A 54593-nucleotide genomic window follows, 5' to 3' on the forward strand; every position below is an offset into this window, starting at 1 on the left:
CGCACCACCGTGATGAGGTGATCACTGATCCATTTGATGACCCCGAGAGCAACTATCTGGACGCCACCGTGTGGGAGCGCCTGCCAAGACCTATCCAAATGGTCCTGCTCTTCAACAACACTCTGGCGGGGCGGCTGACACTCGGACCGATCGTCGGGACCTTGGCCTTCATCACCGGCGATTGGCGCAAAGGCGATGCCGTAGTGCGGCGCGGTTGGCTGATACATTTACCTGCGGTGATCGCGGTCCTGAGCGTCGTGATATGCGCACCAATGCCTGTTTGGGCTTACCTGATCGCTGCCTATGTTGCGATGTCGATCCTCAAGCTGCGCACCTTCCTTGAACATCAGGCACACGAACGTGCCAGCGGGCGGAGCGTCATTGTTGAACGCGGGGGTGTCTTTGGGTTCCTGTTCCTAAACAATAACTTACATGTCGTTCATCATATGCATCCCCGCGTTCCGTGGTACAGGCTGCCCGCCATGTATCAGACGCGCAAAGACCACTATTTGCGACGCAATGGCGGTTACTTTTTCGCATCCTACCGTCAGGTGATCACCGCATATCTGTGGACACCCAAAGACCCTGTTGCACACCCGCTCTGGCGGCGCTGAACGAATGCGGGCATAGGGGGCGGATGGAACTCTGGATTCCCATCACGATTGGTGCGGCGACCGCACAGACCCTGCGCTTCATGCTGCAAAAGCGGTTGAAAGGTATGGCGCTGTCGACGGCTGGCGCGACATTCGCGCGGTTCATCTATTCTTCGCCTTTGGTCGCTGTGATTGCGTTTGTCTACGCTTCAACGACCGGGCAGGGTGCGCCAGAGATTCCGGCTGCGTTTTGGCCCTATGCTTTGGCTGGCGGCACATCACAGATATTGGCCACCATGTGCGTTGTCGCCCTGTTCAGCCATCGCAATTTTGCCGTCGGTATCACATTCAAAAAGACCGAAGTGCTGCTGAGCGCCCTTTTCGGGTTCCTCATTCTGGGTGATACATTCACGACCCTGACAATTCTGGCCATGCTGATCGGGCTGGCAGGGGTGCTGTTGCTGTCAGACCCACCGGGGGGTGTTGGGCCGTGGCATCAGCGCATTTTCAATCGCGCAACCGCTTTGGGCCTTGGGGCCGGGGTGCTGTTCGGGATCTCTGGCAACGGATATCGCGGCGCATCATTGTCGCTGGTTGAGGGCGACGTGTTCTACCGCGCGATCATCACGCTGGCTTTGGTCACCGCATTTCAGACCGTCGCCATGGCGCTATGGTTGGCATGGCGGGAACGGGGTGAGATTACGCGTGTGTTGGCGTCCTGGCGCGTGGCGGGGCTGGTTGGGATCACCAGCATGATCGGGTCGATCTGCTGGTTCACGGCTTTTACCTTGCAGAATGCCGCCTACGTGAACGCCGTTGGACAAATCGAATTGCTGTTTTCACTGGTGATCGGTGCGTTTGTGTTTGGCGAAAGGGTGACGGCGCGCGAATGGCAGGGGCTGGCCTTGCTGACCTGTAGTATCATCATGCTGGTTTTTCTGCTCTAGATCGGGCTGCGTCCGTCCAGACGGCTGACCAGATGGGCCTCATCGTCATTGCGAAAGAAGGGCACATCTGTTGGCGGGCCACCGCGCTTGATGTGATTGGTCAGCTCTGCAAGGACCACTTGGGTGATGAAGGGCAGGTCAAATTGCCGGGCATCTGCCAAGGGCACCCATTGTAGATGGGCCAACTCATCTTCAGCGTTTGAAAAGTCATCGGGGTTGGTGCACAGCTTTGTAGCATCAGCAAGAAAAAATCGTGCGTCAAAGCGCCGGGGGCGTCCAGCAGGCGTGACGGCACGAAAAAGAAACTCAGAGCGGCGGCATTTGGCACATGCCCGGAGGCCGCAAAACCGCGCCAGCCTTGTGGCGGATCGCCCCAAATATCCGGATGACCCAGAATTTGACCTGTTTCTTCCCAAAGCTCGCGGATAGCGGCGGCAGCGAGTGCCACGGGCGATTGCGTGCTTTCACCAGCGAGGCGCGCTTTGTCGATGTCAGAAAGCGGTGTGGCAGGCACTGTCGCGTCATTTGCGTCCACTGCGCCGCCGGGGAAAACAAACTTACCCGGCATGAATGCGGCGTTGGCGCCACGCTGGCCCATCAAAACCGATGGCGTCGTCCCGGCCTCACGCAAAACAATAATTGTGGACGCGTCTCTGATAGCTGTTTTGTCGATCTGCCTGCCCTAGCCGCTGTGGCCGAACCCATGCATCCGGCGCGCCCATTGAATGGCCACGACCATGCCCTTCATACGCGGCAAAAGAAAGAGGGACAGCGCGACAGCCCCGATCGTCAGTGACGTGGCCATAACCCACGGCTCTGGCCGGAACTGCACCCACATAAAGTGAATAGCAAAACCAAGAATATGGCCAACCAACAAAATAGTCAGATAGGCCGGGCCATCATCTGCCCGGTGATGGTGCAGGGCTTCGTTGCAATGGGGACATGTGTCGACAACCTTAAGGTATTTGACGAAGAGATTTGCTTCGCCACAATTGGGACATTTGCAGCGTAGCCCCCTTAATACGGCAGGTTTTGTCGGGCGATCATCGAATTCGGTTTCGGCGTTGGACATAACGGGTGCTCCATCCTTCATCCTTCACATGACCTATCGGGGCGATTTTGGAAAGGGGCGTGTGGAAATGACGTATGGTTCGGCCACTCGAAACTTTTTTGCATGTCGCGCGACGGAACCTGTCGCCTGCGACGTTGAAGAGGGGTCAGCAGCGAGGAAACGCTGCGATCAACTGAGCAAAGGAAACGACAATGAAACCCAAGATTTTGATGGCAGCCCTTCTTTCAGGCCTCGTGATGAGTGCCGGCGCGGTGCAAGCACAAGAGCAACGCGAACGCCCAGACTTTTCAACGCTTGATCTGAATGGCGATGGGACCTTGACGCTGGACGAAATGCAGGCGCGCGGTGAGGCTCGTTTCGCCGATATGGACACGAATGGTGACGGCGCCTTGTCCCCGGACGAACTGACCGCACAGGCAACTGCCCAAGCCTCTGAGCGTGCGGCAACAATGATTGAACGTTTTGATGCGAACGGTGACGGTGCGTTGCAACTTGATGAAATGCCAACGCGAGAAGAACGTCGGGCAGCACAGATGTTTGACCGTGTAGATGCCGACGACGACGGAACAATCTCGGCAGAAGAATTCGAGCAAGCTCAGGAACGTATGGGCGAGCGTCGCGATGGACGCCGCGGGCATGGCCCCAAAGGCCGCGGTTGAGTGACGCTATTGTCAGGGGGTGTCTCATCTCCTGACAATTGCCTCTTTAGTCCAAGTTGGCTAGCAAACGTATAGATGGATGTATCGGCAGATCCTTTCGCGGGCGCCCCGGACGAGGCGCTTTTGGTTGCTTACGCCAACGGCGATGCGCTGGCCGCCCGTATATTGACGCAGCGCTTGCTGCCGCGCGTTCTGGGGCAGGCGACGCGGATGCTGGGCAATCAGTCGGAGGCCGAAGATGTGGCGCAGGATGCGATGATGCGCTTGTGGAAAATTGCACCGGATTGGCGACAGGGCGAGGCTCAGATCAGTACTTGGCTTTACCGCGTTGTGGCCAACCTTTGCACAGATCGCTTGCGCAAACGTCGTGGCGGTCTGTCTCTCGATCAGGTTGCCGAACCGATCGACGCCGCACCCACTGTGGCGGCGCAATTACAGACCAAAGCGCGTATGGCAGCTTTGTCCGATGCACTGGCACAATTGCCAGAACGACAGGCGCAAGCCGTATCATTGCGGCACTTGGAGGGGCTCGCAAATCCCGAAATAGCACAAATTATGGACATCTCGGTGCGGTCCGTAGAAAGTTTGACAGCGCGCGGGAAACGCGCCCTTGCCGATATCATGGCAGGGCGAAAGGCAGAACTGGGGTATGATGATGACGAACCCGAATGACGATATGCTGGATGATCTGTTGGCGACGGCACGGAGGGCTGCCCCGGCGCCAAGTGATGCGTTACTTGCGCGTGTCTTGGCTGATGCAGACGCGGCCCAGTTGTCGGCCCCTGCGGCGGGCACCGTGCGCCCGGGATTGTGGGCGCGCCTGCTGGATGCGATCGGTGGCTGGCCAGCGGTTAGTGGCCTTGCGGCTGCAACGGTCGCGGGCATCTGGGTAGGTGTTGCCCCGCCAGCGCCTGTGTCAGACCTGACAGCAAACTTGATCGGCGACGAGGTAAGCGTCAGCCTGTTTGCGACGGACCTGATGTTTGATGAAGGAGCGTTCTCGAATGACGGATGATGTGACGCTAAAGGGGCGGCCTGGCCGTCTGTGGCGGATCGTGTTGGTGATTTCACTGGCGTTGAATTTGGCCGTTGTCGGTTTGGTGGTCGGGACCGCTGCATCAGGTCGATTGGGCAAAGAGCCGCCGCGCAGTTTTGATTTGGGTCTTGGTCCGGTTGCGCGGGCGCTGGACAAAGATGAACGACGTGCGGTCGGGCGCAACCTGCGCCAAGATCGTGTCCTTCGCGATCTTAACCTGCGTGACCGCGTGACCGACATGGTGACCGCTTTGAATACCGAACCTTTTGATCCAGATGCCTTACGTGTGATTGTGGATGAACAGGCCTTGCGTATGGCCGATCTTCAGTCCTCGGCGCGGGGCGCTGTTGTGGAACAGATCATCGCGATGACGCCCGAGCGCAGACGTGAATTTGCAGATCAATTGGCCCAAGAGCTGTCGCGCGCGCGCCCGCCACGCAACCGCGATTCAGGCGGCTGATTTGCTCATGGCGACCTGATCGCGGCCTGCGGATTTCGCAGCATAAAGTGCTTTGTCGGCCTGGTCACATATCTTGTCGATTGTCGCCCGCTCGGCCGTGATTTGTTGACTGACAGCAACCCCAACCGACACAGTTACTTTGATGGCCGGCTGACCGTCGCCCAGTTCAAAAGGTGTTGTGTTGACCAGTTCGCGTAGTCGATCTGCCGCCAATCTTGCATCCGTGACCGATGTGCCGGGCATCGCGATCAGGAATTCTTCGCCACCCATTCGCGCCACAAGGTCAACGGCGCGCAAGTTTTCGCGGAGCCGGTCCGACAGTTGTACCAGAACCTTGTCACCGCCCGCATGCCCATGGGTATCGTTGATGGACTTGAAGTGATCTATGTCGATCATCATCACTGCCAATTCGCGCCCCGATTTTCCCGATTGTTCGGCCAGCCGTGCCAAATGGGGTTCGACGTACCGGCGATTGAACAACCCGGTAAGCGGATCCGTGACAGCAGCATTTAGTCCGCTGCGCACATTATCCCGCAGTTTGTCATGCGCGCGCTTGCGCGCGATGAGCCGTTTTGCCCGTAAGGCGAGTTCGTCCGCGTCGCAAGTGTCGGGGACAACATCGTCCGCCCCAAGGTCCAGAAACATTGCCGCGACTTCCGGTTTGTCCTTTGGAACCAAGACCAATTGTCCTGCCAGCCGCGTCTGCGTCCGACACCGCAGGTCCGAGACCAAGCCAAACAAACTGCTATAATGTGTATCCGCCTGAGAGGCATTGATGACGAACAGATCGTGCGTGGCATCTTCCCTTTCGGCGATCAATACATCCGCTGGGCAAGCAATTTGAATGGTGTTGCGCAATCCTGCGCTCAGGGTGGCAAGCAGTTCATCTTCGTCCTTGGGGCTTGGGCTGAGCAATGCGATTTTTGCCGCCCCATCGAAACTGGTTTTTGGTTCTTCAAAGCCAAGGGCGCGGCTTGTGCTTTCGCGCAAGAACAGTTCTTGCGTCGTGCTGCGAACCCGCAGCAGGCTGCGCATGCTTGCCAAGAGCAGCGCGTCATTGACGGGATGCGGAAGCACATCATCAGCGCCCGCGTCCAACGCCGCAAATCGGGCGCGGGATGTATCGGCGACCCCAACGGCGATAATTGCGATCGAGGCTGTTTCCGGTGCACGGCGCAGTTCACTGCAAAGCGCGTGTTGGTCCTGCGTCGCATCCGCAAGGTTGACCAAAATCAAGTCTGGTCTGTTCGTCGCAATGAGGTTAATTGCATCCGCTTTCGTCGCACAAGCATCAACGATAAACTGTGCGGCCAACATTTTTACTTTCAACACGATCCTGTTTGTCGCAACAGTGTCGATGATCAGTATTCGCCCCGGCATTTCTTGCACCCAATCTAGGAGCCATCGGCTCGATTCCATGCAAACAATTTCGGGAGTAATGGTTAAGAAACGGTTTCCAAGCGCGTAAGGTTTATGAATGCAGCAAGAACAAGCAGAAGTCATCGCACTCCAGGCACTGGGATGGCTGGCAGCCAATGATGAGTTGTGCCCTGTATTTCTGGGCGCCTCGGGCGGGTCCGTTGATGACCTGCGCGAACGTGCCTCTGACCCTGCGTTTCTTGCGGCGGTGCTGGACTTTATCACGATGGATGATGCGTGGGTTGTGGCCTTTTGTGACACGATTTCCTTGGGGTATGATCAGCCCTTGCGCGCGCGCTACGCCTTGCCGGGGGCGGAAAACGTGCATTGGACCTAAAGATCAATTCGCAACGTATCATCCGCTTGCAGTGCGCGACTTTGGCAAAGAATAATCTCGCTTTCGCGCTGCGTTTTCGACAAGACGAAGTCGCGATGCTCAACGGCACCGTCAAGCAGTTTACATTTACAAACACCGCACAGCCCATCCGCGCATTTCAAATCAACATGCACACCTGCGGCGATCAGCGCATCGGCGGCAGACTGACCTTCTGAAACCAAGATTTCACGCCCGTCATTCAGCGCAAGTTTGAACGCATGGTTGTCATAGTCAGGTTGTTCCGGCGCTGCAAAATATTCCAAGTGACGCGCGTCGTCGGGATAGCCGTTTGCTTGTGCTGCGTCCATGACGGCCGCCATATATACGTCCGGCCCGCAGGTGTAGATATGCGCGCCGTCGTGATATTTGGTGAGCTGGTCAAGATTGGCACGCGACCCTTCGTCCGAGATGTGCAAATGGACGTTGGATGCCCACGGTACGCTGGTCAATTCATCCAGAAAGCCCGCGTCGCTGCGGCGTCGCATACTGTAGTGCAACGAAAAATTGGCCCCTATGGCGTGCAGCCTGTGCGCCATCGCGATCATCGGGGTGATGCCTATCCCGCCACCCATCAACAAGGATTTTGTGGCATCCTCGGTCAGTGGGAAATGATTGATCGGGCGCGAGATAAACACGCGCCGTCCTTCCTCAAAAATGCGGTGCAACAATGCTGAGCCACCGCGCCCTTCATTTTCGCGCAAAACCGCGATCTGGTAGTTTTTGCGGTCCGCCGGATCACCACAAAGCGAGTACTGTCGAAAGAACTCTGGCGCGACGACAACGTCGATATGACCCCCGGCGGTTGCTTGTGGCAGATCGCCGCCGTCTGGCCGGGCGAACGTGTATTTGGCGATGTCTTGGGTCATTTGGGTGACCTTGCCGATCACGACAGGAATGACCGGCGTGTTGCCCTTGGCCGGGGTATAAATATGCTCGGCTGGCAAGCCCGCGGCGCGGCGTTTTCGGTGTTCCTTGGCCGATATCATTGCATCATGTGCCGCGATCCCGGCTTCGCGATCCATCGGCGCGGGCCAAGGGTAGGGCGGGGGCGCCAGCGGGGCGGGGTAAACGGCCAGCGTTTGATCCGCAAATTTGAGATCAAGATCGGTCTGCAATGCCCGCGCATTTACCGGATGGCGCGAGGGGCGATAGGCACCGTCGTCCTCCATCTCGAGATCCCACCACCACTTTTTGACGGTGTTGATGGATCCCTTCCCAAGCCTGTCATCAAGCTTGGCAAGCGTCTTGGCCGCTTGCGGGACGGTCATCGCCAGTTTTCTAAAGGGGGCCTCTGCAAACAATCCTTCAAGGTTCCATGGGCATGTTTTCATGCAGCGCCCACACATCGCCCCGTTCTTTTGGTTGACCCTGTAAGTCGTGCATTTTTGGCTATCAGACTTCCAGATTTCATACCCATTGAACATCAGTTTTGGCCCAGCTGTGATAGCGCCTGACGGGCATTCACGGGCGCATTTATTGCACGCATCGCAAAACGTCTGCAGGCCAAAGTCGATCGGCTTGTCGTGAGTCATGGGCATGTTTGTTGTGACAACCCCGGACTTTAGTCGGGGGCCGAGGAAAGGGTTCAGGATCACTTCACCAATGCGGCTGACTTCGCCCAGTCCCGATAGCAGCAAAAGGGGTGGATGTAATACCTCTTCATCCATCACCGAATGTACCCGTGCAGTATAGCCAAGGTTGCGCAGGTGCTGTGCGAGCACGCCGCCCAAAAGCGAGAACCGCAGATAAGCCCGCATGGATTGCGCGCAGGCGATCCAGTCGTCACCGGACGCGCCTTCCATTGTCTCGTGACCCTGATCGATGATCATCGAAATGGCATTTTCATGGTAGGGCGTGATGGGGTCACCCGCCGTGTCATGGCTATAGTATGTCCAGTCGGGACAAGCTGACAGGCCAACCGCATCAACCCCCAGAAAATAGAGTGCCGCCTTGATGTTGGCCGCGTTGTTTTCGGGCGTGTCTGTCACTTGGGTATCCGCAGCCGCACCATCTTGCAGCAAGACGAATGCGCCAAGTGAAGGGCGAAAGGCAAAAGCCGCCGCCGATTTGCGGACGTAATTGCCGTTCTTGGTCGCCTCTTGCACATGTTTGCCCATGTCCCCGAACAAGCCGCGCACAAAGAGATTAGCGCGCTTTGGCACCCGCGCGACGTTTGCACGGTCGATATAGGTGGTAGGCTCGGCCACGCGTTTGAGTGTCTCAAACGGATGCGGACCAAGGGCGAAGTCGCGTTTGGCAAACGGATCGCGCGTACGGGCTGATTTTGCATGATCACCCAGACCGGTCTGATAGCTACTGGGCGGTTTTTGTCCGGGTTCAATCGGTTGGTCGGGTGTCATCTCTAGGGTTGTCGTGATCACCGCAAGTCCAAACCGGTCACCTGTGAACGGGTTGATCAAGCTGCCATCCTCTAGAGCGGCCAAACCAGCCTGAACTGCCAAGGCGCCCAGATGCACGTCAGAGGCTGCCATCGAATGGGCGCGCGCCTCGTAGCCCAAAGTGCGGATGTAGCTTGCCAATGTGACTGCCGTTTCGGCACCGCGCAGACACGCACGCTGTGGTAGCGCATCTTTGATCCATGCCGTTCCCTGCTCTCCCTTTTTCGGCGCGCGTGGATGATCGTAAAGGAACACCAGTGCATGCGTATGATGTCGGCAGTCGACAGGCGGCATCGCCATACTTTCACGCAGGCCGGCCATGATGACGTCAATGCCAGCCGCAAGTGATTTTGGCTGGATCGTACGCAACTTGTCGGCAAGCCGGTCGACATCGGGATTGATGATGGGCTTTTCGAGCCACGCGTCTGCGGGAATTGCACAAACGCCAACCATGCTTGCATCGCAGTAATAGCCAAACGACTTCAGGTGGTTGGCGCGTTCGGTCAGATCATCAGGAATTTCCGCGATCTCACGCTTGACCAGACCATCGCGTGTTGCATCAAGCATGGCCTGATAGTCCTGCATCGCATTCACAATGCTTGACGGATCATGTGTCGCGCGAAACGTCAGCCCTTTCATGGGCGCAAGCCGGGACAAATCCGGCGCATTTGTGCGGCGCAGTTTTTCCACCGGGAAGGGCCCAAGATGCATTGGGCGGTTGCGATAAGAACGGAGTTTCAACATGTCGATTGACACCGTCTTGCGGGCAGGGTCCGGTGTCAATGCATGATAGAGAGGGCGGACCATGATCAAGGGTCTCATTTTCGACAAGGACGGCACTTTGTTCGACTTCAACGCGACCTGGGGGACCTGGACACGTGGGATGCTCGAAGCCGAGGCCGCGGGTGATCCGGCGGTATTTGATGCCCTTGCCAACGCGATGGGATATGATGTTGAGGCGCAGAAGTTTCGACCCGATAGTGTTGTGATCGCGGCGACCGTTGGCGAAACGGCGGATTGCATGCTCAGCGTCCTTCCAGACATGGACAAGGCGGCTTTGCTGGAGCGCATGAACAGCGCCACAGCAGAGGTCGCACAGGTCGAAGCAGTCCCGCTTTTGCCCTTCTTCACGGCGCTGAAATCATCAGGCTATCGTCTAGGTATCGCGACAAATGATGCAGAGGTGCCCGCCCGGCAGCATTTGGACAAGGCTGGGATTACGGCGCAGTTTGACTTTATCGCAGGGTATGACAGTGGATTTGGCGGCAAGCCCGCACCCGGTCAACTGCTGGGCTTTTGTGCGCAAACAGGTCTTGAACCAAAGGCCTGCGCGATGATTGGCGACAGCACACATGACTTATGTGCCGGACGTGCCGCAGGGATGCAGACGATCGGGGTTTTGACCGGACCGGCCCCAAGGGCTGAACTTGAACCTTTTGCCGATGCCGTCTTGCCAACGATTGGTGATATTCCGAACTGGCTGACTACAGAAAACCGGTGAAAACCCCGTTTCCGACATCATCTGTCGGTTTCCCATCATCCCCCGCAGTATCGGTTTGCGATGCTTGGCGGGTGTAGCGAGGGATGAATCAATGGCTGACACCGGCAAACCAAGACGGCGCGGGGGCGGACGTGCGGGCGCGGCGAACCGGCGCGGAAGCGCTGCAATTGAGCAGATGCCATGGCGGCTTCCGATCAACATAGACCGGCCGACAGAGCCATTGGACCCTGATGGGGTGCAGGCCATCCATGATGGTGCGATGCGTATTCTCGAAGACATCGGGATCGAATTTCTAAACGAAGAGGCGCTCGTCCTGTTCAAAAAGGCCGGATGTACCGTTAATGGAGCCAATGTCCGTATGGATCGCGAATGGGTCATGGAAATGCTGGGCCATGCTCCTGCGCAGTTTGACGTGACACCGCGCAATCCCGACAAGAAGATCACAATTGGCGGCAAGCATATTTTGTTTGGGAATGTCTCATCCCCGCCCAATTACTTTGACCTTGAGATCGGAAAAAAGGTGTCGGGCAGCCGCGCACAATGTGCTGACCTGCTGCGCCTGACCCAGTATTTCAACTGTATTCACTTCGCTGGCGGATATCCCGTTGAACCTGTGGATGTGCATGCCTCTGTCCGGCATCTGGACGTTGTCTATGATAAGATGACGCTGACGGACAAAGTGGCGCATGCCTATTCGCTGGGCAAAGAACGCGTCGAAGACGTGATGGAGATGGTCAAGATTGCGGGCGGGCTCAGCGAAGAAGACTTCACAGCCAAGCCACATATGTATACCAACATCAATTCAACCTCGCCGCTGAAGCATGATGTACCGATGATTGACGGCTGCCTGCGTTGCGTGCGTCGCGGACAGGCGGTGATTGTTACGCCGTTCACGCTTGCGGGTGCGATGGCCCCGGTCACGATGACGGGCGCCGTGACATTGTCGATCGCAGAGGCGATCAGCGCGATTGCATTGTTCCAGTATGTCCGCCCCGGTGCACCGTGTGTGATTGGCACTTTCACCAGCAATGTCGACATGAAATCAGGCGCCCCTGCCTTTGGCACGCCCGAGTACATGCGCGCGACGCAGATCACAGGGCAGATGGCGCGGTTCTACGGCCTTCCGATGCGGGCCTCGGGTGTTTGTGCAGCCAACGTCCCCGACGGACAAGCGATGTGGGAGACATCAAATTCGCTTTGGTCAGCTGTGCAATCCGGAACCAACGTCGTCTATCATGCGGCCGGTTGGCTTGAGGGGGGATTGATCGCGAGCCCCGAAAAATTTGTTATGGATTGCGAAGTCATCCAGATGATCCAACGCTATATGGAACCTCAGGTCGTCGCCACGACACCTGAGGATATCGCGGTTGATGCCATCAAAGAAGTCGGCCCAAACGGGCATTTCTTTGGGATTGAGCATACGCAAGAGCGCTATGAAAGTGCCTTCTATCAACCATTCGTGTCAGACTGGCGCAACTTTGAAGCATGGGAAACTGCGGGGGGATCTGGACCGCCGAGCGTGCCCATCGTACCTTCAAAGACATCATCGCACAGTTCGAAGCACCACCTATGGATATCGCCATAAAGGACGAACTGGCGGCATTCGTCGCGCGGCGCAAAGCTGAGGGCGGTGCGCCGACCGATTTTTAACAGAGCGATAGTTCAACGGGCGCCTTACGCCTCATCCCCAAGGCACTGTGCAAACTGTGCTGCAAGTCTGGTCAGCAAATCACCATAAAGCGTGGGCCCCGCCTCTAAGCCCTTGCCAATACCGTCGATTTTGGCCGTCTTTGCGTCCGTTCCTTCGATGATGACCGTTGCCCAGCGATCAGTGATTGCAGCGTCGCTGAAAACGCAGACGACAGATTGCGCTGCCATCTGTTCGCGGATACCGGCGATTTGTGCGGGCCCAGGCGTGCGCCCGTCAATGCCTGAAATTGTGGCTTGGGCGGTCAGCCCAAAGCGGGTCTCAAAGTACTGATACCCATCATGGGGCAGGACATAAGCACGCTCTGACAATCCGGCCAACTGATTAGCCAAGCTGGTTTCCAATGTCACCAGATCAGCAATCGCCGTTTGCGCATTTTCCGCGTAGGTGGCGGCATTGTCGGGATCGGCCGCGCTTAGCTGGTCTGCGATTGCAGCGACCCAAACCTGCGCAACTGTTGGGTCAAGCCAGCCATGTGGATCGAAATCGCCATGATTATGCGCGTGCGCTTCATCGTGCCCGTGATCATCATGTGCATCTGCGTCGTCTTTATGCTCATCATGGTCGTGGTCGTCGTCATGCCCGTGGTCATCATGGTCGTGGGCGCCTGCTTCGGTCTTTTCTTCTTGGTGATCATGATCGTCGTGATCGTCCGCGTCAATTTCACCATGCTCATCATGGCCCCGGATGTCACGTTTTTCCCATCCTTCGGTTTCCAGCAAACTCACATGGACGGCCGACGGGGCGAGCGTTTCGAGCGGCTCTTCCAGCCACGGGGTAAGCCCTTCACCCACCCAAAAGACGATGTCGGCATCACCCAAACGCGACGCATCACTGGGACGCAAGGCAAAATCATGTGGGTCGGCCCCAGGAGGCAACAGCACATCAGGCGTACCCAAATCACCCATGACCTGTGCTGCCAGGCTGTGGATCGGTGCGATGTCAGTCATCACGCGCGGGACCTCGGCGAATGCGCCAACGGGCAGCAATGTGAGTGCAGTGAGTGAACGAGATCATGGGTGCGGTCCTTGTTCTTTAAAGTCGCAATTGCTATAGTTTGTATGTTATAACATAACAAGAGACAAAGATGCCGCAAGATACCCTTGGGTTTGCCAGTCACGATCACACGACCTGTATCCGGTCGGCGCTGGATGCGGCGGATGCTGCTTGTGGTGAACGCGCGGTGCAATTGACGCCGGTGCGGCGGCGAGTGCTGGAAATTTTGTTGGAAAGCCATGCGGCAATGGGCGCTTATGATGTGCTCGCGCGGTTGGATGCAGAAGGTTTGGGGTCCAAGCCACCTGTCGCTTATCGCGCGTTGAGCTTTCTGGTGGAGCAGGGATTTGTCCACCGAATTGAGCGGCTGAATGCCTTCATCGCCTGCGCACATCCCGGTGCGCCCCATGATCCTGCGTTCATGATCTGCCGCAGTTGTGGCAAGGTGGCAGAGGCGCAGGCGCATGCTGCGATGGATCAGACCGCGGCCCAAAGCGGCTTTCAGGTCGAGCAGACGATGATCGAGGCCGAAGGCCTATGTCCTGCCTGCCAATCGGCGGCACCATCATGAGCCTGATTGATGCGCGTCATATTGAGTTTGGTCACGGAGGCCAGCGGGTCTTGCAGGGCGTCAGCCTTGGGCTTGATCGTGGCGAGATCGTCACCATCGTCGGGCCCAACGGGTCAGGTAAATCCACATTGCTGCGCATTTTGATCGGGGCGCTCAAACCGCAAAAGGGCCAAGTCACGCGCCAATCAGGTTTGCGTATTGGGTATGTTCCGCAAAAATTGCATATCGATCCGACCTTGCCGATCACGGTCAATCGGTTTTTGAATCTGCCACATGCAGTGGCAAAGCAAGAGGTGACCGACGCGTTGCGGATCGCAGGTGTTGCGGGTGTCGGGGGGCAACAGATGTCGCAACTGTCTGGTGGCCAGTTCCAACGGGTCTTGTTGGCCCGCGCGATTCTTGGCAAACCCCATGTCCTGATGTTGGACGAGGCGACACAAGGCCTTGATCAACCCGGATCAGCCGCGTTTTATCGTCAGATTGAAACGGTCAGGAAGGATCTGGATTGTGCCGTTTTGATGGTCAGTCATGAGTTGCATGTTGTCATGAGCGCATCTGACCGTGTGATTTGCCTGAATGGTCATATCTGTTGCGAAGGCACCCCAGAGGTCGTCTCGGCGGCACCTGCGTACCGCGAACTCTTTGGCACAGGGACGGGCGGCGCTTTGGCGCTTTATCGGCACGATCACGACCACGGCCACGACCATGATCACAATCACCACCACGAGGCGGCAGAGTAATGCTTGATGATTTTCTGGTGCGGGCTGCCCTGGCGGGTGTTGGCACGGCCATTGCCGCAGGGCTGTTGGGATGTTTCGTTGTCTGGCGGCGCATGGCCTACTTTGGTGACGCCACTGCCCATGCTGCTGTTCTTGGTGTCGCATTGGCGCTGCTGTTTGGCACGTCGATCACGCTGGGTGTGGGCGTCGTCGCTTTGACGATGGCATTCCTGATCCACGGGTTAAGCGGGCAGGGCGCTGCGGTGGACACCATGCTGGGTGTCTTGGCGCATGGAGCCTTGGCCTTGGGGCTTGTTGCGGTCACGTTGATCCCCGGTCAGCGCATTGATTTGGACGCGTATCTTTTTGGTGATGTGCTCAGCGTGACGCGCATGGATCTTGCCGTGATCTGGGGTGGCGGTGCCTTGGTGGTTGCAGCGCTTTGGTGGCACTGGTCGGCGATGCTGACCGCCACACTCAGCCCCGATTTGGCATATGCGGCAGGGATGAACCCGCGTCAGGCGCAATTGCTGCTGACACTGCTGTTGGCTGCTGTGGTCGCTGTCGCAATCAAGGTCGTGGGTGCCCTTTTGATCACTGCGCTGCTTATCATCCCCGCAGCAGCGGCACGCAACTACGCCAGCACACCGGAGCGCATGGCGTTTTTGTCGATGGCAATTGGCGCGCTTTGCGCCGTTGCGGGTCTGCGGCTTGCCGTGATTTTCGATACGGCTGTTGGCCCGATGATTATTTGTGTGGCGGCAACAATCTTTGCCGTGAGTGCCATTGGACGCAGCTTGCGCAAGTTCGGCACTTAATTGCCGCCCAACTGCCCTGACGCTGCCTTAGCGTTGCCCCGTTCTGTCGCGACAAGTACACCAATCGCACTCAAGCTTCGGGACGGATGCTATGAAAAACCTCGCTCGCATGATGGCCGTTTTGGCCTTTTCTTTTGTTGGAACGACAGCTGCTGCCAATTGCGTAGCGCCCCCGAACGTCAATGAATTGGCAACCCAGATTGCTGCCGGTGTCAACCAAAGCCGCCGTGCCAATGGCGAAGCGCCGTTACGGTTCAACCGCCGTCTGGGGCAGGCTGCGATGGTGCATGCTTGTGACATGCTGGCGAATGATTTTTTGATCACCGTGGATCGGATGGATCACGTCCACAGGCGCGCGTTCAAGAGGCCGGCTATGATAATTGCATTGTCGCTGAAAACATCGCTTGGGGATATCCACGCTCGCAGCAGATTATTTCTGGCTGGATGAACTCGCCCGGTCACCGCCGCAACATGCTGCACCCCCGGATCGAGGAGATGGGTATCGGCATCACGCAAGGCCCCAAAGGCCCCTATTGGGTGCTGGTTGTCGGCAAGCAGTGCTAGGCTAGACGTCGAGCCAAATCGTCACGGGTCCGTCATTGGTCAGGCTGACAGCCATGTCAGCCCCAAAAGATCCGGTTGCTGTGGCAATGCCCAAATCAGACATCTCTGAAATGAACTGTTCATAAAGCGCGCGTCCCGCGTCGGGGGCCGCCGCGGATGAAAAACCCGGTCTGTTGCCACGTGATGTATCGGCGGCCAGTGTGAACTGGCTCACGATCAGGGCGGATCCGCCGACATCCACCAGTGACTTGTTCATCTTGCCCACGTCATCGGTAAAGATGCGCAACTTGCTGATCTTTGTTGCAAGCGCCTTGGATGTGGTTTCGTCATCGTCGTCCATGGCGCAGACAAGGATCAACAGCCCTTTGCCGATTTCGCCTATCACAGCGCCGTCGACACGGACCGATGCCTCAGTGACGCGTTGGATGAGCGCCCTCACAACTCAGAAGTCCAGGGGGATTTGCACCCGCGCGGCTGACAGTGATCGCCGCAACCTTTGCGCCAAAGGCAGCAGCGGCGCGCAGGTCACCTTCAGCTGCGGATTTGATCCCGTCTTTGGTAAGGTGACCGCTCTGATGTAGCTGTGTCATAAACCCTGCGCTGAATGTGTCGCCGGCGCCGACTGTATCAACGACTTTGGCCTTTTCTGCAGGGACGTCATACGTGCCTTGCGCCGTGACAATACTGACCCCATCGCCACCACGCGTCAGCAGGATCACCCGCGCGCCAGAGCTTTCAAGCAAGGCGTTTGCGTCAGTATTCCCAACGATCCACTCAAGGTCTTCGTCAGAGGTCTTGATGATATCAGCGGCGCCCATCATCCGTGTAAGACGTGCACGATAAGCGGCCTCGTCGGTGATGAAAGATGGACGAATATTCGGATCAATCATGGTCAGGCGTTCGGGAGCTTCACGCAGCATCAGTGCTTCATAGGTGGCACCGCAAGGTTCCACGACAAGGCTGATCCCGCCAAAGAACAGCGCGTGGGCATTGGTGTCGGGCAGATCATTGACGGACAACATGCGCCCGGCGGTATTTTCATCATAGAACGCATAGGATGCGTGGCCGTCCGTCAATGTGACAAAGGCAAGCGTTGTGGGGCGGTCAGAGATCGCAGCAGGGCTGCTATCGACCTTTGACGCAGACAATTGCGCGCGCAGCACATCGCCAAACAGGTCCGATGACAAGCCAGAGAAGAACTGCACCGGCGCATCCAGTCGGCCCAAGGCCACGGCTGTGTTGAAGACTGAGCCACCAGCGTGGGGTGCGAAAGCACTCTCACCTGCCGCGGTCTCGCGTGGCAACATATCAATCAGGGCTTCCCCACAGCAAAGGATCATCACTCTCTCCCAGTTTTACTGGCTGTTAGCGATAACAAATCCTGCGACAAGCGCAAGGATAAGCCCGATCACCACAGCAAATGCGATCTTCCACGCAGAATAGGGCCGCTCGCCCTGCACCCGCCCGGTGCGCCCGTTCACAACAAAGCGGTAGGTTTTGCCGCGGTATTTGTAGGCAGCCAACCATACGGGCAGCAGAATATGTTTGAAGGTGACGTCATTGACGGCAGTATCCACAGTGCCCACGCGCTGGGCATCGCCGCCGATATCATATTTCACATCGCGGTGGATCATCCGGTCAATATAGGCGCGGGCCTCTTGAAACCCGTCGGGCAGTTCAACCTGATAACCCTCGGCGCGAAACCCGGCCAGGTATTCGGGATTGTAGGGTTCCAGCGATGACAGGTCCCAAGGCTCTAACCCGTCGGTGTATTTCTTGGGGAGGGATCGGGATGCGAGTACCAACACATCATCAAAGAAGCGTGTGACACGGCCTGACACCCCCCGCCAGCGCGTTTTGCGGACGCGGACTTGGCGGCGTTTGCCGTCGCGGACCACGGTTTTGGTTTCATAGTAATGCGTGCCGCGTTGGCCGGTGTAGCGGCTTTTGGTATCAGCATCGAAGGTCCAATAAGGGACATAGATGCCGTTCATCTTGCGTCCCTTGCGGGCATAGTCTGTCAGGCCATTTGGCGCGAACCACAGACTACCGAGCCATGCGACCAGAGACTTGCGCGCATGCGCTTCATCAAGTGCAAAGGGCAACAAGCCTCGCGGTTTGATATGGCGATGGGTGCCGGTGTCACTGACGACCGGCGTTGCACAAAAGGGGCATTCTGCGGCGTGAATATCGGGGTCGAACTCTGTTTGCGCACCGCAATTGGGACAAGCGTTGACACGCGTTTCTTCGATATCTTCATCATCAAGTCGCTGTTGGACGGCCTGCTGGAAATCAAGCTCTGCGATACGGCCCGCCCACGGCCCACTGCTTTCGATGGGTTGCACATTGCCGCAATGATCGCAGGACAAGTGATGATCGCCAGGATCAAACCGCAGGTCAGACCCACATGTATCGCAGGGAAAACGGTGGTCGCTTTGTGTGATCTGTCCGTCCGCCATCTAAAAAATCTTATGCATAAATCGAGGCATCATCAGCTTCAGCGCCCCATCAAACAGCACATTGTGCCGCCAAAAGTGAAACAACCCGTGCAACGTCCCCGCGCTTAGCAGCACCAAAAGTGCCGTCCAACCGGTATCATGCGGCATCCATCCAATGAGCGCTGCTGCATTCAGCGCGACGGTCACAGAAAGCACCGCATACATACCGCGATGCATCCATGGATAGGCCGCGCGCAGCGTGCCCGTCAGCTTTGGCCCCGGTTTGCATAGCATGCCTTTGGCGGCGGCCATACTGACCCAAAGCGCACCACCAATCACGAAGCTCCAGCGGACCCACGGCTCAGACGTGCCGCCCTTGATCATGACCAGTACCAGCATGAGCGTGGACCAATGCAGAAGGATTGTCAGCCTGCGTTGCGTCATGCGCCGGGTGGTGGGGGCGGCATGACGGTAAAGAGCTGAGCGAGCTCCATGACCTCACCAGCTTCTTTCCAGCCGTCCTGACCTTGGGTCCAGACCATGCTGTCGCGGGCCAGTTTGCCGTCAGTGACCATGCGACCCATTGCAGCCTTGGAGAACGGACCAGTCACTTCACCGCCCGCTGCGATATGCCAAACATGCTCGACCGGTGGGGGCGGTGGCGTAGGGGCGGCGCCCCATGGCCCTTGGTTCGCCATTTGGCCAGCCATCGCCATACCCATGCCAGCGCCCAGACCAGCGGCCATACCACCACCCGCGGGGTTGTTGGCAGCTGAGGTCATCGCCTCTGAAGCAGAGTATTGTGTGAATTTTCCCAAATCGCCCGCCAGACCCATCGAAGTGCGTTTATCCAGCGCTTCTTCCACCGCAGGGGGCAGGCTGATGTTTTCGATGTAAAGCTCGGGGATCGTCAGCCCGTATTGTTTCATCGTGGGATCAATGGCGCTGGCAACCAGCTTGCCCAGATCAGCGGTGTTCGCGGCCATATCCAACACCGGAATGCCCGATTGCGCAATCACACGGCTGAATTCCTGCACGATGATATTACGGATCTGATAGCTGATCTCGTCCATCGTGAATTCGCCGTCAGTGCCCACGATCTCGCGCAAGAACACGGCAGGATCGGACACTTTGACCGTATAGGTGCCAAAGGCGCGCAGGCGCGTCGGCCCGAATTCAGGGTCGCGCAGCATGATCGGGTTCTTTGTGCCCCATTTCAGATCGGAGAACCGAGTTGTGTTGACGTAGTAGATCTCGGACTTGAACGGGCTTTGGAAACCGTGATCCCAATGTTGCAGCGTTGTCAGGATCGGCATGTTGTTGGTTTCCAACATATAGAGCCCGGGGGTAAAGACGTCGGCCAACTGCCCTTCATGGACAAACACGGCGGCCTGCCCTTCGCGGACGGTCAGTTTGGCACCATATTTGATCTCATGGTCTTCGCGCTCAAACCGCCAGACCATCGTGTCACGGGTTTTGTCTGTCCAATGGATGACGTCGATGAATTCACCGGTCAGAAAATCGAAAATGCCCATGATATGGCCTCCGTCGTTAAATCAATATGGATGCATGGCATCCGGTTAGCTTTGTCCTGGTGCAAGATATTCGCGTGCAATTTGGCGTGCTATCGGGGCTGCAACAGCAGGCTCCATCCCGGTTTGCAGGCGCGGATCGTAAAGCATGCGCAGCAGCAATTCATCATGTGTTGTCAGCAGCGCAAATTCTTCGTCGTCATTAAAGATCGAAGGACGTGCGCCGGGGCTGTCGTTGGCAAGACCCATACCTTGGGCCAGTTCTTCGTGGATACAAGCCGACCGCATCAGCGTTGGATGCTCTGCACGGATCATCGCGACCGCTTTGGTGTAATCGGACCGCCCCGGCGCGAAGGTGCCAATCACAACGCAAAGCTGATCGCGCGGCAGGTTCACAAATGTGCGCACCGTTGCCTCCGAGATGCTGGGGATCAATTCGCGCAAACGTGGACCATAGGTGCGCCGGTCGTCCTCTCCCAAGAACAATACGCGGAAATTGGGGTTTCGGTCGGTAATCGTAATCGGAACACCAGTCGCACGCGTCAGACGCGCGGCGTAAGCGCTGACACTGGCAAGATCCACATCGCGCTGGTCAAGCGGGACCGTATCGCCAAATTCAACCGACATGCGGATGGGCTGGGTCCAGCGGCGCAGTTTTGACACTGTTGCTTGCGGACGTTGGAAGTCGCTGTCATCACGATATTCGTTAAATAGCGCGATGCGCACAAAATTCCGTGCCAGCTGCGTGTTGGTAAAGGGTGTATCCGGTCCGCCGCCATCACCCCGTAACAGGCCTTGCGCCAATAAGTCGTTTTGCAAGCGGGTATAGTATGTCACGAGATCCCGGCTTGCCTGACTTGGCGGCGTCACCGTCGGTCCTGCTGGCGGCTCTGGCTCCACCACGGGCGGCGGAGGGGGCGGTTCGACCGGAGGCACCAAAGGATCGCATGCCATCAGACCTGTCGCGATCACAAGCATCAGAACACGATTTGAAACGCCCCCAATCATGAGTGTTATTCAGCGCCCCCTGCGGTTCCGATCGTGTCACCGGTACCGGTTCCGCGTGCTTTGGCGGATGCAAGTGTCTCTTTCAACTCTTGCTCCATCTTTTGCAGCTCAGCCTCCGCTTCGGCCCTCTTGCGCTTGCCCTCATCCGCGATTTCAAGGCTTTCGTTGATTGTGGCAATCAGATTTGCGTTGGCCTCTTTCACAGCGTTGATGTCGAAGACACCACGCTCCATTTCCTCGCGGATGGTGCGGTTGGCCTGACGCAGATTTTCGGCGTTGGCTTTGAGCAACTCGTTGGTCAGGTCATTGGCGTCGCGCACGGCCTCTGCCGCCTCGGACGACCGTTGGATCGTCACGGCTTGGGCCAACTGAGTCTCCCAAAGCGGCACAGTATTAACGAGCGTTGAGTTGATCTTGGTGACCAAGGACTTGTCGTTCTCTTGCACCAGACGGATCGACGGCAGTGATTGCATGGTCACCTGACGGGTCAGTTTCAGATCATGGACCCGGCGCTCCAGATCATCACGGGCAGAGCGTAGATCGCGCAGTTCTTGCGCTTTCATCACGGCCTGATCTTCGGGGGCTGCTTGCACTTCGGCTTCTTTTGCAGGGATCGTTTTGGCATCAAGATCAGCGATCTTGGCCTCGCCAGCCGCGATATAGAGGCCGAGCTCGTCGTAGAACTGCAAGGTCTTGTCATAGAGCACATCAAGGCTTTCGATGTCTTTCAACAGCACATGCTCATGCTTGAGCAGATCGTCGGTGATATGATCAATCTGGCCTTGGACTTCTTCAAAACGGGCAGCGAATTTGGCCATCGGAGCAGCGCGACCAAGCAGGCGCTCCCACCAGCTCCGTTTGCGGCGAACATCCAGCTCAGAAATAGAAAAGCCGCGGATCGTCGTCACGATATTGCGCAAGCTGTCGCCAGCCGGGCCCACGTCTTTGTTGCGTACACCGGCTAGCATGGATTGGCTGATCTCTTGCAGCTCGGCCTGAGCAGAAGACCCGAACGAAACGATTGAATTGGTATCCTGGATATCAATTTCGGCGACGCGCTTTTCAATCTCGGCTGTCGTGGGAGGATCAGCAGCTTCGAGCGTCACAAGTTCGCCTTTCGGTTCTGGCAGTACGACGGCTGTGACTTTTTCCACTTCGGCAAGGGCCGCTTCGGCCTGTTGGCGGACGGTCTCTGACATTATTCGTTCCCTTTCGTTGTCATGCTCACGCCTTCACGCTTGAGGCGGTCGCGTAGCACGTTGATTTCAATATCCATGTCGCTGCGATCATCGATCAACATTTTGTCCGTGCGCGCGGCGAAGTTCTGCTCAAGATCATCGAGGAGCGCTTCATAATTCGCGCGTGCATCGGCGTCTTTGTTGCGGCTGTAGAGATCAACAAACTTGATCGTCGCGTCGCGTGCGCCCATCAGGTAGACGCCCAAAAACTTGCGTGCGCCCGTCAGGTCGCGGGGATCTTCCTCTACCGTTCGGATCATGCGGCGGGCGATTGTTTGAAAGTCTGAAACGCGATCACTCAGACGGCGATCGGACACTGTATCGATCTGACCTTTCATGACATCCAGATAGGTCTCGGCCTCATCCACAACACGGGCGACGCGATCTTGCTGGAAGCTATCAACGCCTTCCATGCGCTTGTCCGCCATCGGATCAATGCCGAATGTTGCGGTGTGCAGAGCGCCGGCCGCTACGCCGTACAGTGCCGCACCAACCACACCGGTATCGCCTGTGTAAGCCGCAATCGCGACACCCGCGCCGGTCAGAACAGACGCGAGCAGTTTGCGCGGCAAAGCTGGACGGCGCGCGATTTTGCGGGCGTTGTAGGCTGCCTCAGCTTCCAGACCTTCCTGCAACAGCCATGCGGCCAGCGTGAGCACAGCAGCCCCTACCAACGCAGTCACCAGAGTAACCGGTCCATCATTCAGGGATGTCGCAGCCAAAACGATTGCAGGCACATAGAGGAGTTTGACCCGCCCACCAGATACAGCGACAGCATGGTCACTTTGCACCTTGCCACGCGGTCCTGATGATTGTGTCCCATCGGGGCTGAATTTGCCGCCAAAGCGCTTGGCCATCAAACGCCCCCTAACCAACCGGACGTCACCCCGAAGAGCAAAACAACCAGCAAGACATAGGTGATCCGTCGAAATTTTGCAGGCATGTCGTCGGTGTCCTTTCCGGCGGCGGTTTGGCCGATTGCCATCATTGTCCCCAGCACCGCCGTGATTGCAATCACAACCACGGCTACAAAGGCTACAAGAAAGATCAATCGCACCATTTTCGCGTAACTCCGCCTGTTTTACCCAATGTCAGATAGGGTGGAGAGGGTGAATTTACGAGTGTTTCTGCAAAGCGGCACGTTCCGCGTTCAGTTTCCGTGTGTAGCCAGACTGGATGATTTCGACCGCAACGAGCACCACAACAGAGAAGTAGAATGTGGATTTCGACATCGGCAGAATATCCTGGCCAAAGACCATGATTTGCAGGCTTTCGTCGTGCATTGCGTGCGCTGCAGCGGGCCCTGCTTCGCCCAAAAGAACGACACCGACGATCAGCAGGATGAACAGGCCCAACACTTCATACATCCGGTTTTTTTCCAGAAAGCGCGTCACGCCATCGGCCAGGACCAGCATCGCAATACCAGACAGGATGATCGCAAAGGCCAGGATCGGAAACACGTCAGTAATCGCCAGCGCTGACAGGACAGAATCGAATGAAAAGATCAGGTTCATAATGACAATCAGGATCACAACCTGCACTGCGGATTTTGATCCTTTGCCCTCTACATCATGGCCCAGATCATCCATGGACAGCATATGCCCAATTTCCTTAACGGCCGTGTACATGATGAACGCCCCGCCAAAGACAAACACGATCGTGGCAAAGTTCACGCCACCTTCGATGACGCCTTCCCAATCAAGGATAAAGAACGGCTCTGACAGCGCGTCAATCAGTTGGATCATCGTGAAAAGCAGTACGACGCGTAACGCGACCGCAATGATGATGCCCCATGTCCGCACAGATTTCTGTTGTGCAACTGGTGCGCGTTTACTCTCAATTGAGATGTAGAGCAGGTTGTCGAAGCCCAATACAGCTTGCAAAAAGCACAGCATGATTAGGTTGATAGCGTTTTCAAGCGTCAGCAAGTCGGCCAAAGCAATGTCCCCCGGGAGTTTTTTGTTTCCCCCACCATGCACAACGTTTGCGTCAGAACAAGGTTCAACTGGGCCGCTTTTTCCCCCTTGTGGGGCGATTTACGGGCTTTCGGACCCGTTTTGGCGTTGGTTTGCCGGAAATGCCCAGCTGATCCCGCACAACGCGCTGCTTTAATTCTTCGACTTCGCCTTGTTTCAGGGCCGCCAGTTGGAAGGGGCCATAGCTAACCCGGATCAGACGGTTCACTGTGACCCCAATCTCGCCCATCGCACGGCGGATTTCGCGGTTTTTGCCTTCCCGCAGGCTGACGGTCAGCCAAGCGTTTGCCCCTTGCTGGCGGTCAAAGGTCACGACCATCGGTTGATATTGGATGCCCTCGACGGTAATTCCTGCACGCAGCACATCCAGCTTGGCCTCGCTGACCGATCCGTTGATGCGCACACGGTAACGGCGCAGCCAGCCAGTTGAGGGCAGTTCCAGCTTGCGTTTCACCTCGCCATCGTTGGTTAGCAAAAGCAGACCTTCAGAGTTCAAATCAAGCCGCCCGACTGACATCACGCGGGGCATATCCTCGGGTAGAGAGCCAAAGACTGTTGGGCGGTCTTTCTCATCGCGTTCTGTCGTCACGAGCCCCGCAGGCTTGTGGTACAGCCAAATGCGCGGTGGCTCGGGTTCGCCCACCTGTTTGCCATCCACCACAATGCGGTCCGCCTCGGTCACATTCAGCGCGGGGCTGGTGATCGTCTTGCCGTTCACGCTGACGCGGCCGTCTGCGATCATGCGCTCGGCCTCGCGCCTACTTGCGATGCCCGCGCGGGACAGAACTTTGGCGATCCGGTCGCCGGGTGGGGGGTATCAGTGCTCATGCCAGCCCCATAGCGGCTTTGATCGCCCCTTGCCAGAGATAGCAGCGGCAGTGCATGCAAAGGATATGGATTTTCGGACCTACATGAATGTCGCCATGGACGAGGCGCGCGCAGCTGGCGCAAGGGGCGAGGTGCCGGTCGGTGCCGTGATCGTGGGCAGCGACGGGGTGATCGCGCAGGCGGGCAACCGGACGCGCGAAATGAATGACCCAACCGCCCATGCCGAGGTACTGGCGATCAGGGCCGCCTGTGCGGCCTTGGGGCAGGAACGGCTGACAGGCTGCGACCTATATGTGACGCTGGAGCCTTGCCCGATGTGCGCCGCCGCCATCAGCAACGCCCGGATTGCGCGGCTGTATTATGGGGCAGCAGACCCGAAATCGGGTGGTGTCGCGCAAGGGCCCCGCGTCTTTAGCCACCCGCAGTGTCATCATGCGCCAGAGGTCTATGACGGGATTGATGCAAATGCGTCGGAAGCGCTGCTAAAAACATTCTTTGCTACCCGCAGATAGGCTTTTCGATGAACTGGTTTGAACAGATTGACGGCTATTGCGAGCGGACCGATTTCACCTATTGGTCCGAACCGCTGAACGCGACCACCAATCTGGCGTTCATCATTGCGGCTATCATCTTTTGGCGGCGCAGCGCGGGCGTGCCGATGGCGCGGGTGCTTTCCGGCATTCTTTTCCTGATCGGAGTGGGTAGTTTTCTGTTTCACACCCATGCCACGATCTGGGCCTCGGTCGCCGATGTGTTCCCGATTGGTATTTTCATTCTTGTGTACCTGTTCGTTGTGAACCGGGACATTGTGCCTATGGGGCATTGGTACGCGGTTTTCGCTACCGCCTTGTTCATTCCCTATGCGGCGGCACTTGTGCCGGTGCTGAACCAAATCCCATTCCTTGCCATCTCGAATTTCTATTGGACCGTCCCGATCCTGTTGGTGCTGTACGCTGCTTTTCTGCGCAAAAGACCGGGAATCGCCCAAGGCTTCTTGTTGGGCGCGGCCCTTTTGTGCCTCTCCATCACTATTCGTTCGCTGGATGAAATCCTGTGCGATGTCTTCCCGTTTGGCACACATTTCATCTGGCATGTGCTCAATGGGATCATGCTGGGCTGGATGATCCGTGTTTACACGCGTCATATGCTTGCGACTGCGGGGCAGGGGCGGTAAACGCGGATCAAAGATTTACCGGAGACGACCATGTCGATTGACACCGAAACAGCCCGCCGCGTGGCCAAATTGGCCCGTATCAAGGTGGAAGACGATGCACTGCCGGCACTTGCGTCTGAATTCAACGCGATCCTTGGCTTTATCGAACAGCTCAATGAGGTTGATGTAGAGGGGGTTGAGCCGATGACGTCAGTCACGCCACAGCGCCTGAAACGCCGCGAAGATGTTGTCACGGATGGCAGCCAGCAAGAAGCCGTCCTGAAGAATGCGCCTGATGCCCGGGAAGGGTTCTTTGCGGTACCGAAGGTGGTAGAATAATGTCTGATCTGACCAAACTGACCATCGCAGGCGCGCGTGACGCAATACGCAAAGGTGAGACCTGCAGCGCGGAGATTACGGCGGCCTGCCTGAACGCGATCTCTGATGCCGACGCGCTTGGTGCATTCGTTCACCATACCCCTGATATCGCCAATGCGCAGGCCGCTACTGCCGATCAGCGGATCAAGTCCGGTGATGCCCCAGATATGTGCGGCATCCCATTGGGGATCAAAGACTTATTCTGCACCAAGGGCGTCCCGTCGCAGGCCGCAAGCCGGATATTGGAAGGCTTCAAGCCGGAATATGAAAGCACGATTACGTCCAAGTTGTTTGACGCAGGCGCTGTGATGCTGGGCAAGCTCAACATGGACGAATTCGCGATGGGTTCGTCTAACGAAACCTCTGTGTATGGAAATGCTGTCAATCCATGGCGCCGCGCCGGCGACGACGCTGCGCTGACACCGGGCGGATCTTCGGGTGGATCGGCAAGTGCGGTCGCTGCGGATCTTTGCCTGGCAGCAACGGGCACGGACACGGGCGGATCAATCCGCCAACCTGCCGCATTTGTGGGAATCACGGGCCTGAAGCCAACCTATGGACGCGTCTCGCGTTGGGGCATTGTCGCTTTTGCGTCCTCGCTCGATCAGGCTGGACCAATGACCAAAGACGTGCGTGACGCAGCCATTATGTTGGGCGCTATGTCAGGGCATGATCCGCTGGACAGTACGAGTGCTGACATCGCGGTGCCCGATTTCGAAGCCGCGCTGACCGGCGATATTCGCGGCAAAACCATTGGTATTCCCAAAGAGTACAAAATGGATGGGATGCCAGCCGAGATCGAAAAATTATGGGAAAACGGCACGACAATGCTGAAGGATGCAGGCGCGCATATCGTCGACATTACGCTGCCACATACAAAGTACGCGCTCCCGGCCTACTATGTGATTGCTCCGGCTGAAGCATCGTCAAACCTTGCCCGCTACGATGGTGTCCGCTTTGGTCACCGCGCAAAGCTGGCGCAGGGTGATGGCATCACAGAAATGTACGAAAAAACCCGAGCCGAAGGGTTTGGCCCCGAAGTGCAACGCCGGGTCATGGTGGGGACATATGTGCTGTCGGCCGGGTTCTATGATGCCTACTACAACCGAGCACGCCGCGTGCGGGCGCTGATCAAGCAGGACTTTGACAAGGTCTTTGCTGACGGGGTTGATGCGATACTGACGCCCGCGACACCGTCTGCAGCCTTTGGTCTGGGCGAGATGGCGGACGCTGATCCAATCCAGATGTACCTTAATGACGTCTTTACAGTGACGGTAAACCTTGCTGGTCTGCCGGGGATCGCGATCCCAACAGGTCAAGACAAGCAGGGCTTGCCGCTTGGTTTGCAACTGATTGGGCGCCCGTGGGAAGAGGCCGCATTGCTCAACGTTGCCTACAGCCTTGAACAATCGGCAGGATTTGTAGCCAAACCCAACAAGTGGTGGTAAAGTTTTTCAACAGTGGACGCAGTCTGGTAGGTGAAATGTGATAAAACCGGGTCTTATTATTGCGGCGACGCTGATCGGCCTTAGTGCTTGTACACCGACCGTCGTTCCAACGGAACGCGGTGTCGGGTTCGACGATTTTTCCGACTTTGAGCTTGAGCGGGCACGGCGTGAAGCGCAACTACGCGCGCCACGGGGCACCATTGTGCCGGATCCACGCGTGAACTCGGTCCCCCCTCGGGCCAGACGCAGGGTATACCATCAAGTGCATTGGCGCAGGCCGGTATTGGAACTGCGGCCGCCAATACAACCGGTGATCCACTGCGAACACAGGGTCTTGATGCGTCACCAAGCAATCCTGCTCCGGCGTTGGCAAACTCGGACGGCAGCTTGTCTGATGAGCAAAGCTTTGACGCTGTTACCGGACGTGAGACGATTGAAAGCGATGCGCAACGCAGAGCCGCGCAGGCGGCCGCCCGCGAACAGATTGCTCCGACTGCCATTCCAGATCGGCCCGCAAACATTGGGCCAAATATCGTGGAATACGCATTGAATGCGCCGAATGTGAAAGGCCAGGAATGGTATAGTCGGTCGCTGTTGTCCGGGGATGGGCGGTTCCGCCGCAATTGCGCTGCGTATGCCACGCCCGATGATGCCCAGCGTGATTTCCTCGCGCGTGGCGGGCCAGAGCGTGACCGACGCGGCATTGACCCCGATGGGGATGGCTTTGCCTGTGGCTGGGATCCGGCGCCATTTGTGCAGGCGATCCGAAACTGAAGCTGACAACGCGCCAGTCGCCCAATTGTGGGCCACGTCGCGATGGGGCGAAACCTGACCTCGTTGTGATCCACTATACGGCCATGCAAACGGCTGAGGCGGCAGCGGATACGCTTTGTAATCCCGAAACCCAAGTTTCCGCACATTATCTGATAGCTGAGGATGGAGAGGTGATGTCGCTGGTGCCTGAGGCCATGCGCGCGTGGCACGCGGGTGTCGGTGCATGGGGCGCTGTGACGGATGTGAACAGCCGCTCTATTGGGATTGAGCTGGCAAATAGCGGATTTGCGCCTTTTGCCGCGGCGCAGATGGATGCCCTTGTCGATCTTCTGAAAGGGATCAAGGCCCGCTGGGACATCCGCCCCGAACGCGTGATCGGGCATTCCGACATGGCGCCGGGGCGCAAGATTGACCCCGGCCCGCGCTTTGACTGGCGCAGGCTGGCGTTGGAGGAGCTTTCGGTCTGGCCAGAACCGACCGTTGTCCAAAACGGCATCCTGCAGGCGGAAGACATCGTGCCTTACGTCAAATCCTTCGGTTACACCGCGACGGATGACCCCGCTCTCTTGCTGGGCACGTTCCGCCGTCGCTTTCGCCCTTGGGCGGACGGTCCCCTCGACACCACCGATCTTGCGATGATCGGCAACCTCGCCGACCGCTTTCCCGTTGACGTGAATGCCACTTGGGCCTAATCCCGGCATTGCGCGGATGGCTGGATGGCTGCGGCAGTGATGTCGAGGAAAGTCCGGACTCCAAAAAGCACGGTGCCGGGTAACACCCGGCGGGGGTAACCCTAGGGATAGCGCCACAGAGAACAGACTGCCTTGCATGCAGGGTAAAGGTGAAACGGTGGAGTAAGAGACCACCGCGCGAGCGGCAACGTAAGCGGCACGGCAAGCCCCACCGGGAGCAATGCCAAATAGGGACCTCGCGTCGCAAGACGGGGATGCTTGAACCCCAGACGGTCCGGGTTGGCAGCTAGAGGGCGCTTGGCAACAGGCGCTCCAGATGAATGGTCATCCATTTGTGGGTAACCGCAATGGACAGAATCCGGCTTATAGGCCATCCGCGCGCTTCGAGCAGTTTCGAATTTTCCCTTGGTCGGAAACGCTATCAACTGCATCGCTTGTTCAACGCAAAAGGCCGCGCATATTGCGCGGCCTTTTCACTGTCCCGGTCAGACGATCAATTACTTGATCTTGCCTTCCTTGTACTCCACGTGCTTGCGCACGACGGGGTCATATTTCTTGATAACCATTTTTTCGGTCATCGTACGTGCGTTCTTTTTTGTCACGTAAAAGTGCCCGGTCCCCGCAGTGGAGTTCAGGCGGATTTTGATCGTGGTTGGCTTCGCCATATCTCTTATCCTCTGATTGCGGGCCGGCGCGCGGCACATCGCGTTAATCTCATTGAAGCTGCCTTTTACCGCCGCGCGGGCCTGAGTCAACCGCAAAGCAACGTTGCCGATCAGTTTCCACGGCCAAAGGCAATGGCCAGCCCGCCCGCCGTCGTATTTGAGGCTGGCCTATTTCACCGCAGCGCTATCTTTGCCTCATGAAAGATATTGAGATTGGATCGGTTGCCGCCCTTTGGGCTTGGCTTGAAGCACATCATACGCAGCCAGAGAGCGTGCGTCTTGTGACGTGGAAGGCCGCACACCGGGATAAATACGTCAGTCGTGAAGAGGTGCTTGATGCGCTTATTGCCTACGGTTGGGTGGATGGGCGGCGCTTTGTTGTTGACGCTGATCGCACAGCGCAATTGATCGCGCCGCGTCAACAACAGGCGTGGTCGAAAAGTTATAAGGAGAGGGTCGAGAAATTGCGACAAGAGGGCCGGATGCGTCTCGCTGGCGAAGCCGCAGTCGCCGCCGGTCATGCCTCTGGCTTATGGGATTTCTTTGCTGATGTGGATGCGCTGATTGCGCCAGATGATCTGGCCAAGACTATTGATATGACGAAGTGGGAGACGCTTTCTCCATCGTATCGCCGAAACGTGCTGCGCTGGATCAAGTTGGCAAAGTCAGAAAATGTGCGGGCCACGCGCATAGAGGCTGCCGTTATTGCGACAGCCAAAGGCGAACGACTCCCGCAAATGTAGACAAAAGTTGCGGGCGGGATGTTTGCAACACTCGGGCTCAATAAGGTCGCGCAAGGCCCATTTTGACAAGGTCCCGTGCTAACCCAGTCAGAAGTTCGGGACCGACATATTCGGTATAGCCATGCCACGCCCAAAGCTGCGGCTGTCGCCGCAATGCGACGACCTTTGCGTCAGCAATGAGACTTGGCGATACGTTTTGCAACGCCTCCCGGGTACCGCCAATTCCCAAATCGGTGTTGACCGCGAGGAAATTCTCAAACTCGATTGATTGTGCCGAAAAGCCTGCGATGGTCAGGTAATCGATGATGATGCCTCTGACAATTTCCACCCGGTCCGGCAGGTCAAGTAAACCGGTGCTGTCGTCAGAACCTACCGCCCTGTTGGCGATCTGGAACAGGGCCGATGTCTGGTCATCAATGAAACCCAGTGAGATACTGTCTGTCAGTCCGATCCTTGCGAAGTCTTGCGCTGCAAGATCAAAGACCGGATCGGTCATGCGGCTGGGGCACTGATCTTTGCTGGCGTCGCATTGAGACAGGGCGAACAGCGAAAGGTCGTCGACTGCAAATTTACAAGGGTCTTGGTGCGCCGCTTCACTCTCTGGCAGGTTTTGGTCTTCACCGCCGGTTATGGCGCACCGCATGAGATGGTTTGTCCCCGGGTCTCGAAAATCCAACGTATAGTCCATATCGAAGGCGACAAACGGGGGGAGCGAGACGAATGTACCGTCATAGAAGCTGGACAGGTTCAGATCAGTATTGTTGAACGCATATTGGTCAAGTATAGAACCGCCGGTGATCGCAAGGTAGCTTTTGGACGGCGTAAATCTTTCGGTCACTGCCGGGATGCCGTCGATCCAGATTTCTGGCCTTGGAAACCGTATACCCGTGAGATGAACACCCTCATCTTTTGTTCTGATTGCGAGAAGTGGCCGGTCGACAAGCAGACGCGCGACAAAGTTCGGACCTTGCAGGATATGAACGGAGTAGGCCGAGCTTTGCAGCATGAGACTGCAATCTTCACGTTTGTAGTCGCATCTGAATTGGTGTCCGAACTGTTGGCCGTCGTCGGACTGCAACTCAGGCAAGTCCAGAAATACCGTGGGTACAGGCAAAGTGATGGCGCCTCTCGCCTCCGTCCGGCTTGTGCCTTCTTGTTCCGCGTCAATGGCCCGCTGGATTGCGCGGCGTGCAAAGATATGATCTGAACTCCTGTCTTCATAGCTGTTGAGTGATGCTAGTCCGGTCGCGAAACGCATGTCTGATGGCGATACGACTGCGGTATGAACGATCCGCGTGCCTGCCGCGGTCCGGTACCAAAAGGGGCTGGCGATTGCATGGGTCAGAATGATGGACAACGCCACTATGGTTGGGAACCAGCGCCGGACCGAATAGCCAAAGATCCGCTTCGAAAGAAACCTTCTGATCATGTGACGTCTGGCCTCGCGCAATTTAGCTCAACAGTCATCAGTCATACCGCCCACATAATCAGCAAGAAGTACCCGATGCACAGAACCCACCAGCGCAGATAAATCGGCACTTTAGGATCGTCGCGCAGATCAGCTTTGTGTCTTTCTCTTTGGACCTGCCGCGCTGTCAACGGTGGACGGTAAATATCGTTCAGATATGTCCACGTCCTAAAGTGTTCTGGGTGCGTACGTTGAAAATGCAGCCCCTGCGAAAACCAGCCAAAGCGGGCGTCCAGTAGTTCAAGCCATTGCCGTTTGATGACATTGCTGGGCCGGACACCATCAGGAAAAAGATGGGTGTCAAAACCGCGCAACAGTTCTTTCTCGTAAAGGCGGGATTGGTCAAAATCCAGATCAACCAAACGATTGAACAGGGGTCGCCACATCTCTGGTCGTAGGTCGCTTTGCCCAAACAATTCTTGGGTTTCAGACACCAAAGCGGCCAAAGGATCGGGCCGGGGTTTAGTCTCATATTCTGGTGCCGGGGGACGGGGAGGCCGCGGATCGGCTGTCTGCTGTTTCGGCTTAGGTTCTGGTGGAACCGGAACCTGTGGCGAAGGCCGCGTGCTTGGCCGTTCGGCGGGCGATGGTGCGGGGGTGGCGGGCACAGGTGGGGCTATTGGCGCAACAGGGTTGCCTTGCGTCATGAGGAGGGCCTGTTCGTAGGCCCCGCGCAAGTTTTGAAATCCTTGCGAATCTTCTTGTGGGTCAATCAGTTTAAGTTTTTTCGCGTAGGCGCGTTTGATATCACGTTTGTCAGCACCTTTGGGATCAATCCCCAGAACTGACCACGGCCAGCCCCGGTTAGCGGACATAGGTTTCGCGCATCGCCTCTATCGCCTCTTGTGTCCGTTTCTGGGCCTTTGCGATGATCTTCTCGTCTTGGCTATCAATCGCGGTCAAGAAGCCAGCCAATAGACCCGCAACATGTTCCCTGTCCGCACCAAGATGCATCGCAAAAAGCTCGTTCAGCGCCTCGACGATTTCTTGATTTTGGCGGTTCTGCCGCGGGTGATGTTTCAGCTTTGACAGCCGCTTCAGGCTGGCGGCGCGATCCGCAGGATTAAGGGTCTTGGCACCACCTTCGATGACGATGGATTTTGTGTGCTGGGTCGAAAGCACAGTCACGTCAACCTCGAGCAAGCCATTCACGTCATAGGAAAACCGCACCGATATGCTCTCTTTTCCTGCCGCAGCGCGGGGGACGTCAATGCGTAGGCTACCCAGCCGGATATTGTCTTGGGCCAAGGGGGCTTCACCCTGAAACACTTCAACCAGAATTTCAGTTTGATGATCACGGGTCGTATTGAAAAAGCTGACACGGCTTGTCGGGATCGTCGTGTTGCGTTCGATGATGGGTGAAAACGCGCCATCAATCACCCCGTGCATAGTCTCATTGCGTGACATGATCCCCATCGAGAATGGCGACACGTCGGTCATTACGACGTCATCGAGGGCCGCATTCTTCTGGACAAGTCCAGCCTGGACAGCCGCACCCATCGCGACGACCTCATCAGGGTCCAAGCCACGTTCGGGCAATTTTTTGAACAGCTTGGACGCCACACTGCGCACCAGTGGCATCCGCGTCGATCCACCCACCAACAAAACCCGGTCAATCTCATCGACCGACAGCTTCGCGTCATACAAGCAGCGTTCAATCGGTCTGCGCAAACGGGCGGTCAGATCACCGCAAATCTCTTCGAATTGTGTGCGGGTAATTGTGACGTCAAAGGTCGTCTTGCCAATTTCCAGAGTAGCGGTTGCTTCCGGCTGCGATGAAAGCGATTGCTTGATGCGCTCAGCCGCACTCAGAATTTTTTCCTGCTCCAGCGCTTTCAATTTTTGAAAATTCAAACCCTGATGTTCGGCAATGTGCCTTGCAATCGCCTGGGTGAAATCCTCGCCACCCAAGAACGCATCACCCGAAGACGCGCGCACCTCCATCACACCGTCAAACATTTCCAGTATCGAAACGTCAAACGTCCCGCCGCCAAGGTCCAGAACGACAAATGTGCTTTCTGCCTCCTTGTCCTGTAGACCATAGGCAAGTGCCGCCGCAGTTGGTTCATTGATCAGCCGCGAAACCGACAGGCCCGCCAAGTCAGCGGCCGCAAGTGTCTGTTCGCGCTGGATTGAATTGAAATAGGCTGGCACCGTGATCACAAGGCTGTCGATGGGGGCATCAAACTGCGCTTTGATCACTTCTTGAAGCTCTTGCAGCACCAAAGCGGACAGATCAATTGCTGAATAACCGGTGCGCCCAAGCTTGAATTCTTTTGCGGTCCCGATTGCGCGCTTGAAGGCGGCAGCGGATTTATCAGGGGCCAGCACCAGACGGCTTTTTGCGCCACGTCCGACAAGCAGTTCGTTGTCATCGGTCAAAGAAACAACCGAGGGGATCAGGACCTCGCCGTTGTGGCTTTGGACAAGAATGATTTCGCCATCTTCAGTATAAACCGCCGCCAGCGAGTTCGTGGTCCCAAGGTCAATTCCGACGGCTAGACCTGTCATCGCTTTGGAAATCCTGTTGTTTGTTGTTTTGCCACGAAGGCATCACACAGCACTTAGCCCTTTGTTATGAACACGGGTTGGACTGACTTCAAGTCTTGTCCGATAAACTGTCTGGCGATTTGTGTACGGGGGCTGTGCCAGATCAGCGGTGCCGTTGCATAATCCGTGATACGTTTTACGATCGTCCCGTCAGCGGGCTTTTTCGTCCGGTTCACGCGAACGATATTCTTCTGCCTGACAAATCGGTCTTGTCATGCAGGCCATCTCATAGGTTTTCGGTGCTGAGCAGCCCGGCGGCGTTGGAATAGCCGTCGGTATAGACCCAGCCTCGCATCTAGTCAGAGGGTTGGCAGGGTGCTCGTCTTTGCGACCGACGCTGAACTGATGACGTGCGCGCGGTAAGGGTCGTCCTGACCACCATCATTCATCGCGCACATAGAAAAAGCCCCGCCTAACATATGTTAAGCGGGGCCCGTCGCAGACTTCGTGCTTCTGAGAGATTACTCTCTGTTTCCGAAAAGTTGCAGCAGGAACATGAACATGTTGATGAAGTCCAAATACAGGTTCAATGCACCCATGATTGCAGACTTTGCCAGCCATTCCTGATCGCCATGCGCGGCGTGCGCGATATAGTCGTTCTTGATCTTCTGCGTGTCATAGGCTGTCAGACCCGCAAAGATCAGCACACCCAGGATCGAGATCGCGAACATGATTGCAGGGGACTGCAGGAAGATGTTGACGATCATCGCAACGATCAGGCCAATCACACCCATGATCAGGAACGCGCCCCAACCGGAAATATCTTTCTTTGTTGTATAACCATACAAGCTCAGTCCAGCGAAGGCGATCGATGTGATCAAAAAGACATTGGCGATTGATAGACCCGTAAAGGCCACGAAGATCCATGCCATCGACAGGCCCATGACGGCCGCGAAGACGTAAAAGAACGTTTGTGCAGCAGCGGCAGAGAAGCGGTTGATCATTGCGCCGAACAGAAACACCATGCCGAGTGGTGCAAACATCACGATCCAGCCCAGGATATTCGGGGACAGCGTGATCGGATCGCGAAACACAGCAAGCAGCGCTGGTGTTGTGCCGACGGCCCATGCCACCGCGAATGTGATTAGCATGCCTACGGACATGGTGCCGTAAACTTTGTTCATGTGGGCGCGAAGACCCTCGTCGATTTCGGCCGTGCGTACCCCGCCGACCGTTCTAATTGTATCGTATTCAGCCATCTTTTGACCTCCAAGTGAAACAGCGGCGCCGCGAAACGGCATCCTTGCGCACGATATTGGCAGGCATCCGCGCTTTTTCAAGGCTGAACAGCGCCGTTTCGCAGTTTTCTGATCATTTTGGGCGGGAATGTCGCAGGTCGTCTGGGGTGCCGCACTAACCGCGCCAGTGATCTGGGATATCCCATGCTGTTTTGCGGCTTTCTTGCGCCACTTGACCTCGGGTAATGCCGATGTCGTTGAGCATGTGGTCGTCAAGGTCAGACAGCCGGCGGCGTTGGTGGCTAATCGCAAGCATTGCACCCAGTTTTGCCCAAATCGACCGTGGCTTGGCGGGTGGACTTGCGCAGAGGTGTATTTGTCTTGTTGAGGTGGTCATGCCATTTCCTTTCGTGATGTGTTTTTCTGTTTTAATTCGAATGCTTGATATATGGGTATGTTGCTGCCATAATGAAAATGAATACTTTTGAATTCATGTATCAGGATTTGTGATATGGCTCGAAATCTCGACTTAACGGCACTAAGATCGTTCGTTGCAGTGTCCGACGCAGGCGGGGTAACGCGTGCTGCGGGCATGTTGAACCTGACACAGTCAGCGGTTTCGATGCAGTTGAAGCGGCTCGAAGAGTCGCTGAATGTGGCGTTGCTTGACCGATCTGCAAGAACGATCGCGCTGACCCCGGCGGGCGAGCAATTGCTCGGTTATGCGCGGGTGATGCTGAAAACCAATGATGAGATTCTGAACAGGTTGACCGCAACAGAGTTTGAGGGCGAACTTAAACTCGGCGTGCCGCATGATATCATTTATCCTGTGGTTCCGGCTGTCCTGAAACGCTTTGCCGCTGATTTTCCGCGCATGCAGGTGCGGCTGATTTCGGCACCGACGCGAAAGCTCTTGGATATGTTTGGGCGGGGCGAGGTGGATTTGATCCTGACAACAGAAGAAACCTGCGGAACCGATGGGCAGGTCTTGGTTGAGTTGCCGTTGCTTTGGATCGGGGCGCGAGATGGGCTCGCTTGGCGCAAGCAACCCCTGCCCGTCGCCTTTTGCAGCAATTGCATCTTCCGTAGCGGGGTTTTGCAAGCATTGAACCAGCATAACACCAATTGGACGATGGCTGTCGATTCAGAGCTCGACAATGCTGTCGAGGCGGCAGTCAGCGCCGATTTAGCGGTTCATGTGGCGCTGAAGGGTAGTTTACCACCCCATACCGAGGTGATTGATCATGGTGGGCTACTCCCGGCACTGAAGCCGCAGAACATCAATCTTTATGTGCTCAAGCCGGAAGACCACGCAAGTCAGGCAATGACCAAAATCATCCGCCAGTGCTATGCAGAGCCTCGGTTGGTGCCGCAACGCCTTACGGCGTGACGACCACTTTGCCCGTCGATTTGCGGCTGCGCATCAGCTCCAGCGCGTCGGTCGCTTGATCCAGGGGCAGGGTATGGCTGACATGCGGTTTCAGCTTACCTTGCGCATGCCATGCCATAAGATCAGCAAGACTGTCAGTCAGTGCCTGCGGTTGAAAGCCAAGATAACCACCCCAATAAAACCCAATCACAGTGATATTCTTGACCAATATGATGTTGGCGGGGATTTGCGGCACGTCCCCGCTCGCGAACCCGATGACGATGATGCGCGCTTCGCGGTTGCAGGCACCCAGCGCCGCTTTGAAGGCGTCACCTCCGACGGGGTCATAGACCACATCCGCACCGCCGAGTGCTTTGACGGCGACTTTGATATCATCAGTCTCACTATCAAGCAGATGATCGGCTCCGGCGGCTTTTGCAACGGCAAGCTTGTCAGCCCCGCGTGCCACGGCAATAACTGTCGCCCCCATGGCCTTACCAATTTCGACGGCGGTTAACCCCACGCCGCCAGCCGCACCCAGAACCAGCAAGGTTTCATCTGCCTGCAGGTTTGTGCGCCGTGTCAAAGCCAAATGTGAGGTCCCATAGGCCACCATAAACCCTGCTGCTGTCGCATCATCCATTGTGTCAGGCACCGGACGACAGAGGGCCGCAGGAAAAGTTCCCTTCTCGGCCAATCCACCCTGACCACCAAAAACGGCAACCCGCGTGCCGATGGGGGGATGACTAACGCCGTCGCCGTGCGCGATGACGGTACCGCAGACTTCCATGCCAAGCGTAAAGGGCGGGATTGGTGTGTCCTGATAGGTGCCTTTCGCCATCAGAAGATCAGCAAAATTCAGACCGCACGCAGCAATATCGAGCAAGACCTCACCGGTGCCGGGCGTTGGGTCTGGGAGATCGGCCAGGGCTGGCTGATCTCCGAATGAGGCAACTTGAAATGCGCGCATGAACCGTCAATCCTTTATTTTAGCGAGTCCTTCACACTTATCGGGCTGAAGTTGTGATTTGTAAAATGGTGCAAATTTCGGCAAATGTACGAAAGTTAGCCGTCGAACCTGTCCTTAAGTTAAGGACACGGGCTGCAACCGTTGCGTGTTCTGTACGAATGCTATTTTGCAAGCGGCAGTAGATGATGGTCAATCCATCGCGGGCAAATTGCCTGGTTGCGTGGGGAAAGTAGCGCTGGATGCGTGAAGTCCCTTTAGAGTGAGGAAGACAAAATGAAACATCCCGTTGACGTACATGTCGGCAAACGGATCCGGCACAGACGGTGGATGAACGGAACAACCCAACAGCAACTTGCGGAAGCTGTTGGCATCAAGTTCCAGCAAATCCAAAAATATGAAACTGGCATGAATCGCGTTAGTGCGTCCCGACTTTGGGATATCGCTAAGGTTCTGGGCGTAAACGTTTCTTTCTTTTTTGAAGGACTTGAGGCTGACGGTAGCACAGAGGCGCAAAGCTCTGATATGCCGGGCGACATCTTGACCGACAAAGAAGCATTGGAGCTGTTGCGATCCTACTATGCGATCCCGGAGAACCAGCGCCGGCGTTTGTTTGATCTGGCACGTGTACTGAGCGAGGCGGCTTAGCCCACTACTTGACCTGTCATACTGCACCGCGTTAACGCCAAGCGGATGTCGGTGCAGACGAGGATCAACTCTATGACAGCCCCAAGTTCAACTCACGCGGAACTGATCCGTGTTGCGCATGAACTCGCCAATGTGGCCCGACCGGTCACATTGGCGCATTTCCGGTCAACCGAACTGGCCGCTGAAAACAAAGACAGCCTTGGTTTTGACCCGGTGACGATTGCGGACCGTGACGCAGAAAAAGCGATGCGGGACGTTTTGGCCAAGGAACGACCTGATGACGGGATCCTGGGTGAAGAATTCGGCCACCAATCAGGAACAACGGACCTGACTTGGGTCTTGGACCCGATTGACGGCACCCGTGGCTTTATCAGTGGCACCCCGACCTGGGGTGTGCTGATCTCTGTCGCTGATGCCACCGGTCCGCTGTTTGGCGTGATTGACCAACCATATATCGGTGAACGCTTTGTTGGTGGCTTTGGCATCGCGGAAGTTGCAGGACCTCAAGGACGGACGCCATTGCGGTGCAGGCCTCCGCGGTCGTTGTCTGAGGCAACGATACTGACGACCTTTCCAGAAGTTGGGACCACACAAGAGGGCGCCGCTTTTCATGCGGTGGCTGACCGTGCGCGACTGACCCGCTATGGGATGGATTGCTATGGATATGCGCTTTTGGCTGCGGGCCAAGTTGATTTAGTGATCGAGGCCGGCTTGAACGCTTATGACATTCAGGCACCGATTGCGGTCATTCGGGCGGCGGGAGGTGTCGTTACGGATTGGTCAGGTGGCCCGGCTCATGAAGGTGGGCGCGCACTTGCGGCGGCCAATCATCAGATCCATGCTGAAGCATTGGCTATCCTGAAGGAGAGGCCTCTTGGCTGATCTTTTGATCAAGAATGCCGATACTGTCATCACGATGGATGATCAGCGCCGCGAATTGCAGCAGGCAGATGTCTTGATACGGGACGGCGTGATCACACAGGTCGGTCACAACCTGCATGCGGGTGATGCGCAAATCTTTGACGCCGCAGGCAAGATCATCACGCCGGGTTTGGTGAACACCCATCATCACTTGTACCAAACGCTGACACGCGCAGTGCCCGGCGCACAGGATGCCTTGCTGTTTGGATGGTTGCAGAGGCTTTATCCGATCTGGGCCCGTTTTGGCCCCGAAGAGATGTTTGTGTCAGCACAGGTCGGCCTTGCAGAACTTGCGTTGTCCGGGTGCAGCCTGACCTCTGACCACCTTTATCTTTATCCGGGCGGCGCGCGGTTGGACGATACGATTGCGGCAGCCCAAGACGTGGGTTTGCGGTTTCACGCCACACGCGGCGCGATGAGCATCGGGGAAAGCGACGGAGGTCTGCCACCCGACGCGCTTGTCGAAGATGAAGCGGCAATCCTGAACGACAGCATTCGCGTCATTGATGCGTTCCACGATCCCAACCCCGGCGCGATGGTCCGCGTGGGCGTTGCACCCTGTAGCCCATTTTCGGTGACCCGTGATCTGATGCGCGATGCCGCACGTCTTGCCCGGGACAAAGGTGTTATGATGCATACGCATTTGGCCGAAAATGATGAAGACATTGCCTATTCGCTCGAAAAATTTGGCTGTCGCCCCGGACAATACGCCGAGGATCTTGGCTGGACCGGTGACGACGTCTGGCATGCGCATTGCGTCAAGCTGGACGGTCAAGAAATTGATCTCTTCGCGCGCAGCCAGACAGGCGTCGCGCATTGCCCCTGTTCTAATTGCCGCCTTGGGTCAGGTATCGCACCGGTGCGTCAGATGCGCGATGCCGGTGTCGCCGTTGGTCTGGGCGTCGATGGGTCTGCCAGCAATGACATCGGCAATCTTGTTGGCGAGGCACGACAGGCCATGCTGTTGCAACGGGTGCAAAACGGAGCAGATGCGATGTCCGCCCGTGAAGCGCTTGAGATCGCGACACGTGGCGGGGCGCAAGTTCTGGGCCGTGATGACTGCGGCCAAGTCGCGCCCGGGATGCGCGCCGATGTTGCAGTCTGGGATACCCAGGTGGTTGAAAATGCCGGGTCTTGGGATCCTGCCGCGCTGTTGCTTGCAGGGCCGATGAAGGTGCATGCCCTCTTTGTCGAGGGCCGACAGGTTGTAGCAGAGGGCCAGATGACGACGATCGACATGGACAAGGTGATCAAAAAGCAAAACGCGCTCGCGCGGAAACTCGCCGACGCGTGAATTTGCGTCAAATTTTGGCCATGATCCGCGCCATTGTGGTGCCGAACCGACAGCCCAATCCCACTCACGGATATAAGATGAAGACAGCACTCACAGCACTCATGTTGGCCGCTTTGGTCGCCTGCACCTCAACAACCAGTCCCCAACCGACGCCCGCGCAGGTGTCTTCTGCGCCTGTAAGTGCGACAGGTTTTGGCGCGGACCTTAATGCCTTTCGTACGAGTCAGGGGCGTGGGGCGATGCGGCCTAATGCGGCGTTGGCACGTGCCGCGCAAGCTCATGCAGACGATATGGCACGTCGCGGATACTTTTCACATGACAGTCCGGGTGGTCCAAATGGCAATGATTTTGTCGCCCGCGCGCGGACGGGCGGCTGTGCGATGTCAAATGGCGCTGAGAATATTGCAAATGGGCAGCGCTCCGAGCAGCAGGTTTTGACAGCATGGCAAAACTCTTCGGGACACCGCCGCAATATGTTGGTGCGCGGCTATACGCAGTACGGTCTTGGCCGTTCGGGAAACATCTGGGTGCTGAAGCTTGCGCAAAGCTGCTAGGTCTGCCGCCTTTTGCCCGCCACCCAAACGTCCCGCACGGCACGGTCGTCGCCCATCATAATGGTCGGAAACAGAGCATCCCAAATGTCGCCCGCGCGCGCGGCCCGCTGGGCGATTGCAGGCGTCGCATTTAGATCAAGTACGGTGATATCAGCTGCCGCACCAGCACCGAGATGGCCAATTTGGCCACCCATCTTCAACGCGTTGGCAGAGCCTTCGGTCGCCAACCACATCAACTGAGCGGGATGGAGGGCACTGCCCCTGAGCTGACCAATCTCGTAAGCCGCAGCCATCGTGCGCAACATCGAGAACGACGAACCACCGCCCGTATCTGTTGCCAGTCCAACCGCAACGGACGCTCTTGCCAACCCCATCAGATCAAACAACCCCGATCCGATGAACGTGTTGGACGTCGGACAATGAACGACGGCTGCGCCCATCTCGGCCAGCCGATCTCTTTCGCGCGGCGTCAAATGGATGGCGTGTCCGTATAGGCCCTTTTCACCCAATAGACCAAACATTTCATAGGTATCCAGATAATCGCGCGCGTCGGGGAACAACTCTTGCACCCAGGCGATCTCTGGTTGTTGCTCGCTCAGATGTGTCTGCATCAGGCAATCGGGATGCTCTGACCAAAGCGCGCCAAGTGCCGAGAGCTGGTCCGGCGTTGATGTGGGCGAGAAGCGTGGCGTGATCGCATAACTTGCGCGACCCACCCCATGCCACTTTGTCAGCAACGCTTTGCTGTCGTCATAGGCGGATTGCGCAGTGTCGCGCAGATTGTCAGGTGCGTTGCGATCCATACATGTCTTGCCCGCGATTACGGCCATGTTGCGCGCCGCTGCGGCTTCAAAAAACGCATCCACACTTTCTGGATGGATTGTGCAAAAGCTCGTCAGCGTGGTTGTGCCGTGAGCCAGCGCAAAATCAAGCGTCTGCGCCGCAATCTCGTCCGCAAATGCGCGATTTCCAAAACGGGCCTCTTCAGGGAAAGTAAAGGTATTGAGCCAGTCAATCAGCTGTTTGCCCCAACTTGCGATAATCCCGGTCTGAGGATAATGCATATGCGCGTCGACAAAGCCCGCACTGATCAATGCGTTGCCATAGTCGATGATCAAGGCATCAGGATATGCGTCACGCAGCGTAGCGCCGTCGCCGGTCTCAACGATCTTGGCCCCATCAATCAGCACCCCACCGGCGCTGTCAAAGTTCGTGACATCTGGCCATTCTTCAATCAGCGGATTGCCTGAAAACCCAAGGGTTTGGCCCAATAGTAAGTGCTTTGTCATATATTGAGCATATGGGTCTGTGAGAATGGCGTAAATCGCCGAAATCGACGTTGTACCGGCGTCATGAACGATTATGTTGCCTCTACAGCAAGGAATACCTATGGCCGAGGTCGAAAACTCCGACGACGAAGCGTTTGGCATCACCGACCGACTGGTCAGCGATGTGTTGGACGCTGTCGGGCGTGGTGATGGGGCTTTCCTCAGCGCGGCGTTGGACCCAATGCACCCCGCCGATGTCGCCCACTTGTTAGAACAAGTTGACGCGCGTGATCGTCGTGCGTTGTTGACGACATGGCCGGGCGGACTTGAGGGCGATGTTCTCTCTGAGCTTGATGAAGAGCTGCGCGAAGAGGTTATCGAACAGCTGGCCCCGGCCGAACTGGCCGAAGCTGTGCGTGATCTGGAAAGCGACGATGTTGTCGACCTTGTCGAATACCTCGATGATGTCCAGCAAGAGGCGGTTCTGGATGCGCTGGATGCCAGCGATCGGGTCGTCGTCGAACAGGCGCTCACTTATCCAGAAGAGTCTGCGGGTCGCCACATGCAGTCGGAACTGGTGCGCGCACCAGAGCATTGGACCGTGGGCGAGGCGATTGATTATCTGCGTTCCGACGTCGTGCTGCCGGATCAGTTCTACCACGTGATTTTGGTGGACCCAAGGCTTAAGGCTATCGGTTATGTGACGCTGGGGCGCATGCTCAGCCATCCGCGTGACACGCCCCTCCGCGATATTACAGAAGATACGTTTCGCACCTTTCATGTCACACAGGACGTGGAAGAGGTGGCACAGGCCATCAACCACTACCACATGATCACCGCGCCGGTTGTTGATGATGATGACCGTCTCGTTGGCGTCATTACCATCGACGACGCGATGGCGTTTCTCGAAGAAGAGGCCGAAGAAGACATCCTGCGTCTCGCCGGTGTGGGCGAGGGCAGTCTTACTGACAGGGTCATTGCAACGACGCGGCGGCGGTTCCCTTGGCTGGCTGTCAACCTCGTTACAGCCATATTTGCGTCAATGGTGATCTCACTCTTTGAAGAAACAATTGCCGGTTTGGTAGCACTTGCCGTACTGATGCCGATTGTCGCTTCGATGGGCGGCAATGCGGGTACCCAGTCACTGACCGTGGCCGTGCGCGCACTTGCGACCCGTGACCTGACGACCGCAAACGTCTGGCGCGTGATCAAACGCGAAGTGCTGGTCGGCCTGATCAACGGCGTGATTTTCGCGGTTGTTATGGGCGTTGTCGGGGTGGTGTGGTTTGGATCTGCAATGTTGGGCGTCGTCATTGCCGTCGCGATGGTTATCAACCTTGTGGTTGCCGGACTGGCCGGAACCGTGATTCCCGTTGCGCTTGAGCGGATGGGCATCGACCCTGCGCTGGCCTCTGGTGCCTTTGTGACAACGGTGACCGACGTTGTTGGCTTCTTCGCCTTTCTGGGACTTGCCGCAATGTGGTTGCTTTAGATGGACAAGACTGCTGCGCGCACTGCGGCTTTTGCGCGACGCAAAGCTGCACATAACCCGCATTTCCCGGCGGCAGGATACCTCAGCGAAGTGCTTGCCGGTCATCGCGGCGTGCCGATAGCTGGCTACATGGCTATGCGTACAGAGATCGATCCAACGCCGGCCATGGAAGAGGCCGCCGCGCACGGACCTGTCGGTGTCCCTGTCATTCTGGGGGCAGGCAAGCCGCTGAAGTTTCGGGTGTGGGAGCCTGATTGCGCACTGATCAAAGGCGAATTTGGCGCGATGATCCCAGAAACAGGTGATTGGATGACGCCCCAGATCGTGGTCGTGCCCTTGGTCGCCTTCGACCGCAAAGGTGGGCGTTTGGGTTATGGTGGCGGCTTTTACGACCGTACCTTGGAACAACTACGCGCAGCGCAAGCGACACTCGCGATTGGTTTTGCATATGAAGCGCAGGAAGATGCGCACCTGCCGCTGGAGCCAACGGATCAGCCACTTGATATGATCGTGACAGAGCAGGGCATCATCACACCCTGATCGTCTTCTCATGTTCAAAAATGCCTCGGGGGAGCCGAAGGCGGGGGCAGAGCCCCCAAAAAGCTACCCTTCCGCAAAGGCCGCCATCACCTCATCCGAGGCTTCAAAGTTCGATGTCACGCGCTGCACGTCGTCGTCTTCTTCCAGCGTATCCAGCAGCTTCATTAGTTTGGTGAGGCCGTCGACATCCAACTCTGTCGTCATATTCGGCTTCCAGATCAGCTTGGTCGACTCTGACTCGCCCAACGCGGCCTCAAGCGTATTGGACACCTCGTTTAGATCAGTGTCGGCGCAATAGATGACGTGGTTCTCGTCATCGCTTTGAACATCCTCGGCGCCCGCTTCAATGGCCGCCATCATCACAGAGTCCGCGTCAGCAACATCGGCGGGGTAAACCACCTCACCCTTGCGGTCGAACATGAAACCAACAGAGCCGGTCTCGCCGAGGTTCCCGCCGTTTTTGGAAAAGGTCGAGCGCACGGTTGATGCCGTCCGGTTGCGATTGTCGGTCATTGCTTCGACAATCACGGCCACACCGTTGGGGCCGTAACCTTCATAGCGGATTTCGTCGTAATTCTCGGCGTCACCACCTTGGGACTTCTTGATCGCGCGGTCGATCACATCCTTGGGGACAGAGTTTGATTTGGCTTCCTTGACCGCCAGACGCAGGCGCGGGTTTTTATCTGGGTCCGGGTCGCCCATTTTCGCGGCAACGGTGATTTCCTTGGCCAGCTTGGAAAACAGCTTAGATCGCAGTTTATCCTGCCGCCCTTTGCGGTGCTGAATATTCGCCCATTTGGAGTGGCCAGCCATCGGAAACCTCGTCTTTGTCGCGTTGATCTGCGCCTCTATACGGCAACCCGCACACGCCCCGCAACCCCGCGGCTAGAGCGGCCAGATAAAGGGAATCACGAAGGAAACGAGGGGCGCCAGCGACAGGTTCAGTGGCACGCCGAATTTCAGGAAATCCGTGAACTTATACCCGCCGGGGCCATAAACCAGCGTGTTGGTCTGATACCCGATAGGCGTTGCAAAGCTTGCACTTGCGGCAATCATCACAGCCACAACCAATGGACGCGGGTCAACACCCAAGGCACTGGCCAATCCAATTGCAATCGGCGTCATGACAACGGCAACGGCGTTGTTGGACACAAGCTCTGTTAGGATGCTGGACAGCAAATAGACGGCAAGCACGACGAAGAACGGGGGCAGCACCAGCATGACGGGCGAAAGCGTGTCTGCGATGATCGCCACGGCACCCGAAGATTGCAGGGCCGAGCCGACACCCAACATTGCAAAAATCAACGCCAAAAGGCGTCCGTCAACGTAGGAAAATGCCTCGTCCGCGTCGATGCACCCGGTCATCAAAACGACCGTCACCCCAATCATTGCCAGCATCAAAATGGGGGCGACACCCAAGGCGGCTAGCGTCACGACGCTGAGCAACACAGCAATCGCGACCCAAGCGTGGCCCCGGCGATAGGCGCGCTGCGACGGCTCGGACACATCGCCGAGGTTCATGTCTTCGGCCAAACGCTGGATATCCTCTGGCGCACCTTCCAGTAGCAAGGTGTCGCCAACCTTGACCACGATATCGTCAATCTGTGCGCTGATATTCGCATCGCGCCGGTGCAGCGCCAGCGGATAAACAGCATAGCGCCGCCGTAGCCGCATTGCGCCTAGCTTACGGCTGACCATGCGACAATTGGGGGTGATCAGAACTTCGACCGTTGTGGTCTCGACCGCTGACACCTGATTAACGCGGTGGACATCCTTGCTGTCCTGTAGCGACAAAAGCTCGGCCATATCCGTGCGCAGAACGACCCTGTCGCCAGGCCGCAATGCCACAGACTTCAGGGACCGCCTCAGCGATTTATCACCGCGCAAAACGTCGATCAGCCGCACACCTTCGCGTTTAAACAAAGCCACATCGCGCGCGTTTTCTCCGACAATATTGCTGTCAGGTGGGACCACAACCTCAGTAAAGAACTTCTTTTTTGACCTGTCTGACAACATCGTCGCCATGCTTTGCCGGTCGGGCAACAGACGCGGCGCCATGAAATAGAGGTACGTGAATGTCCACAAAACGACGACGACGCCAATCGGGAAAATCTCTAGGATGCCGAAGGGCTCGAGCCCCGATGATCGCGCAACGCCGTCCACCAACAAGTTGGTTGATGTGCCCAGCAAGGTCATCGTGCCGCCAACAATCGCGGCATAGCTTAGCGGGATCAGTAGTTTTGAGGCCGAGGTGCCCAAGGTGCGCGCCAGTTGCACAAAGACCGGGATCATCACGACGACCAATGGGGTATTGTTCATGATCGCGCTGGCGAAGGCCACAAACAGCAAGCCGCCGCCAATCGCGCGCGCGGGGCTGACCTTGGCCTGCCGTTCAGCGATTTGGGTCATGGCGTTCAGCGCGCCGGTGCGCACCAAGGCGCCCACGATGATAAACATCGCCGCAATCGTCCAAGGGGCGGGGTTGGCCAGTGCCATAACCGCCGCCTCATAGGGCAGCACACCGGTCGCCAGCAGAATGGAGACGCCGATCATGGCGACGACCTCGGTCGGATAAACTTCGCGTAGGAACATGCCGAACATGCCCAAAACCACCGCCATCGTCAGAACGGCACTTTGGGTTTGGGAAAGGCTCAGCAGGTTATCCATGGGTTCGAGTGTCGCCCAGCGGGTCAGATTGGGCAAGCCGTGGTTGCACTAGGCTGAGGCCGAGGCCCATGCAGGCAAGAGCAGCCCAAATCCAGACACTGTAGGTTTCACCCAAGAGCAGCATCGCCCAGAACACGCCCGATCCGGTGACGATATAGCTGACCTGCCCGGCAAAGACCGATCCGGCCCGTGCGATCAGCCAGACATAGCCGGAATAGACCAGCACATGGATGATTGAGCTCAGCAGCATCGTAAGGTCCGCCAGAATGAAAGGGGAGTGCGGTACAAAGAACTGCCCTGTGCCCAGCGCCAAAGGAAGTGCAATCACGGTGCCAATGGCCGATGCGCCGAACAGGACCTGAAACGGATCAAGCCCCGCCGTGCCCCATTTGGCGACGATATTGCCCTCGCAAGCATAGCAAAATGGGGCCACCAGCGCCAAAGGCAGAAAGGCAATCATAGCGCGTTCTGGCAGGCTGGCGTCGGGTAGGGCGATCAATCCGACACCGATCAGGCCAAGGCAAAGCCCGGCTATACGGCGCAAAGAGAAACGATCATTGCCCAAGGCCAGCGCAATTGGAAAGGCCATCATCGGGATCGTGGCGATCACGATAGACATGATGCCGGAGGGTAGATGGAACGCCGCGCGGAAACTGGTGTAGCCGGGGATCAGCGTCCCGATGGTTGCGATCATCAGCCAAACGGCCAGCGTTTTGGCCGTAATGGGCATCCGCCCCATTTGCCGCCACCGCAACACGCCCAACAACACCGCCCCGATCAGCATCTGCCAAAAGACGATGCCAAATGGTTGATACCCCGCGGTGACCGTGATCTTGATCAGCGGTTGCGTCAGCCCCCAACCGGCACCCAGCAACAATAAAAACCCCGTCAGTCGCAGCCGTTCGGCGTTCATAAAGGGCCTGTTTGCGCCAGACGGCCAGCTTGGCGCACCATCGCGACCTTCGTGGCTTTGCCAGTCATGTTGTCTGTCTCAACGTAGAGACCGGACAGGGTGGCCTCCTCAGCCGCAGGCGTAAACCGCGCTTTTGGCATACCCGTGATAAACCGGCGCATAGGCTCTGCCTTTTCCATGCCGATGACAGAATTATAGTCCCCGCACATGCCCGCATCGGTCATATAAGCCGTGCCGCCGGGCAGGATCATCGCGTCACCGGTGGGCACATGGGTGTGGGTGCCAACCACAATGCTGGCGCGGCCATCACAAAAATGGCCCGTGGCCATCTTTTCGGACGTCGCTTCGCAATGAATATCAATCAGGCTGGCTGCAACCTGACCACCCATCGGATATTGGCGCAGCACTGCATCAAGGGCCGAGAATGGATCATCAAAGGGACGCTTCATAAAGACCTGACCCAAAACCTGTGCCACCAAAACTTTGCGTCCACCAGGGGCATTGAACACCCGTGCACCGACGCCGGGGGCAGCCTTGGAATAGTTGATGGGGCGGATGATCCGCTGCTCTTTTTCAATGAACGTCAGCATGTCCTTTTGATCAAACGCATGATCGCCAAGGGTCACAACATCGGCCCCTGCATCCAGCAGGATATTCGCGTGATCACCCGATAGCCCCATGCCAGAGGTCGCGTTTTCGCCGTTGACGACCACGAAATCCAGCTTCCACTCGGCCCGCAGTCGGGGCAGGTGGGTGGTGATCGCAGCGCGACCCGCGCGGCCCATGACATCGCCAAGAAAGAGTATTTTCATGCCCGCGTTGTTACGGGCATCGTCGTCATTCATCCAGCGGATTCTGCGTGCTTGCCATTGGGCGGTCTTGGTGCGACGGATGGGGCATGGAAACACCCGCGCAATCCCGGCCAGTCGTTGGCATCTTTTGGATGTTCTTTACGGGTCTGATGTTTGTGGCCGTGACGGCCGTGGTCAAACACGTGGGCGATGATGTGCCAGCGGCGCAGGCCGCGTTTCTGCGCTATGTACTGGGGCTGGTGTTCCTGATCCCGATGATCAAACCGATCTTAGCGGCCCATCTGACAGGACGGCAAAAGAAGCTGTTTTGGGCACGCGGGTTGGTTCATACAGCAGCGGTGATCCTGTGGTTCTTTGCGATGGCCCGTATACCTATCGCCGAGGTCACGGCGATGAACTATCTCTCGCCAGTCTATGTGTCACTGGGTGCTGCGCTCTTTTTGGGTGAACGCCTGCCACCACGGCGTTTAGCGGCGGTGATCATGGCCTTGATTGGGGCGATGATCATCCTGCGCCCCGGCGTTAAAGAGGTCGAGTTGGGTCATATCGCGATGCTAGGGACGGCGATTTGCTTTGCCGCAGGTTATCTGATCGCAAAACAACTGTCCGGCGAAGTATCTGCCCCCGTGGTTGTTGGCATGCTGTCCATTACCGTGACCATCGGGCTTGCACCCTTTGCGTTGGTGGTCTGGGTGACGCCAACATTGGAACAACTTGGGTGGCTGTTTCTTGTGGCCTGCTTTGCGACTGCCGGACACTATTCCATGACGCTGGCCTTTGCGGCTGCGCCGTTGACCGTCACGCAACCGGTGACGTTCCTGCAACTGGTCTGGGCCGTGCTGCTGGGCGCGGTAGTTTTTGGCGAAGCGGTCGACGGTTGGGTGATTTTTGGCGGTGCTGTGATCATGGCATCCGTTAGCTTTATTACCTGGCGCGAAGCCGTCGCGCGGCGCAACGTCACGCCTGCCGTGCCTGCGACTAAGGTTTAGGCTAAAACTTCTATGCCTCCGGCGGAGGTATTTTCAAACATGAGAAGGGGCGAGCCGCGCAAGGATTGAGCCTTGCGTAACGATCCCTACCGGCTCGCCGCCCTCAAGCACCTGCAAGGGCGCGCCACTGATTTGGTTCATGATATCCTGCACCGGTGTTTCGATATCGACGGTGGGGCCCTCAACCGTACCTGCGGTCATCACATCGCGCGCGGTCAATACACCCAGCGGGTTCATATGAGCCACGAAGTCAGCAACATATTCGTTCGCAGGGTGTGTGAAAATTTCGCGTGGTGTGCCACATTGTACGATCCGACCGCCTTCCATGATGGCGATGCGATTGCCTAGTTTGAACGCCTCATCCAGATCGTGACTGACAAAGATGATCGTCCGCCCGCGTTCCTTTTGCAGTTCCAGCAATTCATCCTGCAAGCGGGTGCGGATCAGCGGATCGAGGGCCGAGAAAGGTTCATCCATCAGCAGGATTGGTGCATCGGTGGCAAATGCGCGGGCCAGACCCACGCGCTGTTGCATGCCACCTGACAACTCTCCCACCAGCGCATCAGCGCGATCATCAAGGCCGACCATTTCCAGTTCTTGATCCACGCGTTTCAGCCGGGCGGCATGATCCATACCAGCGAGTTCCAGGCCAAGTCCCACATTGTCACGTACTGTGCGCCAGGGCAGCAGGCCGAACTGTTGAAAAACCATCGACACGCATTCGCGCCGCACCCGTCGCAGATCTGCGGCAGAACTCTTGCCGACGTTACAGGTCCAATCCCCATCATTGATCCGCACGTCACCCCGGATCACGGGGTTCAGCCCGTTAACGGCGCGTAGAAGGGTGGATTTTCCAGAACCGGACAAGCCCATTAGCACCAGAATTTCGCCAACTTCGACATTCAGTGAACAGTTATGCACACCCAAAATCTGACCGGTTTTCTGACGAATTTCCGGACGTTCAAGGCCTTCGTCCATAAGGGGCAGGGCAGTCTCGGGCTTGCTGCCAAATACGATTGAGACGTTATCAAACTCGACGGCATTCATCTTGCATCCTCCGCCCGAACAAATCGCAAGATACCGGCATCGCGTTCTGTTCCGACATCGTTGGGGTGGTTCTGCCCGTCATGGACCAGCACTTCTGGCAAGAATGGTGTTTGCCCTTCGAGGCACGCAAGATTGACGCCGATTTCATCAGGGTCCGATCGGCGACGGTGGTGCGTGTATATCCCGCAGGTCTTGCAAAAGTAATGCTCAGCGGTTCGGGTGTTGAACTGGTACAGTGTCAGGCTGTCACGCCCAGCTGTGTATGTGATATCGTACTTTGCAGCAGAAACAGCTACCGCCCCACGACGGGCGCAGAGCGAGCAATCGCAACGTCGCGCTGACGCAAAACCATCCGACAAGATCACGGTGAATTGCACCGCACCGCAATGGCAGCTTCCGTTTATCGCGCTCATTTCTGTTTCACCCGCAACATTCGGTCAAGCATGATCGCCACCACAACGATGACAAAGCCGCTTTCAAATCCCAGTGAGGTGTTTACCGTGTTCAGCGCGCGGATAACCGGTACGCCAAGGCCGCTTGCGCCCACGAGCGCTGCAATCACAACCATCGACAGCGACAACATGATTGTCTGGTTCAGTCCGGCCATGATTTGGGGTAATGCGCTGGGCAACTCCACCTTGAACAACACCTGTCTTTTTGTTGCACCAAAGGCCTGGGCCGCTTCCAGCAGTGGGGTCGGGGTCGAGGAAACGCCCAGATAGGTCAGGCGGATCGGCGCCGGCAGAACAAAGATCACTGTCGCGATTAATCCAGGCACCATCCCGATGCCAAAAAATACAATCGCCGGGATCAGATAAACAAAGGTTGGCAGGGTCTGCATCAAGTCGAGCACGGGCACCATCGCCTTGTAAAGACGGGGGCGGTGGGCGGCAGCAATTCCGATCGGAACACCGATCCCCATGCACACCACACAGGCAGACAGCACAAGCGTCAGTGATTGCATTGTCTCTTCCCAATAGTCCTGATTGAGAATGAACAGAAACCCCAGCACGATAAAGAGCGGCGTTTTCCACGTCCTTTGTACAAACCATGTCAAGGCCGCAAAGGCCGCGATGATAATGAAGGGGTGCGGTGTTTCCAGCACCCATAAGATCGCATCAATCAGCGCCTCCATCGCGTCCGACAGCCAGTCAAAGAAGAAGGCAAGGTTGTCGTTCATCCAGTCAAAGACAGATTTTGCCCATTTCCCTATCGGGATCTTATTGTCGGTGAGCCAGTCCATGTCATTCCCTTCAAGGCGACTTTTCGCGCCCTTATTGGCGTCACGTTATGAAAACTGCTCAATCTATGCTATAGTTAAGACGGCCATATTAGGCTTTTCGACCAAAACATATTTTTAATAAACATTTAGGAGCACTGTTATGGTGACCGCAAACTTTGACGAACGCTATCGTTCGAACGCACGCTATGTCGATATTGCAACAGCCGGTGATGAAGACCTTGGTCCGCTCAAACACCTGCCGGGCACGTGGAAAAATACGGAAAATTTCGCGGGTCGCGGTTGGAACATGATCGCGCTGCCGTTCATCAGTGATGAAGGGCCGCTCGATTACCGTTTGCTGATGAATCAGTACAACGAAGAACTGAAATTTACCCTAGTGGACAAAGGCGTTCCAAACCGTGGTGTGAACCGTGGTCCGCAACGAGGTGATCTGCCGGACATTAATACCGATCAGCTGGTCGTGACGCTGGATTATGAGCAGATGATCAAACAAATCGCTGCTGCGGACAATCCAACCAGCAATCTGGAAGGTGCCGCAAATCTGGCGATCCACCATGAACCCGGTTTGTTTTTGCATATGACCAATTTCACCACCGACGGGCTTGACGTTGCCCGATTGGCCACGGTGCCGCATGGCGATGCTGCACTTGCGCTGGGCAAATCAGAGATCATCGACGGACCGCCTGTCATCCCCAATATCAGCGGTCTGCCCCTGAACGCGCCGCCGGACATCAACCACCCCTATCTGGCCCCGTACAAGCACTTCTTTGACACGCCGTTCAAAGGGGTGGAGGGCGATGGCTTCCCCGGTTTTAACCCGGTCAACCCCAACGCACTGCTGCAGTTTTTGCCGCAGAACGTGAAGCGCACGACGGTGCTGCATCTGGACACGACGCTGGACGAGGCCGGGATACGGAACATCCCGTTTATCGTACGTCAGGCAAATGCTGCCGAGATGCAGTCCACCTTCTGGATCATGGAGATGGATACGGGCACTGATGAAGAACCCGATTTGCTCATGGCCTACAGCCAGTTCATCTTGCTCGACTTCTTTGAAAATCCGGCCGGAGACATCATCCGCTGGCCGCATGTTTCGATCAATGTGATGGAAAAAACTGGCAAGGCTGACGGGCAGAAAGCGCAGATGCCCACGCCAATGAGCTAGTGGTGTTGGCGCGCGTCTTCTGACGCGCGCCAATTTGACTTACATACCGAGTGAGGCTTTGACGGCTGCAACCGCATCACCGCCATCTTTGGTGGTCACCCCGTCTAACCAACCCATGAAAGCATCCGGGTTCGCAGACAGCCACGCGGTGGCCGCATCGGCTGGCTCTTCGCCATCATTCAGGATTGCGCCCATGATTTCATTCTCCATAGCAAGAGAGAATTCCAGATTAGCCAGCAAAGAACCGACGTTGGAACAGGTGTCCGCATAGCCGGCTGTGGTGTTGGTGAAGACGGTCGCACCACCCAGGTTGGGACCGAACCAATCATCCCCACCTTCCAGATAGGACATGTCAAAGTTGGCATTCATCGGGTGGGGTTCCCAACCAAGGAACACAATCGGCTCATCCCGGCCAGAGGCGCGGTCAACCTGCGCCAGCATCCCTTGTTCAGAGCTTTCAACGACCTCGAAACCGTCCAGACCAAAGGCGCCATCCGCAATCATATCCATGATCAGGCGGTTGCCGTCATTGCCGGGCTCAATGCCGTAAATCTTGCCGTCCAGCGCGTCCGCATTGGCGGCGATATCGGCAAAAGTCGCGATGCCCATGTCAGCGGCGGCTTTGTTGACAGCCAGCGTGTATTTGGCCCCTTCAAGGTTTGCGCGCACAGTATCCACAGTGCCCGCTTCACGGTAGGGGGCAATATCGCCTTCCATCGTCGGCATCCAGTTGCCAAGGAAAACATCAACGTCGCCTTCGGCCAAGGAAATATAGGTCACCGGTACGGAAAGCACTT

At 56.9% G+C, this 54593-nt stretch carries 58 protein-coding genes, 1 other RNA gene and 4 pseudogenes (2 of these 63 running past the window's edge); 31 read left to right on the forward strand and 32 right to left on the reverse strand.

Annotated elements, in window-relative coordinates; all coding sequences use genetic code 11:
* Positions 1-614, forward strand: the 3' portion of a protein-coding gene (locus ACZ1G5_RS14160) for a fatty acid desaturase (protein ID WP_472733456.1). It extends 274 nt beyond the left edge of the window; the window shows 614 of its 888 coding nt (coding positions 275-888); the start codon falls outside the window, past its left edge; it ends in the stop codon at positions 612-614.
* Between the two features lie 23 nt (positions 615-637).
* The gene (locus ACZ1G5_RS14165; protein ID WP_472733457.1) at positions 638-1540 is read left to right on the forward strand and encodes a DMT family transporter; all 903 of its coding nucleotides are present in this window, start codon (positions 638-640) and stop codon (positions 1538-1540) included.
* On the opposite strand, the pseudogene ACZ1G5_RS14170 reads toward ACZ1G5_RS14165, so the two are convergent.
* A pseudogene (locus ACZ1G5_RS14170) lies at positions 1537-2171 on the reverse strand (NUDIX hydrolase). The gene ACZ1G5_RS14165 and the pseudogene ACZ1G5_RS14170 sit on opposite strands and share 4 nt — an antisense overlap.
* A gap of 51 nt (positions 2172-2222) precedes the next feature.
* Positions 2223-2612: a DUF983 domain-containing protein gene (locus ACZ1G5_RS14175; RefSeq protein WP_472733458.1), complete on the reverse strand. Its 390-nt coding sequence runs from the start codon at positions 2610-2612 to the stop codon at positions 2223-2225.
* Between the two features lie 191 nt (positions 2613-2803).
* On the opposite strand from ACZ1G5_RS14175, the gene ACZ1G5_RS14180 reads away from it, so the two are divergent.
* From ACZ1G5_RS14180 to ACZ1G5_RS14195, 4 genes are all read left to right on the forward strand, one after another.
* On the forward strand, positions 2804-3271 hold the full coding sequence (locus ACZ1G5_RS14180) for an EF-hand domain-containing protein (protein ID WP_472733459.1): 468 nt from the start codon (positions 2804-2806) through the stop codon (positions 3269-3271).
* Positions 3272-3346: 75 nt separating this feature from the next.
* Positions 3347-3943, forward strand: a complete 597-nt coding sequence (locus ACZ1G5_RS14185) for an RNA polymerase sigma factor (protein ID WP_472733460.1) — start codon at positions 3347-3349, stop codon at positions 3941-3943.
* A complete protein-coding gene (locus tag ACZ1G5_RS14190; protein WP_472733461.1) occupies positions 3927-4286 on the forward strand; it encodes a hypothetical protein in 360 nt (119 codons plus the stop codon). The genes ACZ1G5_RS14185 and ACZ1G5_RS14190 overlap by 17 nt, the downstream gene beginning before the upstream one ends.
* A complete protein-coding gene (locus ACZ1G5_RS14195; protein ID WP_472733462.1) occupies positions 4276-4767 on the forward strand; it encodes a periplasmic heavy metal sensor in 492 nt (163 codons plus the stop codon). Before ACZ1G5_RS14190 ends, ACZ1G5_RS14195 begins: the two co-directional genes overlap by 11 nt.
* On the opposite strand, the gene ACZ1G5_RS14200 is transcribed toward ACZ1G5_RS14195, so the two are convergent.
* Positions 4756-6147: a diguanylate cyclase gene (locus ACZ1G5_RS14200; protein ID WP_472733463.1), complete on the reverse strand. Its 1392-nt coding sequence runs from the start codon at positions 6145-6147 to the stop codon at positions 4756-4758. The two genes, ACZ1G5_RS14195 and ACZ1G5_RS14200, sit on opposite strands and share 12 nt — an antisense overlap.
* 97 nt (positions 6148-6244) lie before the next feature.
* On the opposite strand from ACZ1G5_RS14200, the gene ACZ1G5_RS14205 reads away from it, so the two are divergent.
* Complete coding sequence (locus ACZ1G5_RS14205; RefSeq protein WP_472733464.1) at positions 6245-6523, forward strand: DUF3572 domain-containing protein; 279 nt, start codon at positions 6245-6247, stop codon at positions 6521-6523.
* Here ACZ1G5_RS14205 and ACZ1G5_RS14210 read toward each other — a convergent pair.
* Positions 6520-9705 carry a 2Fe-2S iron-sulfur cluster-binding protein gene (locus ACZ1G5_RS14210; protein ID WP_472734343.1) on the reverse strand — a complete coding sequence of 1062 codons (3186 nt, stop codon included), beginning with the start codon at positions 9703-9705 and terminating at the stop codon, positions 6520-6522. The genes ACZ1G5_RS14205 and ACZ1G5_RS14210 overlap by 4 nt on opposite strands.
* Positions 9706-9766: 61 nt before the next feature.
* Here ACZ1G5_RS14210 and ACZ1G5_RS14215 point away from each other — a divergent pair, with 61 nt between their 5' ends.
* Positions 9767-10462 carry an HAD family hydrolase gene (locus ACZ1G5_RS14215; RefSeq protein ID WP_472733465.1) on the forward strand — a complete coding sequence of 232 codons (696 nt, stop codon included), beginning with the start codon at positions 9767-9769 and terminating at the stop codon, positions 10460-10462.
* 91 nt (positions 10463-10553) lie between these two features.
* Positions 10554-12112: pseudogene (locus tag ACZ1G5_RS14220) on the forward strand (trimethylamine methyltransferase family protein).
* Between the two features lie 24 nt (positions 12113-12136).
* Here ACZ1G5_RS14220 and ACZ1G5_RS14225 read toward each other — a convergent pair.
* A complete protein-coding gene (locus ACZ1G5_RS14225) occupies positions 12137-13120 on the reverse strand; it encodes a zinc ABC transporter substrate-binding protein (RefSeq protein WP_472733466.1) in 984 nt (327 codons plus the stop codon).
* 137 nt (positions 13121-13257) lie between these two features.
* On the opposite strand from ACZ1G5_RS14225, the gene ACZ1G5_RS14230 reads away from it, so the two are divergent.
* The 5 genes and pseudogenes from ACZ1G5_RS14230 to ACZ1G5_RS14250 all read left to right on the forward strand — a co-directional run.
* The gene (locus ACZ1G5_RS14230) at positions 13258-13737 is read left to right on the forward strand and encodes a transcriptional repressor (RefSeq protein WP_472733467.1); all 480 of its coding nucleotides are present in this window, start codon (positions 13258-13260) and stop codon (positions 13735-13737) included.
* Positions 13734-14477, forward strand: coding sequence for an ATP-binding cassette domain-containing protein (locus ACZ1G5_RS14235; RefSeq protein WP_472734344.1), 744 nt, complete (start codon positions 13734-13736; stop codon positions 14475-14477). Before ACZ1G5_RS14230 ends, ACZ1G5_RS14235 begins: the two co-directional genes overlap by 4 nt.
* Positions 14477-15274, forward strand: coding sequence for a metal ABC transporter permease (locus ACZ1G5_RS14240; RefSeq protein WP_472733468.1), 798 nt, complete (start codon positions 14477-14479; stop codon positions 15272-15274). Before ACZ1G5_RS14235 ends, ACZ1G5_RS14240 begins: the two co-directional genes overlap by 1 nt.
* Positions 15275-15365: 91 nt before the next feature.
* Positions 15366-15722, forward strand: a complete 357-nt coding sequence (locus ACZ1G5_RS14245) for a CAP domain-containing protein (protein ID WP_472733469.1) — start codon at positions 15366-15368, stop codon at positions 15720-15722.
* Positions 15650-15838, forward strand: a pseudogene (locus tag ACZ1G5_RS14250) (CAP domain-containing protein); the annotation flags it as partial. The gene ACZ1G5_RS14245 and the pseudogene ACZ1G5_RS14250, both read left to right, overlap by 73 nt.
* A 1-nt stretch (position 15839) precedes the next feature.
* Here the strand turns inward: ACZ1G5_RS14250 and dtd are convergent.
* From dtd to ACZ1G5_RS14305, 11 genes and pseudogenes are all read right to left on the reverse strand, one after another.
* Entirely contained in the window at positions 15840-16277 is a 438-nt protein-coding gene (gene dtd, locus ACZ1G5_RS14255) for a D-aminoacyl-tRNA deacylase (RefSeq protein WP_472733470.1), read from the reverse strand.
* The gene (locus ACZ1G5_RS14260; RefSeq protein WP_472733471.1) at positions 16249-17178 is read right to left on the reverse strand and encodes a carbohydrate kinase family protein; all 930 of its coding nucleotides are present in this window, start codon (positions 17176-17178) and stop codon (positions 16249-16251) included. The genes dtd and ACZ1G5_RS14260 overlap by 29 nt, the downstream gene beginning before the upstream one ends.
* Before the next feature lie 15 nt (positions 17179-17193).
* Positions 17194-18297, reverse strand: a complete 1104-nt coding sequence (locus ACZ1G5_RS14265; RefSeq protein ID WP_472733472.1) for a TFIIB-type zinc ribbon-containing protein — start codon at positions 18295-18297, stop codon at positions 17194-17196.
* The gene (locus ACZ1G5_RS14270; protein ID WP_472733473.1) at positions 18298-18720 is read right to left on the reverse strand and encodes a hypothetical protein; all 423 of its coding nucleotides are present in this window, start codon (positions 18718-18720) and stop codon (positions 18298-18300) included. It lies immediately after the preceding gene.
* A complete protein-coding gene (locus tag ACZ1G5_RS14275) occupies positions 18717-19811 on the reverse strand; it encodes an SPFH domain-containing protein (protein WP_472733474.1) in 1095 nt (364 codons plus the stop codon). The genes ACZ1G5_RS14270 and ACZ1G5_RS14275 overlap by 4 nt, the downstream gene beginning before the upstream one ends.
* 45 nt (positions 19812-19856) lie before the next feature.
* The gene (locus ACZ1G5_RS14280; RefSeq protein ID WP_472733475.1) at positions 19857-20786 is read right to left on the reverse strand and encodes a DUF2927 domain-containing protein; all 930 of its coding nucleotides are present in this window, start codon (positions 20784-20786) and stop codon (positions 19857-19859) included.
* A gap of 35 nt (positions 20787-20821) precedes the next feature.
* Positions 20822-22015, reverse strand: a complete 1194-nt coding sequence (locus ACZ1G5_RS14285) for a toxic anion resistance protein (protein ID WP_472733476.1) — start codon at positions 22013-22015, stop codon at positions 20822-20824.
* Positions 22015-22911 (reverse strand): 5-bromo-4-chloroindolyl phosphate hydrolysis family protein, encoded by an 897-nt coding sequence (locus ACZ1G5_RS14290; protein WP_472733477.1) that lies wholly within the window; start codon positions 22909-22911, stop codon positions 22015-22017. The genes ACZ1G5_RS14285 and ACZ1G5_RS14290 overlap by 1 nt, the downstream gene beginning before the upstream one ends.
* The gene (locus ACZ1G5_RS14295; RefSeq protein ID WP_472733478.1) at positions 22911-23114 is read right to left on the reverse strand and encodes a hypothetical protein; all 204 of its coding nucleotides are present in this window, start codon (positions 23112-23114) and stop codon (positions 22911-22913) included. The genes ACZ1G5_RS14290 and ACZ1G5_RS14295 overlap by 1 nt, the downstream gene beginning before the upstream one ends.
* Before the next feature lie 55 nt (positions 23115-23169).
* Entirely contained in the window at positions 23170-23991 is an 822-nt protein-coding gene (locus ACZ1G5_RS14300; RefSeq protein ID WP_472733479.1) for a TerC family protein, read from the reverse strand.
* Positions 23992-24055: 64 nt separating this feature from the next.
* Positions 24056-24858 (reverse strand): annotated as a pseudogene (locus ACZ1G5_RS14305) (pseudouridine synthase).
* Positions 24859-24923: 65 nt separating this feature from the next.
* Between ACZ1G5_RS14305 and ACZ1G5_RS14310 the strand changes: the two are divergent.
* From ACZ1G5_RS14310 to rnpB, 7 genes are all read left to right on the forward strand, one after another.
* A complete protein-coding gene (locus tag ACZ1G5_RS14310; RefSeq protein WP_472733480.1) occupies positions 24924-25370 on the forward strand; it encodes a nucleoside deaminase in 447 nt (148 codons plus the stop codon).
* 8 nt (positions 25371-25378) lie between these two features.
* A complete protein-coding gene (locus tag ACZ1G5_RS14315; RefSeq protein WP_472733481.1) occupies positions 25379-26032 on the forward strand; it encodes a ceramidase domain-containing protein in 654 nt (217 codons plus the stop codon).
* Positions 26033-26062: 30 nt separating this feature from the next.
* Positions 26063-26350 carry an Asp-tRNA(Asn)/Glu-tRNA(Gln) amidotransferase subunit GatC gene (gatC, locus tag ACZ1G5_RS14320; RefSeq protein WP_472733482.1) on the forward strand — a complete coding sequence of 96 codons (288 nt, stop codon included), beginning with the start codon at positions 26063-26065 and terminating at the stop codon, positions 26348-26350.
* A complete protein-coding gene (gene gatA, locus ACZ1G5_RS14325) occupies positions 26350-27837 on the forward strand; it encodes an Asp-tRNA(Asn)/Glu-tRNA(Gln) amidotransferase subunit GatA (protein ID WP_472733483.1) in 1488 nt (495 codons plus the stop codon). Before gatC ends, gatA begins: the two co-directional genes overlap by 1 nt.
* A gap of 387 nt (positions 27838-28224) precedes the next feature.
* Complete coding sequence (locus ACZ1G5_RS14330) at positions 28225-28611, forward strand: hypothetical protein (RefSeq protein ID WP_472733484.1); 387 nt, start codon at positions 28225-28227, stop codon at positions 28609-28611.
* A complete protein-coding gene (locus ACZ1G5_RS14335; RefSeq protein ID WP_472734345.1) occupies positions 28572-29303 on the forward strand; it encodes an N-acetylmuramoyl-L-alanine amidase in 732 nt (243 codons plus the stop codon). Before ACZ1G5_RS14330 ends, ACZ1G5_RS14335 begins: the two co-directional genes overlap by 40 nt.
* Before the next feature lie 12 nt (positions 29304-29315).
* Positions 29316-29685, forward strand: an RNA gene (rnpB, locus tag ACZ1G5_RS14340) — RNase P RNA component class A.
* A 115-nt stretch (positions 29686-29800) separates the two neighbouring features.
* On the opposite strand, the gene rpmG is transcribed toward rnpB, so the two are convergent.
* Positions 29801-29968: a 50S ribosomal protein L33 gene (rpmG, locus tag ACZ1G5_RS14345; protein WP_008233681.1), complete on the reverse strand. Its 168-nt coding sequence runs from the start codon at positions 29966-29968 to the stop codon at positions 29801-29803.
* A gap of 197 nt (positions 29969-30165) precedes the next feature.
* Between rpmG and ACZ1G5_RS14350 the strand changes: the two genes are divergently transcribed.
* Entirely contained in the window at positions 30166-30711 is a 546-nt protein-coding gene (locus tag ACZ1G5_RS14350) for a YdeI/OmpD-associated family protein (protein ID WP_472733485.1), read from the forward strand.
* 37 nt (positions 30712-30748) lie between these two features.
* On the opposite strand, the gene ACZ1G5_RS14355 is transcribed toward ACZ1G5_RS14350, so the two are convergent.
* The 5 genes from ACZ1G5_RS14355 to ACZ1G5_RS14375 form a co-directional block, all read right to left on the reverse strand.
* Positions 30749-32140 carry a hypothetical protein gene (locus tag ACZ1G5_RS14355; protein ID WP_472733486.1) on the reverse strand — a complete coding sequence of 464 codons (1392 nt, stop codon included), beginning with the start codon at positions 32138-32140 and terminating at the stop codon, positions 30749-30751.
* Positions 32141-32181: 41 nt separating this feature from the next.
* Positions 32182-32994, reverse strand: a complete 813-nt coding sequence (locus tag ACZ1G5_RS14360; RefSeq protein ID WP_472733487.1) for a J domain-containing protein — start codon at positions 32992-32994, stop codon at positions 32182-32184.
* Positions 32984-34690: an Hsp70 family protein gene (locus ACZ1G5_RS14365; protein WP_472733488.1), complete on the reverse strand. Its 1707-nt coding sequence runs from the start codon at positions 34688-34690 to the stop codon at positions 32984-32986. The genes ACZ1G5_RS14360 and ACZ1G5_RS14365 overlap by 11 nt, the downstream gene beginning before the upstream one ends.
* A 500-nt stretch (positions 34691-35190) precedes the next feature.
* Positions 35191-35928 carry a Bax inhibitor-1/YccA family protein gene (locus tag ACZ1G5_RS14370; protein ID WP_472733489.1) on the reverse strand — a complete coding sequence of 246 codons (738 nt, stop codon included), beginning with the start codon at positions 35926-35928 and terminating at the stop codon, positions 35191-35193.
* A 154-nt stretch (positions 35929-36082) separates the two neighbouring features.
* The gene (locus ACZ1G5_RS14375; protein WP_472733490.1) at positions 36083-36304 is read right to left on the reverse strand and encodes a DUF1127 domain-containing protein; all 222 of its coding nucleotides are present in this window, start codon (positions 36302-36304) and stop codon (positions 36083-36085) included.
* Positions 36305-36418: 114 nt separating this feature from the next.
* On the opposite strand from ACZ1G5_RS14375, the gene ACZ1G5_RS14380 reads away from it, so the two are divergent.
* Positions 36419-37297 carry a LysR family transcriptional regulator gene (locus ACZ1G5_RS14380; RefSeq protein WP_472733491.1) on the forward strand — a complete coding sequence of 293 codons (879 nt, stop codon included), beginning with the start codon at positions 36419-36421 and terminating at the stop codon, positions 37295-37297.
* Here the strand turns inward: ACZ1G5_RS14380 and ACZ1G5_RS14385 are convergent.
* The gene (locus tag ACZ1G5_RS14385) at positions 37287-38246 is read right to left on the reverse strand and encodes an NADPH:quinone oxidoreductase family protein (RefSeq protein ID WP_472733492.1); all 960 of its coding nucleotides are present in this window, start codon (positions 38244-38246) and stop codon (positions 37287-37289) included. The genes ACZ1G5_RS14380 and ACZ1G5_RS14385 overlap by 11 nt on opposite strands.
* Before the next feature lie 273 nt (positions 38247-38519).
* Here ACZ1G5_RS14385 and ACZ1G5_RS14390 point away from each other — a divergent pair, with 273 nt between their 5' ends.
* The 4 genes from ACZ1G5_RS14390 to ACZ1G5_RS14405 all read left to right on the forward strand — a co-directional run bounded on the left by ACZ1G5_RS14390 (position 38520) and on the right by ACZ1G5_RS14405 (position 41660).
* Positions 38520-38891, forward strand: coding sequence for a helix-turn-helix domain-containing protein (locus tag ACZ1G5_RS14390; RefSeq protein ID WP_472733493.1), 372 nt, complete (start codon positions 38520-38522; stop codon positions 38889-38891).
* 72 nt (positions 38892-38963) lie between these two features.
* Positions 38964-39773: a histidinol-phosphatase gene (gene hisN / locus ACZ1G5_RS14395; RefSeq protein ID WP_472733494.1), complete on the forward strand. Its 810-nt coding sequence runs from the start codon at positions 38964-38966 to the stop codon at positions 39771-39773.
* Positions 39766-41106, forward strand: coding sequence for an 8-oxoguanine deaminase (locus ACZ1G5_RS14400; protein ID WP_472733495.1), 1341 nt, complete (start codon positions 39766-39768; stop codon positions 41104-41106). The genes hisN and ACZ1G5_RS14400 overlap by 8 nt, the downstream gene beginning before the upstream one ends.
* Before the next feature lie 20 nt (positions 41107-41126).
* Positions 41127-41660 (forward strand): CAP domain-containing protein, encoded by a 534-nt coding sequence (locus ACZ1G5_RS14405; protein WP_472733496.1) that lies wholly within the window; start codon positions 41127-41129, stop codon positions 41658-41660.
* On the opposite strand, the gene guaD is transcribed toward ACZ1G5_RS14405, so the two are convergent.
* Positions 41657-42949, reverse strand: a complete 1293-nt coding sequence (guaD, locus tag ACZ1G5_RS14410; protein WP_472733497.1) for a guanine deaminase — start codon at positions 42947-42949, stop codon at positions 41657-41659. The genes ACZ1G5_RS14405 and guaD overlap by 4 nt on opposite strands.
* 100 nt (positions 42950-43049) lie before the next feature.
* Here guaD and mgtE point away from each other — a divergent pair, with 100 nt between their 5' ends.
* Positions 43050-44420: a magnesium transporter gene (mgtE, locus tag ACZ1G5_RS14415; RefSeq protein ID WP_472733498.1), complete on the forward strand. Its 1371-nt coding sequence runs from the start codon at positions 43050-43052 to the stop codon at positions 44418-44420.
* On the forward strand, positions 44421-44960 hold the full coding sequence (locus ACZ1G5_RS14420; RefSeq protein WP_472733499.1) for a 5-formyltetrahydrofolate cyclo-ligase: 540 nt from the start codon (positions 44421-44423) through the stop codon (positions 44958-44960). It begins immediately after the preceding gene.
* Between the two features lie 63 nt (positions 44961-45023).
* Here ACZ1G5_RS14420 and ACZ1G5_RS14425 read toward each other — a convergent pair whose 3' ends face one another.
* From ACZ1G5_RS14425 to ACZ1G5_RS14440, 4 genes are all read right to left on the reverse strand, one after another.
* A complete protein-coding gene (locus ACZ1G5_RS14425) occupies positions 45024-45773 on the reverse strand; it encodes a YebC/PmpR family DNA-binding transcriptional regulator (protein WP_472733500.1) in 750 nt (249 codons plus the stop codon).
* A 72-nt stretch (positions 45774-45845) separates the two neighbouring features.
* Positions 45846-47627: an SLC13 family permease gene (locus ACZ1G5_RS14430; protein ID WP_472733501.1), complete on the reverse strand. Its 1782-nt coding sequence runs from the start codon at positions 47625-47627 to the stop codon at positions 45846-45848.
* Positions 47620-48540, reverse strand: coding sequence for a DMT family transporter (locus ACZ1G5_RS14435; RefSeq protein ID WP_472733502.1), 921 nt, complete (start codon positions 48538-48540; stop codon positions 47620-47622). Before ACZ1G5_RS14435 ends, ACZ1G5_RS14430 begins: the two co-directional genes overlap by 8 nt.
* Entirely contained in the window at positions 48537-49352 is an 816-nt protein-coding gene (locus ACZ1G5_RS14440; RefSeq protein WP_472734346.1) for a TIGR00282 family metallophosphoesterase, read from the reverse strand. Before ACZ1G5_RS14440 ends, ACZ1G5_RS14435 begins: the two co-directional genes overlap by 4 nt.
* An 86-nt stretch (positions 49353-49438) precedes the next feature.
* Between ACZ1G5_RS14440 and ACZ1G5_RS14445 the strand changes: the two genes are divergently transcribed.
* Complete coding sequence (locus ACZ1G5_RS14445; protein WP_472733503.1) at positions 49439-50341, forward strand: DMT family transporter; 903 nt, start codon at positions 49439-49441, stop codon at positions 50339-50341.
* 33 nt (positions 50342-50374) lie between these two features.
* On the opposite strand, the gene choV is transcribed toward ACZ1G5_RS14445, so the two are convergent.
* Genes choV through choW form a run of 3 tightly spaced genes read right to left on the reverse strand, consistent with a single transcriptional unit; the run spans position 50375 to position 52631 of the window.
* A complete protein-coding gene (choV, locus tag ACZ1G5_RS14450) occupies positions 50375-51388 on the reverse strand; it encodes a choline ABC transporter ATP-binding protein (RefSeq protein WP_472733504.1) in 1014 nt (337 codons plus the stop codon).
* Positions 51385-51801, reverse strand: a complete 417-nt coding sequence (locus ACZ1G5_RS14455) for a GFA family protein (RefSeq protein WP_472733505.1) — start codon at positions 51799-51801, stop codon at positions 51385-51387. Before ACZ1G5_RS14455 ends, choV begins: the two co-directional genes overlap by 4 nt.
* The gene (gene choW, locus ACZ1G5_RS14460) at positions 51798-52631 is read right to left on the reverse strand and encodes a choline ABC transporter permease subunit (protein ID WP_472733506.1); all 834 of its coding nucleotides are present in this window, start codon (positions 52629-52631) and stop codon (positions 51798-51800) included. Before choW ends, ACZ1G5_RS14455 begins: the two co-directional genes overlap by 4 nt.
* Positions 52632-52770: 139 nt before the next feature.
* On the opposite strand from choW, the gene ACZ1G5_RS14465 reads away from it, so the two are divergent.
* On the forward strand, positions 52771-53796 hold the full coding sequence (locus ACZ1G5_RS14465) for a heme-binding protein (RefSeq protein WP_472733507.1): 1026 nt from the start codon (positions 52771-52773) through the stop codon (positions 53794-53796).
* 39 nt (positions 53797-53835) lie between these two features.
* Here the strand turns inward: ACZ1G5_RS14465 and choX are convergent, their stop codons facing one another.
* On the reverse strand, positions 53836-54593 hold the 3' portion of the coding sequence (gene choX / locus ACZ1G5_RS14470) for a choline ABC transporter substrate-binding protein (protein WP_472733508.1). 166 nt of this gene lie beyond the right edge of the window; only the last 758 of its 924 coding nucleotides appear in the window; the start codon falls outside the window, past its right edge — the gene reads right to left on this strand; its stop codon occupies positions 53836-53838.

It is taken from the genome of Yoonia sp. JB2-21, assembly GCF_055693545.1.

Bases quoted from the DNA above. Each gene is read 5' to 3' on its own strand.
- ACZ1G5_RS14165 (WP_472733457.1), top strand. From the start codon at position 638: ATGGAACTCTGGATTCCCATCACGATTGGTGCGGCGACCGCACAGACC.
- ACZ1G5_RS14175 (WP_472733458.1), bottom strand. From the start codon at position 2,612: ATGTCCAACGCCGAAACCGAATTCGATGATCGCCCGACAAAACCTGCC.
- ACZ1G5_RS14180 (WP_472733459.1), top strand. From the start codon at position 2,804: ATGAAACCCAAGATTTTGATGGCAGCCCTTCTTTCAGGCCTCGTGATG.
- ACZ1G5_RS14185 (WP_472733460.1), top strand. From the start codon at position 3,347: ATGGATGTATCGGCAGATCCTTTCGCGGGCGCCCCGGACGAGGCGCTT.
- ACZ1G5_RS14190 (WP_472733461.1), top strand. From the start codon at position 3,927: ATGACGAACCCGAATGACGATATGCTGGATGATCTGTTGGCGACGGCA.
- ACZ1G5_RS14195 (WP_472733462.1), top strand. From the start codon at position 4,276: ATGACGGATGATGTGACGCTAAAGGGGCGGCCTGGCCGTCTGTGGCGG.
- ACZ1G5_RS14200 (WP_472733463.1), bottom strand. From the start codon at position 6,147: ATGCCGGGGCGAATACTGATCATCGACACTGTTGCGACAAACAGGATC.
- ACZ1G5_RS14205 (WP_472733464.1), top strand. From the start codon at position 6,245: ATGCAGCAAGAACAAGCAGAAGTCATCGCACTCCAGGCACTGGGATGG.
- ACZ1G5_RS14210 (WP_472734343.1), bottom strand. From the start codon at position 9,705: ATGTTGAAACTCCGTTCTTATCGCAACCGCCCAATGCATCTTGGGCCC.
- ACZ1G5_RS14215 (WP_472733465.1), top strand. From the start codon at position 9,767: ATGATCAAGGGTCTCATTTTCGACAAGGACGGCACTTTGTTCGACTTC.
- ACZ1G5_RS14225 (WP_472733466.1), bottom strand. From the start codon at position 13,120: ATGACTGACATCGCACCGATCCACAGCCTGGCAGCACAGGTCATGGGT.
- ACZ1G5_RS14230 (WP_472733467.1), top strand. From the start codon at position 13,258: ATGCCGCAAGATACCCTTGGGTTTGCCAGTCACGATCACACGACCTGT.
- ACZ1G5_RS14235 (WP_472734344.1), top strand. From the start codon at position 13,734: ATGAGCCTGATTGATGCGCGTCATATTGAGTTTGGTCACGGAGGCCAG.
- ACZ1G5_RS14240 (WP_472733468.1), top strand. From the start codon at position 14,477: ATGCTTGATGATTTTCTGGTGCGGGCTGCCCTGGCGGGTGTTGGCACG.
- ACZ1G5_RS14245 (WP_472733469.1), top strand. From the start codon at position 15,366: ATGAAAAACCTCGCTCGCATGATGGCCGTTTTGGCCTTTTCTTTTGTT.
- ACZ1G5_RS14260 (WP_472733471.1), bottom strand. From the start codon at position 17,178: ATGATCCTTTGCTGTGGGGAAGCCCTGATTGATATGTTGCCACGCGAG.
- ACZ1G5_RS14265 (WP_472733472.1), bottom strand. From the start codon at position 18,297: ATGGCGGACGGACAGATCACACAAAGCGACCACCGTTTTCCCTGCGAT.
- ACZ1G5_RS14270 (WP_472733473.1), bottom strand. From the start codon at position 18,720: ATGACGCAACGCAGGCTGACAATCCTTCTGCATTGGTCCACGCTCATG.
- ACZ1G5_RS14275 (WP_472733474.1), bottom strand. From the start codon at position 19,811: ATGGGCATTTTCGATTTTCTGACCGGTGAATTCATCGACGTCATCCAT.
- ACZ1G5_RS14280 (WP_472733475.1), bottom strand. From the start codon at position 20,786: ATGCTTGTGATCGCGACAGGTCTGATGGCATGCGATCCTTTGGTGCCT.
- ACZ1G5_RS14285 (WP_472733476.1), bottom strand. From the start codon at position 22,015: ATGTCAGAGACCGTCCGCCAACAGGCCGAAGCGGCCCTTGCCGAAGTG.
- ACZ1G5_RS14290 (WP_472733477.1), bottom strand. From the start codon at position 22,911: ATGGCCAAGCGCTTTGGCGGCAAATTCAGCCCCGATGGGACACAATCA.
- ACZ1G5_RS14295 (WP_472733478.1), bottom strand. From the start codon at position 23,114: ATGGTGCGATTGATCTTTCTTGTAGCCTTTGTAGCCGTGGTTGTGATT.
- ACZ1G5_RS14310 (WP_472733480.1), top strand. From the start codon at position 24,924: ATGGATTTTCGGACCTACATGAATGTCGCCATGGACGAGGCGCGCGCA.
- ACZ1G5_RS14315 (WP_472733481.1), top strand. From the start codon at position 25,379: ATGAACTGGTTTGAACAGATTGACGGCTATTGCGAGCGGACCGATTTC.
- gatC (WP_472733482.1), top strand. From the start codon at position 26,063: ATGTCGATTGACACCGAAACAGCCCGCCGCGTGGCCAAATTGGCCCGT.
- gatA (WP_472733483.1), top strand. From the start codon at position 26,350: ATGTCTGATCTGACCAAACTGACCATCGCAGGCGCGCGTGACGCAATA.
- rpmG (WP_008233681.1), bottom strand. From the start codon at position 29,968: ATGGCGAAGCCAACCACGATCAAAATCCGCCTGAACTCCACTGCGGGG.
- ACZ1G5_RS14350 (WP_472733485.1), top strand. From the start codon at position 30,166: ATGAAAGATATTGAGATTGGATCGGTTGCCGCCCTTTGGGCTTGGCTT.
- ACZ1G5_RS14355 (WP_472733486.1), bottom strand. From the start codon at position 32,140: ATGATCAGAAGGTTTCTTTCGAAGCGGATCTTTGGCTATTCGGTCCGG.
- ACZ1G5_RS14360 (WP_472733487.1), bottom strand. From the start codon at position 32,994: ATGTCCGCTAACCGGGGCTGGCCGTGGTCAGTTCTGGGGATTGATCCC.
- ACZ1G5_RS14365 (WP_472733488.1), bottom strand. From the start codon at position 34,690: ATGACAGGTCTAGCCGTCGGAATTGACCTTGGGACCACGAACTCGCTG.
- ACZ1G5_RS14370 (WP_472733489.1), bottom strand. From the start codon at position 35,928: ATGGCTGAATACGATACAATTAGAACGGTCGGCGGGGTACGCACGGCC.
- ACZ1G5_RS14375 (WP_472733490.1), bottom strand. From the start codon at position 36,304: ATGACCACCTCAACAAGACAAATACACCTCTGCGCAAGTCCACCCGCC.
- ACZ1G5_RS14380 (WP_472733491.1), top strand. From the start codon at position 36,419: ATGGCTCGAAATCTCGACTTAACGGCACTAAGATCGTTCGTTGCAGTG.
- ACZ1G5_RS14385 (WP_472733492.1), bottom strand. From the start codon at position 38,246: ATGCGCGCATTTCAAGTTGCCTCATTCGGAGATCAGCCAGCCCTGGCC.
- ACZ1G5_RS14390 (WP_472733493.1), top strand. From the start codon at position 38,520: ATGAAACATCCCGTTGACGTACATGTCGGCAAACGGATCCGGCACAGA.
- hisN (WP_472733494.1), top strand. From the start codon at position 38,964: ATGACAGCCCCAAGTTCAACTCACGCGGAACTGATCCGTGTTGCGCAT.
- ACZ1G5_RS14405 (WP_472733496.1), top strand. From the start codon at position 41,127: ATGATCCGCGCCATTGTGGTGCCGAACCGACAGCCCAATCCCACTCAC.
- guaD (WP_472733497.1), bottom strand. From the start codon at position 42,949: ATGACAAAGCACTTACTATTGGGCCAAACCCTTGGGTTTTCAGGCAAT.
- mgtE (WP_472733498.1), top strand. From the start codon at position 43,050: ATGGCCGAGGTCGAAAACTCCGACGACGAAGCGTTTGGCATCACCGAC.
- ACZ1G5_RS14420 (WP_472733499.1), top strand. From the start codon at position 44,421: ATGGACAAGACTGCTGCGCGCACTGCGGCTTTTGCGCGACGCAAAGCT.
- ACZ1G5_RS14425 (WP_472733500.1), bottom strand. From the start codon at position 45,773: ATGGCTGGCCACTCCAAATGGGCGAATATTCAGCACCGCAAAGGGCGG.
- ACZ1G5_RS14430 (WP_472733501.1), bottom strand. From the start codon at position 47,627: ATGGATAACCTGCTGAGCCTTTCCCAAACCCAAAGTGCCGTTCTGACG.
- ACZ1G5_RS14435 (WP_472733502.1), bottom strand. From the start codon at position 48,540: ATGAACGCCGAACGGCTGCGACTGACGGGGTTTTTATTGTTGCTGGGT.
- ACZ1G5_RS14440 (WP_472734346.1), bottom strand. From the start codon at position 49,352: ATGAAAATACTCTTTCTTGGCGATGTCATGGGCCGCGCGGGTCGCGCT.
- ACZ1G5_RS14445 (WP_472733503.1), top strand. From the start codon at position 49,439: ATGGAAACACCCGCGCAATCCCGGCCAGTCGTTGGCATCTTTTGGATG.
- choV (WP_472733504.1), bottom strand. From the start codon at position 51,388: ATGAATGCCGTCGAGTTTGATAACGTCTCAATCGTATTTGGCAGCAAG.
- ACZ1G5_RS14455 (WP_472733505.1), bottom strand. From the start codon at position 51,801: ATGAGCGCGATAAACGGAAGCTGCCATTGCGGTGCGGTGCAATTCACC.
- choW (WP_472733506.1), bottom strand. From the start codon at position 52,631: ATGGACTGGCTCACCGACAATAAGATCCCGATAGGGAAATGGGCAAAA.
- ACZ1G5_RS14465 (WP_472733507.1), top strand. From the start codon at position 52,771: ATGGTGACCGCAAACTTTGACGAACGCTATCGTTCGAACGCACGCTAT.